The following is a 57,671-nucleotide window of genomic DNA, read 5'->3' on the forward strand; positions in this document are numbered from 1 at the left end:
ATAACTCAGGCTATATTTACGTAGTGGATAATAGCACCAAAAGTGTATACAAGTTTTCTCCAACCGGCGCCTATATATCAACATTGGTTACCGGGTTAACCAACCCTTTTGGGGTAGCCATTGATGGAGGGGGTAATATATATGTTGGTGATTCAGGAGCAGGGGCCGATGTAGGTACACCAACCGCCGGAGCGGGGAAAGTATCAGTCTACAGCGCTTCCGGTTCGTTTTTAACAAATTTGGCAGGAACTTATAAAGACCCGCGCGGCTTTGTTGTAGATCAGGTCGGCAATTTGTATGTTTCAGATTACTCAAATAATACCTTAACTCAATACCCGGCCACAGGCGGGTACCATTTAAACGGAATATTGCCCCCCGGCTTAAGCTTCAATACAACAACCGGAGAGATCACAGGCACACCTACAGGTGCTTTCGGCCCTGTAACTTATCAAGTTACCGCATATAATGCCGCCGGGAAAAGCAACACCACTACAATAACTATACAGTGCACTGCAACCCTTACTATAACCTATAGCCCTAACGATATTAACGTTTTTACTCAAAGTACTACCAATAATATAACTTCTTTAGTTCCTACAATAACAGGCTCGCCGACCAACTTTAGCATAAGCCCTAACTTAACAACCGCAACAGGTCTTAATTTTGATACCTCCACCGGAACTATAAGCGGTAAGCCCTCCGTTTTATCTGCGGCACAAGTTTATACGGTAACCTGTACTAATGGTACTAATACCGCTACCACCACCCTAAGCATTGCTTGTGTAGTAGATGATTTCTGGACAGGGAAAAACAGCAGCGCATGGAGCGATGGTGGAAATTGGAGCACAGGGACTGTACCCACCGGCTCAACAGTTCTCGCGAGTATTGGAGTGCACGCTTACAATAAAAAGAATTCACCTGAACCAATAGTATCTGCAACCGCAAGTGTTTATTTTTTAGAATTTGGCGCTGCACATGCAGCAACCTTAACTGTTAACAGCGGGGCTACGCTTACTATTAATAGCTCCCTTACAATTGACAATAATGCCACGCCTATTGTTACAGGACAGGGCGGAATAAATATTGCCCCATCAGCGAGCGTAGATATTACTGGCACAGGAATATTAACTATAAATTCCCCGCTTAACTTTACTTTACAGTCAAATGCCACCAATTCTGCCGCTGTTGGCCCTATTACAACCGGGGGTATCATCGGCCAGGTTGCTGTAGAGCGCTATCTCCAGGTAGATGGCAGCTCTGGTTCCGGCTACCGCGGCTACCGCCTGGGTTCCTCACCGGTATACGCGGCCACCGTGGCAGTGGGTGCAACCAACGTCAACGTGTACAGTATCAACTACCTGAAGAACAGCATGTTTGTTAAAGGCATCAGCCTGGCTACGGGCGGCTTTGATGTATCAGTCAGTTACCCCAATAACCCCGGCATCTTTGTGTACCGGGAAGACCAGGTGCCCTCTAATGCCACCTTCGTCAGCGGGAACTGGTGGGGAATAAACGGGCTGAATACTTCACCGTCTTATCCTGTCATCGGCGGGCAACCAGCAACCAGCAACCCCTACTACTTGCCAGTTGGCGGGGGTATCATGTATTATTTCAGGGGGAACAGGGCTGCTGCAGGTATCGAAATCGAATCGGGCCCTACTTATATCGCCCAGACAGCCACCACTACCACCACCGGCACGCTTAACCAGGGACAGGTAATTGTGCGGGACTGGTACACACCAGCTTCGGCCAATTTGGGCTATACCACCGGCAACAATGCTGCCGTGCGTGGGAGCAACCTGGTGGGCAATCCCTATGCGAGCACTATTGACTGGGAAACCTTCAATATAACTAACAATACTTCAGGCATTTATGGATCTAATATATCTAACCTGATCTATGAACGGAACCCCAAAACGCAAAACTATAATACTTACCAGCAGGGCGGCGCCACTACCGGCAATGCAAGCCGGTATATTGTAAGCGGACAAGGCTTTTTCGTAGTGGCTACTGCTGCCAATCCCCAACTGATCTTCAACGAAAGCTGTAAGTTACCCACGGCACAGAATACCGGCACTACCCTGTTCATGGCTACCAAGGGAAATATGGCTGTGCTGAACAGTGCAGGCACCGCTGCACCGTCGCACCTGCGTTTACAAATGGCGCTCGACAGTATCAATACCGATGATATTTATATCGGCTTCAGGCCGGATGCCTCGGCAAAATATGTGCTGAACGAAGATGCGCCCTATATGTCGGGCGACGGTAAGGTAAGCCTGAGCAGCTATTCAAGTGATAATACCCGTTTGGCTATCAATTGGGTGCCTTTAACCGGCAAAAAAGTAAGTATACCGATGTATGCCACCGCACAAACTTATGGCAATTATACCCTGAACGTGACGGAACTGGCCGGTATCCCCCAGCTATACCAGGTGTTGCTGGCAGACGCCTTTAAGCACGATACAGTAGACCTGCGCCAAAACCCATCCTACAGCCTCAGCCTTACTAAGGATACCGGTAGCTACAGCAAGCACCGCTTTACCCTGGTCATTCGCCAGGACCCGGCTTTGGCCTATCAACTGCTGAGCTTTAACGCTGATAAAGGCCAGAACGGAAGGCAGGCAGTAATAACATGGGTTGCCAAAAACGAAGGCAACTACACCCATTTCACCGTTGAACGCAGTACCGACAATGGCAAAACCTTTGATGTAGTGGGCGGCTTTACTTCCACCGGGGCAGGTAGCTACAGCCTGGCCGATATGGAACCGCTGAAAGGCGATAACCTGTACCGCCTCAAATCAGTAGACTATAATGATAGCACCAGCTATTCAAAAGTGGTTGATCTGCTCTTTAACGGGCAGGGTGGCAGCAACGACAACAGCAACATCACTTTATACCCTAACCCGGTAAACAATGTAATCAACGTGGATATTGCTCCAACCGATAAGAAGAACAATACGGCTTACGATATCCGTATCATCAACAGCTTTGGCCTTATCATCAGGCAGGGCACCACCAAAGATACTTCATGGCAAACCAACGTAGGCAACATTTTACCGGGTACCTACATAGTTGAAGTGACCAGCAATAAAGACCACTCGCTGGTAGGAAGATCTAAGTTTGTTAAAAATTGAGACACGATGCCATAACGTCCTTGTGAGGCGTAGTGCGGACGGCGTATCGGCAGCGACGAAGCAATCATGGACTATGCATATCCGCTTTGCATTCCAGAGGTTGCTTCGTTGCATGCAAAGTCTTGCATAAACAATCAATCAGGCAAATCCTGTAATCCGCTAAATCAAGGTTCAGACAAAAGCACGCAGAGATTGCTTCTTCGCTCCAACCCTTCGTCCCTGCCTGCCCATCAAGGACGTTCCTTAATGCAAATAATCCCAAAATCGTGTAAATAAAAAATCCTCCCTGCATAAGATACAGTGAGGATTAATTAAAACAATACTATGTGAGAAAGTTAGGATGCTTTGCTAGGAGGAGCTACTTTGCTGGGAGGAGCTACTTTTTCAGGAGGAGCTAACTGCAACTGATCTATGATGCCTTTGACAATTTCCGGCATTTCCTCAATATTCTTTTGCGGGTTGTCATGAGCATCACTAATGCCATAACCTCGCCATACTACCTTATGAGTGCGGGCATCTATCAGATCAATAATGATAGTCCCTTCCTTGTAATGTTCTTTATCAACCGCATATGCGTAACCTCCCCAGCCATAATATGGGTAGCCCCAGCCATATCCATAGTACGGGTACCCATAACCCCAGCCCCATCCACGGTAAGGATAGCCCCACCCGTAATAAGGGTAACCCCAGCCAGGATAGTAATAGACAGTCTTTGAACCCCTGCCAACTTTAGCAATATACACAACCAAAAGGTCAGGATTATCGTTTTGAAGCTTCAGCCCCTTGCTTTTCAGCGAAGCTATTGCCGCATCATTTATTTTTTGATCCGCTGTGACCTTCGTCTTAGATGCAGGTTTATTTCCCCCCGGTTCTTCCGGCTTCATCATGGCGAAAGACCGATACTGACTCATATTTGTTTTGTTAAGGCCGGCAGTATAATAATTGTAGCTACTGCATGCTGATAAACCTGAAATAATTAGGAAAGCGAGTACGGAATAGAATGGTGTTTTCATGGCTATTTTTACCTTTATATTCACTTAGACAATTTACGATTCAAAGGGTTTAATCATGAAATTTATTTTTTTATGATCCTTTACGACAAATATTTACCTACAATAGGCATCCTTCGACCCATGCCAAATGCTTTTGGTGAAACCCTCAAAATTGGAGGCGTTTGATAACGTTTGTGCTCTGCCAAATTAACCAACCTTAAAACCCTGCGAACAGTTTGCTCATCATAACCCATCTTAATGATCTCGCCGGAGGAACAACGGTTTTCGATATATTCGGTCAAAATAGGATCAAGCACATCATACTCAGGTAATGAATCCGTATCCTTCTGATCCGGGCGCAATTCGGCTGATGGCGGTTTAGCTATGGTATTTTCTGGAATTATTACGCGCTTTCTGTTAAGATACCGGGCTAGCTCAAAAACCTGCGTTTTATATACATCACCAATAACCGAAATACCACCGCACATATCGCCATATAAAGTGCCGTAACCTACTGCCGCTTCACTCTTATTTGATGTATTCAGTAATATATATCCGAACTTATTACACATAGCCATCAAAACAACGGCTCGGCTGCGCGATTGTATGTTTTCTTCGGCAATATTAAATGGCAGGTTATTGAATTGTGGATGCAGTGTACTTTCAAAGGCTTCTGTGATATGCCTGATCGGGATGGTCTCGTGTTTACACCTCAGGTTTTTAACCAGATCTTCTGCATCTTTAATAGAGTGTTCGCTCGAAAAACGAGAGGGCAACAATACAGCCATCACATTTTGTGGACCAAGCGCTTCAGCAGCCAACGCACAAACTACGGCCGAATCAATCCCCCCCGACAATCCTAATATGGCACTTTTAAAACCTGATTTATAAAAATAATCCTTGATGCCCAATATCAGTCCCTGGTGTATCTGTTCAATATTGCTTTGCCTTTCTGCCCGCATGGTAGAAGGCTGCAATAGCTTTACCTCTGATTTATTTTCCAGTACATAATAGGTCACACTTTCCTCAAAATATGGCAGTTCATCAAGCAATTCGCCTGTATTACCAAATACTAATGATCCACCGTCAAATATTAGTTCAGTCTGCGCTCCAACGTGGTTCACATAAAATAAAGGCAATTGATAGCGTTTAGCATTATCTTTTAATATAGCAATGCGCTCTTCGTCATGGTTATAAGCGAATGGAGATGCCGCAATATTGATCATCACATCCGGTTGCTCTTTGATCAGCATATCCATGGGGCGCGTCATATACAATGGATTTTCAATAGTGTTCCATAGATCTTCACATATGGTCAGTGCTATGCGATGGCCCTTAAAATCGATACAACTGAACTGAGTGGATGGTTCGAAATACCGGTACTCGTCAAATATATCATAGTTAGGAAGTAGCGCTTTGTTGACAATCGCCTTTACCTCCCCGTTCTCAATAAAATAAGCTGAGTTATTGAGTTCTTTTCCTTCCGGATTATTGTTGAAGGTTGGCAGCCCGATGATGCAGGCGATATCCTTGCAGGCGGTGGCAATCTTTTTGGCTGCCTCGTCGCAAAGCCCGATAAATTCCCGAAACTCCAGAAAATCCCTTGCCGGATAGCCACAAACGCATAATTCTGCAAATACAATCAGGTCAGCATCCTGCTGTTTGGCTTTATGTATATGGTCAATAATTTTAGCTGTATTCGACTCAAAATTTCCTACGTGATAGTTAAGCTGTGCTAATGCAATCTTCATATGTAGCTGATATCAATTTGCTTTAGGTTAATGTGGGGTAAAAATCTATTTTTGCTAAAAGAACCAAAAAATGATCTTCTCCTTTAAAGCAAAGCAAATTTACCTAATTTTTCTGACGAGTTTATTATTAACCGCTTGCGACCGTTCTAAAAAGGTTGATGTAAGCAATATTGACGTTAATGTGAAGATCGAACGCTTTGATCATGATCTGGATGCTATGCGGACCAAACCAATGGACGCACAGGCTATATCTATGTTTAAGAAGTATGGCCCTTTTTATGCCGATTACATTGAACGTGTGATGCAGTATGGATCTATTGGTGATACCGCTTATTTTAAACCATTACACGAAATGTTTAACGGACAGGCTTATGCTGATCTGAAACATGATGTTGATTCAGTATATCCTAACCTGGATAAACAAAATGAAGAAGTGACGGATGCCTTCAGGCATATTAAATATTATTTCCCTAAAAAGACTTTACCTAAGGTTTACGCTTACTTTTCCGGCTTCCAGGCACAAACATCCATAGGTGATGGTTATTTAGCCATTGGCCTGGATATGTTTTTGGGTGCCGATTCCAGATTTTATCCTGCACTTACCGAGACTTTGCCACACTATATAACACGCCGGTTTACCTCTGACAATATAGCTCCGCGTATGATTGAAATCATCGCCCGTGAAGACATGTTCCCTGAAAAAGACCAGGACAAATCCTTACTTTCAAGGATGGTATACAATGGTAAAATATTGTATTTTATGGACAGGATGCTGCCCGATCTGGCTGATTCGACCAAAATTGGCTATACCGAAAAGCAGATGAAATGGTGTGATGATTTTAAATCACAGATATGGGGATACTTTTTGGAAGAAAACCTGCTATATGAAACTGATTACGCAAAGATCCAGAAATACTTGGGTGAAGCACCTTTCACTCCGGGTTTAGGTGAGAAGAATGAGGCTGCGCCAAGGTTAGCTCTGTGGACAGGCTGGCAAATTGTGCGGCAGTATATGGACAAACATCCTGAAGTAACCCTTCCGCAATTAATGGCAGATAACGATGCTCAGAAGATATTGAGTGAATCTAAATATAGGCCGAAGTAGAGTAATCAGAGATTGGTGATTAGAGATCGGAGATTAGTGATTAGTGACCAGAGAATAGAGATTAGTCAATAATTAGAGATTTAGTGAATAGGGATCAGGTGACGTGCTTAATCTCTATTGTGAATTACCAGGCAAAAAAAGGGCGCTTAGAAATTTCTAAGCGCCTTTTGATTTATATTTTGCGTGGACTTAGTCCAAAATGGTAAACACAGCTTTTAAAGCTATAGCAACGCCAATAATTAAAATCACATTGGCAATCCATGAATAATATGCGGCATCACCGGCGAAACGAAGGTATACTCCAACCAGGCCTATAATGATGGCTACTACTAATAAAACATAGTGGCGTTCGTCGTTAGCATGTTCTGTTGAACTCATATTCTTAAAGTGTTGATGTTTTTGACAAAAATAGAAATGTTTACCGAAAAACTGATAATAGTTTTAATATTTTATATAACGGGATGATTAGCTAAACGGACTTTGCGCTTAGTATAATATCTGTAAGCCGCCCATATTCCTAATCCCGCAAGGATAAACATCCATAAATTGATCAAGCCTATTATTATATCCATAAAAATTGCCCAGCCTGAGGCGAAAGCCAGCCCTATGCGTTGGAGCACAGGTATATTATAAGCCGATGGATCATCATTAGCGATGATCTCCTTAAGAATGGTATCGCTTTGATAAAAGCTCAAATTTATCGTGCTATAATTTACTTCGATATCTGTTTTCAGATTGCCAATCTGTTTATCGACAATATCATCTTTTACTGTTAAAATGTCTTCGGGATGTTTTAAAGTTACTTTCCCCGATTTTTGTTGAGCAACCAATTCTTTACGGTTGTCCGCTTTTAGCTTTGACGACAAATAATCCAGTGTACGATCTTCTATGTCCATCTTACTGGAATTAATATAAATACCCATATGATTTACTTGATTAATAAAGTCTTCAAGCTTTTCCGATGGGATTTTCACAGTCATATCAGCCGTGGTATTGTATGAAGAGACAAGCATAACCGAATCATTGCTTAAATGAACACGTTCATTTTGTATAGCAGATGACTGCATATGATGGTGCATTACCATTCCGTCAAATTTATCAGTTAATAGGCCTATGGCTTCTCCTGTTTCTCTGACATTCTTTACCTTGAAGCTAACATCCGCTGTCTTTACCAGTTTTGCCTTGTTCAAAACAGAATCAGTAGCAGACATGGCACTATCAGCTGATGATCTATAACTTTTCCCTTTTCAGGCTGCCAGTAAGGCAATGGCGGCCAGCATTACCAGTAACATTCTTGCTTTCATGATCGTAAGATTTAATTGGTTTTTCAATTGATACCTCTTACCGATAAATTGTAACCCATGATAATGAAGTTGTTACAAACATCCTTGTCATTCTGAAACGGAGTGAAGAATCTTCTAAAAAGGATAAGTCTGCAATTTGTATAGTGAAGAAGATTCCTCGCTACGCAATCGGAATGACAAGGTGATGAAACAAAAAAGGCTTCCCGAGTGTGAGAAACCTTTTTAAGAACTTTATAAAATCCTCTCCTTTGGAGAGGGTTAGGTTAGGCTTTTAGTTTGCCGACAATGCTGCAGCACCGCTCACAATTTCGGTAAGTTCGGTAGTAATGGCTGCCTGGCGTGCCTGGTTGTATGATAATTTCAGCGCCTTTATTAGTTCACCTGCGTTATCAGTTGCTTTATCCATAGCAGTCATACGTGCACCGTGTTCAGATGCATATGAGTCTAATACAGCTTTGTATAGTTGTATCTTGATATTTTTAGGGATCAATTGTTCTACGATTTCCTCCTGCGAAGGCTCAAGAATATAATCAATTTGAGTTGCACTTGCTTGTTTCTTCTTTTCAGCTTTCGGAACTGGTAGTAACTGTTCAACTGTCAAAAATTGTACAGCTGCATTTTTAAAGCGGTTATAAATCAGTTCAACACGGTCATACTCACCTTTTAAAAAGCCTTGCATAATGCTTTCAGTAACTTTAGATACATTCAGGAAAGTAAGATCACTGTATAGCTCATTGTTATTACCAATAACATTGTATTTACGTCTCTGGTAATACTCCTGTCCTTTTTTACCTATACCTACTACAGAAACATTACCTGCTTTTAATTGGTTGCTGTATTTTTCAGCGATCAGGTTATTAGCAGTTTTGATCACGTTTGTATTAAACGCACCGGCCAAACCACGATTGGATGTAACCACTACGATCAGCACACGTGCAGGTTCGCGTTCCTGTAAAAATGGAGATGAACCATCTTCCAAACTTGCAGAAAGGTTAGCCAGCAAATCCTTCAGCTTATTAGCATAAGGGCGTAACTGTATAATAGCATTTGTAGCACGCTTTAACTTAGCAGCCGAAACCATTTTCATAGCTTTGGTGATCTGCTGCGTTGAGCTTACTGACGTGATCCTGTTTCTTACTTCTTTTAAATTAGCCATTTATTGAATGTGCAAATTTTTGATGTGCAGATGTGCAAATTACTTTGCTTTTATTATTTATTATGGAAATATACGGCTATGCAATCATCTGCACATTTACATACCCGCACATTTGCACATTAGTATTTTTCTGCTAGTTCTTTAGCTACTTTTTCCAGTACGCCTGTGATCTGGTCGTCCAGTTTACCGGCTTTTAAAGCGGCCAGTGTTTCAGGATGACGCATTTCTAACTGTGTAGTATATTCGCTTTCAAATTCCTTGATCTTGTTTACAGGCACATTACGCATTAGGTTTTTAGTACCTGCGTAAACAATAGCCACCTGTTTTTCAACCGTTACAGGTGAATATTGACCTTGCTTTAATATCTCTACGTTACGTGCACCTTTGTCAATTACGTTTTTAGTAGCTGCATCAAGGTCTGATCCGAATTTTGAGAAAGCTTCAAGTTCGCGGAACTGAGCCTGGTCAAGTTTCAAGGTACCGGCAACTTTCTTCATTGATTTGATCTGCGCATTACCACCCACACGTGATACCGAAATACCTACGTTGATAGCCGGACGCACACCAGCGTTAAATAAGTTTGACTCAAGGAATATCTGACCGTCAGTAATTGAAATTACGTTGGTTGGGATATAAGCTGATACGTCACCTGCCTGTGTTTCGATGATCGGCAATGCGGTTAATGAACCACCACCTTTAACGATACCTCTGATTGAATCAGGAAGATCATTCATCGCTTTAGCGATCTCGTCATTCTGGCTAATTTTAGCAGCACGCTCTAACAAACGGCTGTGCAGGTAGAACACGTCACCAGGATAAGCCTCACGGCCCGGTGGACGACGTAGTAACAAAGATACTTCGCGGTAAGCAACAGCCTGTTTTGACAAGTCATCATAAATGATCAAAGCAGGACGTCCGGTATCACGGAAGTACTCACCGATAGCAGCACCGGCAAATGGCGCGTAGAACTGCATTGGAGCTGGATCGGCAGCACTTGCAGAAACTACAACTGTATATGCCATTGCATTATTTTCTTCCAGCGTACGAACGATGTTTGCTACGGTAGAAGCTTTCTGACCGCAGGCAACATAGATACATAATACCGGCTGACCGGCAGCATAAAATTCTTTTTGGTTGATAATGGTATCGATACAAACAGCAGTTTTACCTGTCTGACGGTCACCGATCACCAGCTCACGTTGTCCGCGACCGATAGGGATCATCGCATCGATAGCCTTGATACCAGTTTGCAAAGGCTCGGTTACCGGCTGACGATAAATTACACCCGGAGCTTTACGCTCTAAAGGCATCTCGTAAGTTTTACCGGCAATAGGTCCTTTACCATCAATTGGCTGGCCCAGCGTGTTTACCACACGGCCAAGCATGCCTTCGCCTACGTTGATCGAAGCGATCTTTTTAGTACGTTTAATGGTATCACCTTCCTTTACACCTTCAGCCTGCCCCAGCAATACCACACCCACGTTATCTTCTTCCAGGTTAAGTACGATACCTTGCAAACCTGTTTCAAATTCAACAAGCTCACCTGATTGTACTTTTGTTAATCCATAAACGCGGGCAATACCATCACCCACCTGAAGTACCGTACCTACTTCTTCTAATTCAGATTCTGACTTAAAGCCCGATAACTGCTGACGCAAAATTGCCGATACTTCGTCTGGTCTAACCTCTACCATTTTTTATTTTATTTAGAGTTTTGTTTTATATTATTTATTTACCCCACGGGCAAAATCATGTTTCAATTTATTTAAGCTGGCCAATATACTGGTATCTGACTGCAAATCACCTATTGTCAGCACAAAACCGCCTATCAGGTTTGCATCCACTTTAGTATGCAGTTCGATAGTACCTTTTGTTGCAGCTTCTAATCTGGCAATGATCTCCTTTTTATTCTCTTCAGATAAAGGAGTAGCTGATGTTACATAAGCCCGCACAATATGCTTAATTACATTATACTGATTAATAAACTCATTTGCAGTAGGATATAAGATTTGTGCACGGCCTTTATTGATCATGATCTTGAAAAACGAATCAGTAACCTTGCTTATTTTGCCAGCGAATATCGCTTCAAGAATCCTGATCTTTTTAATATCGGCAATTATGGGGTTACCCAAAACAGCCTGTAGCTGAAAATTGGCCCGCAAAGTCTGCGAAAAAAGCCCCATATCTTTCCTGGTCTCTTCGAGGGACTTGTTCTCCACCGCAAGATCGATCAATGATTTGGCGTACCTGGTTGCAACTGTTGTTTCAGACATATCTATTTAGATGTGAGATGTGAGATGTGAGATATGAGATAACATTTGCTATCTCATATCTTACATCTCCTATCTCAGTTCTTCTATCTATATTAATTTCACTTCTTTAATTTCACTTCCTTTATTAGCTCGGCTACTAATTGGTCTTGTTTGCGCTGGTCTTCAAATTGTTTGCGCAATATTTTTTCGGCTATCTCTATTGATAAGGTCGCTACCTGATTTTTTACATCAGCCATGGCCAGTGCTTTCTGGTTATCAATTTCCATTCTTGCACGCTCTATCATACGGGTACCTTCTGCATTAGCGGCATCTTTAGCCTCGCTGATGATCTGATCTTTTACCTTTTTTGCTTCACGTAATATGGCATCACGTTCAACACGTGCCTGTTTAAGCAATTCGTCATTTTCACTGGTTAAGCGTGCCATTTCTTCTTTGGCAGCTTCGGCCATTGAAAGCGCACTTTCAATTGATTTTTCGCGCTCACTTATTGCGGACAGGATCGGTTTCCAGGCAAATTTTCCTAATAACCATAATAATATCGCAAAACAAAGCGTCGTCCAAAAAACTAAACCAATATTGGGTGTAACTAAATCCATTGTATATTTTTTCTTAAATAAGCTAATCTAGGTTTAAAACAGCCCGGAGCCAACCGCTCCGGGATATTTTTTGTTCCTCAATTTGAGAGGAAGGCCGCAACAACCACCGCGAACAGAGCAACACCTTCAACAAGTGCAGCAGCGATGATCATGTTTGTTTGGATTTTAGAGATAGCTTCAGGCTGACGAGCAATCGCTTCAACAGCTTTACCACCGATCTGGCCGATACCGATACCAGCACCGATAGCTGCTAAACCAGCGCTAAGCGCGCCGATGTTTCCGTGCATTCCTACAGCTGCCTGAGCTAAGGTTCCAATCATTCCAGTCATTGTTTGATAATTTAAAACGTGTATATTAATATGTAATTAATTCAATTAATGGTGCTCTTCAGTAGCCATCCCTATGAACAGCGCCGAAAGCAATGTAAAAATATAAGCCTGCAGGAATGCTACCAGCAATTCAATCGCATCCATAAATACAACAAAAACAACTGAAACAGGCGATACCCAAATTGTATTTAAAATAAAGATCAGGGATATCAGGCTTAATATTAAAATGTGGCCGGCAGTAATGTTTGCAAACAAACGTATCATCAAAGCTATTGGCTTTGAGAATATACCTACAACCTCTACAGGTATCATGATAATAAACAACCACCATGGATTAGGCACAAATATGTGTTTCCAATAATGTTTGTTACCGTTAAGATTCACCACAAAAAAGATAATAACCGATAGTACTGCTGTTACAGCGATATTACCTGTTAAGTTAAACCCTCCGGGGAAAAAAGGCACCATACCTAATAGGTTATTAAGCAGGATAAAAAAGAATACTGTAAGCAATAACGGCATAAACCTCGCATACTTGTGCCCCATATTAGGAATAGCAATATCGTCGCGTACAAAAAGTATCAAAGGCTCTAACCATGATTGTAAACCTTTAGGCGCCTTTCCTTCACGCTTTTTGTAAGATGCAGATACGCTTAAAAATACGATCAGCAGAATGGCGATTCCCATAAACATACTGATCACGTTACGGGTAATGGAAAGATCAATTATCTTTTTCGATGCAGCCTCATCAATATTACCGGAAGCATCAACAGCTTTGATTTTATTGCCTTCCAGTTTATAACTCAGATTTCCATCGCTGTACACTGCTCCTTCCGGATACAAATGCCCGGATGAAAATATTTTCAAACCTTTATCAGTGTAAAGAATAATCGGAAGAGGGATATGCCTTTCTTCTACAAAAGGCAACGCAAATGGCCAGGCGTGAGAATCTCCAATATGTTCAAGTATTACTTCTTTGGCATCAAACTTCTTTTCCTTATTATCAGAGGCCTTTTCCTGGCTAAAACCTAACTTTGGGAATGTGCCTGCAATCAAAAAAAACGCACAAATTAAAGAAAATCTAAAAATTTTTGAGTTCAAAATCGAGCCGTTTATCATCTAAATGAAGTTTTCTACCTTAAATTTTTGTGCCGCAAGTTACGCAACAAGAGGTAAACTTCAAAGCCCATATTTAAGAAATATATGTAAAAAAAATCAGCAAGGAAAATATGCTTATTTACCTTATTTTTCGCCGCAAAAATAATAATAAACGCAAGACATGCGAGTATTTTTACCGTAGTGCCTCCCATGAATGCCTGTGCATAATATTCCTGATTTTTGTATTGTACAAACAAAATTAATGCGACTACAAAAAGAGTAAGGGCCGACATATAAAAAAACACCAGCCAGAAATGAGGGACAAGTAGATCAGCATTGCCGCTGTATTGCAAAATAACGGGAGGTATAGCCAGGATAAGAGTAAAAACCAGGAAAGCCAAAATCGATGGAAGAATCTTCATTTAAATTTATAGGGAATTATTTTTTCAAAGATACGATAACTATATATAATGATACGAGAACGCCAATTAACGAAAGTATTGCTGTTACCCATCGCACCTGGTGATGGGCTGCCTCATCAATTTTGTATCCTGCAAAAGTAAATATGCCAATAATCGCAATCATTTGGAAACCCATACCACTATATTTTGCGTATGCATTCATTGGTTTATCATCTTGTTCATTTTTAGCCATCTGCAAATTTATTAATCCTATTCGATACTATTTAGTAAATTAGCAAGGCTTTTCTTAACCCTGGTTTGACTTTGAGGCGTATTTCTAAGACTTCTGTATTAAAAAGAATAATTCCCTTTGTTTTTGTGCTATTGGTAGTGGGATGTTCACTTGAAAAGCAAAGCGCTGTTAACCGGGGCCTGCAAAATTTAACGGCTCACTATAATATCCTTTTCAATGCAAACGAACTGCTCCGGCTAAAACAGGAAAGTTATGCTTTGTCATTCGTCGACTCTTATAATGAGATATTGAACGTTTACCAGGATACCACGTCCGATTCATCTACACCAGATAAAGACCTTACCGAAGCAAAGGCGAAAGCCAATAAGATCATTAATATAAAAGAGCAAAGCCATTATATTGGCGATGCCTACCTGGTTTTGGGCAAGGCCAATTATCTGCAGGGAGATTATTTCCAGGCTGTAGAATTTTTTAGTTATGTGCCCAGGTCATTTCCTGGTAACACCGAGTTGGTGCAACAGGCATTAACGTGGCAGGCACGAACGCTGATCTATCTAAACAAATTACCTGAGGCCAAAGTGATAATAGATTCAGTTATAAAAGGCATCAACCCGAAGAAGAAAACTCATATAGCAGATATTTATGCTACCAAACTACAGTACGATATAGATGTGCAGGATTATCCCGATGCCGAAGCCATGGCGACACTGGCTGTACACTATTGCAATAATAAATCTCAACGGCTCCGCTGGACTTTTATACTGGCCCAGATACAGGAACTCAATAACAAAAATACAGATGCCGTTAAAAACTATAGTAAGGTGGCTAACAGCAACGCTTCTTTTGAGATGGCATTTAATGCAGACCTTGACCGCATTAGGATAGAAGAACGTAAAAATGATGTTAAGATGAGCCGGATAGACCGGTTGAAAGCAATGCTAAAGAACGATAATAATAAGGACTTTATCGACCAGATCTATTTCCAGATTGCCGAACAATACATGGCAAATAAGGATGTTGATAATGCCATCAAAAACTATCGTTTGTCGGTGCGCTTCAGCCAGAAAAACCAAAATCAAAAAGGCCTCTCCTACCTACGGCTTGCAGATATCTATTTTAAAGATAAAGCTGATTACATAGGTGCCAAAAAATATTACGATAGCACTTTGCTTAGCCTGTCGCCCAATTACTCTGGCTACCAGTCTGTTCAAAAGAAAAGTAATAACCTGCAATTATTAGCCGATAGGTATGGCATTATTTCAAGAGAAGATACTTTACAAATGCTGGCTAAACTGGATGAGAAAACCAGGACAGCTCGTATTGATGTGATGGTGAATCGCTATATTTTACAGCAACAAACTGCTTTGGCACCTGCAACCACAAATGCTTCAACAAACAGCGGTCCGCAAAGCGGCGGTTTCGGAAGTAGTTTTTATTTTTATAACTCTAACGCCATAAGTCAGGGATATAATGATTTTAAACGCAGGTGGGGCAATCGTAAATTAGAGGATAACTGGCGCAGAAGTAACAGAGCGAGCAGTAATATAACCAGCAGTATACCGCAGAGCGGCGACCCGGATGCGCCTGTTGACATACCGGGACATGCACCCAGTAATGTCTCGGCAGGAAACTACCGGCAACAGTTGACCAAAGATTTGCCGTTAACCCCCGGGTTGCTTGCAGCATCTAACGGCAGGATCTATAAAGCATATTTGGATATAGCCAATTTTTACAGAGATGTACTTGGAGATAAGAAAGAAGCGATCACTTCTTATGAATTATTATTAACCCGCTTTCCGGACGCACCTGATAAACCTACCATTTATTATAATTTGTATCGATTATACAGCGACGATAACACTGCAAAATCAGATGAATACAAAAACAAGTTGCTAAAAGGTTATCCGGAATCAGTGTATTCTAAATTAATAATTGACCCGGAATACAGCAAAAAACTAAATAATGCTGATGCCGGATTAGATTCCTTATATAATAAGGTATATAACAATTACTCAAAAAAGAAATATAAAGAGGCCATAGCCGGCATTGATAGTTTGGCAGCCCAATATCCCATTAACAAGTTTTCATCCCAGTTAGCTTATCTAAGGGCAATTGCTTCTGGTCACCTGGAAAAGCTGGGGCCATTTAGAGAAGACTTGACACAGATTATAAGCAAATACCCGAATGACCACCTGATCACACCACTTGTTAAACAGCATTTGGCTTATGTTGATGCGCATCAAACAGAAATGATGGCCCAGGAATTCGCACTCTTAAACAATGATCCCAATGATGTACCATTTAAGGCATCGGGACCAACATTAGAGGATCAGGTGGCAGCATATAATAGTTCTCAATTGGTAAATCAGGTTGCCCAGCAAAGAATTGACCCGATAACAAAAAAACCTGAAGCAAATCCAGCTGATTCGGTAAACAATCATCCCACAAATGCCGTTAAACCAGTTGCTGCGCCATCCATATTCTCAATGCGCGATAGCACTAATTATTATTTTGTGGTGAATGTGAATACGGCTACTGTAAATTATAACCTGGCATCATCGCGTTTTGGTATTGGGCAATTTAATCGGGCAAATTTCCCTGCCGGCAGTACTATTACACACCAACTGGCAAATGCAGGCAATGACAATGTATTGATTTATATCGGTCGCTTTTATAGTCTTGATGCAGTTAAAGAATATGCCCGGGCTATTATCCCACTGATGCCTGATATTATGAAGGTGCCGAAGGAAAATTATAGCTTTTTTATCATTACACAAGAAAATTTAAATAAATTGAACAATAAAAAGTTACTGGACAGTTATATAGATTATTATCAAAAAGAATTATTGAAATAATTAATATTGACCCGTATTAACTACCAACAAAAATGGCCGACAAAAAATTAGCACAACAAGACATAAATAGATACAACGGATACATCTGGAAATTCGTCGTGGGTTGTTTCGCAATATTGGTATTGCTTATTTTAGCAACTTACCTGGGCGTTTTCGGTCCATTGCCTACATTCCGCGATCTGGAGAATCCTAAAAGCAACCAGGCCTCTGAGATCATTTCATCAGACAAACAGACCCTCGGCACCTATTATGTGGAAAACCGTTCAAGTGTAAGGTATAAAGAAATATCACCCAATGTGATCAATGCGCTGGTAGCTACTGAGGATGCGCGTTTTTACAAACATTCGGGTATCGACTTTCAAAGGCTTTTCAGCATCATCTTCCTGAATATTTTCAGAAGACAAGGAGGTAGTACCATTACCCAGCAGCTCGCCAAGAATCTTTTTACTGAACAGCCCTCCCACAATAAAATTGTGCGCATGACCCAAAAATTGAAAGAATGGATCACCGCGGTACAACTGGAGCGTCATTATACTAAAGAAGAGATCATCACCATGTATTTAAATACAGTTAATTTTGGGGCTTATAATACTTTTGGTATCAAATCAGCAGCAAGAACTTACTTTAGCACTACACCAGATAAGCTAAGCCCTGACCAGGCTGCTTTGTTAATGGGCATGCTCAATGCACCAAGTGCGTACTCACCTATAAATCATCCGGACAGGGCATTGAATCGTCGTAATAATGTAGTGTTAACACTGATGGAGAAACAGGGCTACCTGAGTGAGGGACAATTGGAAGATTTTAAAAACAAGCCATTGGGACTGCATTTTAATCCGATTACACACAACGACGGGCCCGCTCCTTATTTCCGCGCAGTACTAAAAAAGGAAGTGCAAAAAATATTCGACCAGGAATCGATTACAAAAGCCGATGGAACGCCTTATGACCTTGACCGGGATGGCTTAAAGATATACACCACCATTAACCTGACGATGCAGGAGTATGCCGAAGAAGCCCAGGCTGAATATATGCGAATCCTGCAAGTACAATTTAACAATCACTGGCACGGATATACGCTTTCAAAGAGCATCAAGAATTTCAAATTATTGATTGATCAGGGCATGCATCGTTCTGACCGTTATAAAGCGGACACGGCACAAAACATGTCACCAGAAGAGATCCGCAAGGATTTTAATACGCCTACAAAGGTGGACCTGTTTACATGGAAGGGCGATACCACCAGGACCATGAAGCCAATCGATTCTATTGTCTATTCAAAACTATTGCTCCGCAACTCATTAATGAGTATGGACCCAACAACCGGTTACATCAAAGCATGGGTTGGCGGGATAGATTTTGAACACTTTAAATATGACCAGGTAAAAAACGGCACACGGCAGGTGGGCTCAACAGCCAAACCGTTTACTTATGCTGTAGCTGTTGATAACGGTTATTCGCCTTGTATGAAAGTGGATAATGTACCTGTTACTATAGATGTTCCGGGGTCAGATCCGTGGACTCCTAAGCAATCTTCTTACGATCTGCAAGCAGGAATGATCACATTGCGGACTGCCTTGGCTTTCTCACAAAACTATGTGACCGCCTATGTAATGAAACAGGTTGGACCAGTACCGGTGATGAACCTGATCAAGAAAATGGGAATAACATCTCCCGTTGACCCATATCCTGCCATTTGCCTGGGTACATTTAATGCTTCTGTGTACGATATGACTGGCGCTTACTCAGTATTTGCCAATCATGGTGTCTGGACCGAACCTACTTTTATTCTACGCATTGAGGATAAAAAAGGCAACGTGCTTTATACCCATAAACCAAGGATTGTACAAGCCATGAACGCCCAAACCGCTTATGTAATGACCTACATGATGAAAGGTGTGATAGAAAATGGTACAGGCTCAAGGCTGGTGTACAAATATGGTATACGTAATCCTGTAGCCGGTAAAACAGGTACACCACAGGACAACTCTGACGGGTGGTTTGTAGGGATGGTTCCGCAATTAGTTACTACGGTATGGACAGGATGCGAGGACAGGGATTTCCACTTTAGATCTACCAGCCTGGGTGAAGGTGCTAATACTGCTTTGCCTATTTTTGCCTTGTTTATGAAAAAGGTATACGCAAACGAAGAGCTTGGCATTAAAAAGAACGTAGATTTCGACCCGCCAAAAGCACCTTTAACTATTACGCTGGATTGCGGTGCTTACGATCAACAAGAACAAAGCACAGGGACACCACCAAGCGATGTCGATAAGAAACTTGGATTCTGATTTGGTCACTGGTCACTGGTCATTGGTCACTGGTCATTGGTGGTTTGTTGTGGTACAGTAATCCAATAGTTTATATGAGTAACCGGTTAGAAGATTTGGAAATTTATACATTATCAGAACAATTTGCTGATGAAATTTGGTTTATAGTTATAGAATGGGAATATTTCGCGAAAAATACCTTGGGGAAGCAATTAGCCCGATCCGCAGATTCTATTTGAGCAAACATAGCAGAAGGATTTGGACGTTATCATTATAAAGAAAATAAAAATTTCTGCTACTTTAGCAGAGGCTCGCTCATTGAAACAAAAAGCTGGTTAAAAAAAGCAAAGACAAGAAATCTTATCTCAGCAGACCTTTTTCAAGATTTGTTTCAGAAGCTTGAAACCATTCATATTAAACTAAACGCATACATCAAATTCATTGGAAAGTTGTCTAATCAAAATGACTAATGACCAATGACTAGTGACCAATGACAAGTGACTAATGGCTAATGATTTTGATTATAGGGCGGCGATAAAAAAAATACCCCATAAACCGGGGGTTTACCAGTATTGGGATATTGATAATGAACTGATTTACATCGGCAAAGCAAAAGACCTTAGAAACCGGGTTAACTCTTATTTTAATAAGGATATTAATGTAAATGCCAAGACCAGGGTTTTGGTATCGAAGATTCGCAACATCACCTTCACGATTGTTGATACAGAGATAGATGCCTGGTTGCTGGAAAACAGCATGATCAAGAAGCATCAACCGAGGTATAATGTGATGCTGAAGGATGATAAGACCTATCCATGGATCATCATCAAAAATGAAAATTTCCCGCGTATTTTCTGGACCAGGCGCATGGTGCGTGATGGCTCCAAATACCTGGGGCCTTATGCATCCGTCAGTATGATGCATGCTATTTTGGGGTTGATAAAAGAAACCTATCCCTTGCGTACCTGTAACCTGGCTCTTACTCGGCAAAATATAGATGCAGGAAAATTTAAGGTTTGCCTGGAATACCAGTTAGGCAACTGCAAAGGCCCGTGCCAGAATTACCAAACCGAAGATGATTACGAGCATAATATCGAGGAAATAAAGGATATCCTAAATGGCAAAATAGGCGCTGTGGTGCGTAGTCTGAAGGCAGATATAGATAATGCCGTAGCTAATCTCAATTTTGAGCTGGCGCACCGGCTAAAACGAAAATTCGATCTGCTTGAAAATTACCAGAGCAAGTCAACTGTAGTTAATTCGTCTATTACTGATGTGGATGTTTTCAATATCGCATCCGATGAAAAATATGCCTTTGTCAATTTCCTGAAAGTGATGAATGGCACCATCATTCAAACCCAAACCATCGAATTGAAAAAGCGGCTGGATGAAAACGACGAGGAGCTGCTTACAATTGCCATTTCAGAGTTCAGGACCAGATACGACAGTCATTCGAAAGAGGTTATTGTACCTTTTGATCTTAACGTTGATGATCCGAAGATAAAATTTACCGTACCCAAGCTGGGTGAAAAAAAGAAGCTGCTCGATTTGTCGTACAAAAATGTACAGTTCTTTAAGAAAGAGAGAATTGATCAGTATGAGAAGCTAAATCCAGAAATACGTACAGAGCGACTGCTGACCAAAATGATGAAGGATCTTCGAATGAACCAATTGCCAAGGCATATCGAGTGTTTTGACAATTCCAATTTCCAGGGTAAGTATCCCGTATCAGCTATTGTAGTGTTTAAGGATGGGAAGCCATCTAAAAAGGATTACCGGCATTTTAACGTAAAAACAGTTGAAGGTCCGAATGACTTTGCTACAATGGAAGAGGCAGTTCACCGGCGCTACAGGCGCATGTTAGATGAAGGCACCGAGCTTCCTCAGTTGATTATCATTGATGGGGGAAAAGGGCAATTATCATCCGCTTTAAAGAGCTTGAAGCTATTAGGCATAGACAAGCAGGTAACAGTTATCGGCATTGCCAAACGCCTTGAAGAATTATATTATCCAGGCGATCAGTACCCCCTTTACCTGGATAAAAAATCAGAGACTCTAAAGATCATTCAGCAATTACGTGATGAAGCCCATCGCTTCGGTATTACTTTTCACCGCAAAAAACGTGACAAAGGAACACTTGCTACCGAGCTGGAACTGATTGATGGCATAGGCAAAACATCCGCCGAAAAACTATTAAAATACTTTAAGTCGGTAAAGAAGATCCGCGAAGCAACAGGAGAGGAACTACAGGAAGTAGTAAATACCAAACAGGCAAATGCTATTTTAGCCTATTTTAGAAAAGAAGTAGCGAGTTCCGAATCCTGAGTGCTTTTTAGTTCCTCGCGTTCCTGAAACAATCCTTAAAACCAAAAAAGTCCTAAACCTTTACGGCTTAAGACTCTTCTGGTAATATTTTTAGATTAAACTTAACTTAGTATTGCCACAAATTAAGTTCCCAATCCATCATACCCTTTTTAACTTTTTCGGATTCATAAAGCTTATCTATGCCCTGAGCATAATCCTTGATACGCTCATCCTTGTCATTGGATATTTTTACTATGTAGCTTGCAAATATCCTTTTCATAAATGCATCATCAAAGCTTAAGCCGGTTGCATCGCTGTTATGGTTAACCACTTCTTTGGTGGCTAATACCTGGCGTGCATCAGGGAAATAGATCCAGAATGCAGGCTGATAATCGCCTTCAACACCACCCACTTTTATTTTTACCAATGGAGCTAAACCTATAATACGCGGTTCAAATACAGAACGCTGTTTGTCAAATATCCAGTCCTCTTTGATACGGAATTTAACCACGCTGTCCGGGTTAAAGTCACCTGCCTTCAAAGTTGAACCTACTTTGTCACCATTTTTATCAAATTTATCAACCACAACACTATCAGCCATTTTGTTCCTGGCCTGGCCCGGCGTTAAGCCTTTTGTAAATCCATCCCCGTTAGGGTCGTTTTTAGGATCTGGCGTAGCATCATATGCAGTCAATTCGCCTGATGCAATGGCATCCATCAATACGTCGATAAGACGCAATTTTGGAGATGCAAGATATTGGTTCATCTTATCCCTGGTATCAATTTCGCGCCATACACGTTTAGCATATGCAACGTCAGATTCGCGCAGGTTTGCATAAGGGGTTACCTTTGCACTAAAGATATTTGTCTTTTTGTAATAACCATCCATAGGCCTGTCAAAAGGTTTTGAAGGCACGGCAGCAACCTTTTTAGCTGTATCAACAGCCGGTTCAGTAGTAGTCGTTGTTGAAGGCGCCGCTACTGTTTGAGTTGTTGCTGCACGCTTTTTGGTAGTTTTTTTCTTGCGTTTTTGCCCAAAAGCAGCCACACATGCTAAACAAAGTACAATAACCAAAATTCTCTTTTTCATCGCAATAATTTTTTTCTTAATGGTGATGAAGCTACCATGGGCCGTTTTTATCCATTTTATTTTTTGAACGGAGGCTCATGATGGTTTCATAATGCTTTTAATTTGCACTTAATATAATATCATCTAATCCGCGTTGACCACCAGGGCCGGTTGCCATAATATTACCAAATATTACTTTTGAACCTGGGCTTATGGTGCTTAATGCCTGCTTCATAGCCGGTGTTAATTCGCTGCTTGAACTATTCAGAATAACTGCATCCTGACGAGGTCTCATGACAACCATTGTGAACCTTACTACATCAAACTTAATGTCGAAGTAAAAGTTTTCCAATTTAGCAAAAAGCCTGTCTTGTGCTTTTAGGTTAGCAGCACTGGTGTTACCACTGCTCTTACCTGCAAACTGCGCTTTAGGGTCAGGTATACGTTTGATCCTGAATAATGTTGAACCTAAAACCTGGGTTTTACCATTCATATCACCGGATACTGTGACAGTTGCATCACCGGTACCGTTTACTGTTGCCTCATATTTTCCGGCAGAACCACTAAGGGAACCGGTAGAAATGCTAACGTGCAGTTTTTCTTTGGGAACACCTGGAGCAGAAACCGAAACCGGGTTAGCTACACCAATAAATAACACATTCATTTTATCAGGCGAAACTACTGCAGACGGACGTGCTACCTGGTAAGTTTGCGGTGGTGTTTTATATTCTTTAAACGTACCATCGTTTTGTCTTACCTGAATTGTACCTACCCATGTGTGTATACCTTCACTTCCAGTACTTCCGGAATATTTTCCCACGCCACCATCAGTAGTTAACTTAGAGCCATCTACAGTGATAGTAGGATTTGAATGTGAGTCAGACGCTGTCAGGAATACCTGTGCAGTATAAGGCTGTCCAACTAATACATAGCTGGTAGGTGCTACTGCCACTGCATTAAACTTATCAAGGTTTACTACAGCCTGATCCACTTTACCCAATATCTTTTTTACAACTTCGTTTTCAGAGTTTTTTACGTCTGATTGTATTTTTATTAAAGCTGTCATAGCCGCTCCCATTGGGATACCTTCACCAAAGTTTGCCTGCTCCCAATCTTTTGTAGGGAAGCCATTGCGTGGTTTAGGTGCTACTGCCTGCAATGCCAGGTTTACACCCACACGATCTTTTGGATCCAACAAAGCTAAAAGCTGCTCCCTGGTCGCGTCTATCTTTTTATGCAGCTCATAACCGTTCTTCCTTCTGTCTACCATCAGGTCGACAGAGAAATCCATGCCTTCACGTCCTGCATAATCTCCGGTAGCTTCGCTCATGCCACCAGATTCGCTAACCATTTGAGTTTTTAATGATTCGATATAAGCATCCAGGCTATTGGCTAACTCTTTAGCCTTTTTTGCTTTTTCATATATAGGTGCGGCTCTTTCTTTTTGTTCAACCAGTTTAGTCTTTTCAAACGCGGTAAACGTATTGTCAATACCGACCTGAACATTCTTCTTTGAAGCAGTCAAGCTATCACTAATATTTTTAAATGAGTCCAGCAAATTCTCCGGTACTTCGAGGGCAATCAAGCCCAAAAGTACCAGGTATAGGATACCTATCATTCGCTGTCTAGGGGTTTCTTTACCTCCGGCCATTTGTTAAATTGCTATACTTAATTTTAAAGTGATTCTATTAATTATTAAGACCGTGGCTGGCTCATAGCTGACAACATGTTGCCATATATAGAGTTCAGTGAACCCAGGTTCTTAGACAGACGTGCAACTTCAACTTTAAACTGTTGTGAATCCTCTAGTGACTCGCTAAAGTTTTGCATGGTTGAAGCCATACTGTGATAAAATTTATTCATTGATTTTAAATGTGCGCTTGAATCCTGTAATTCCAGTTCGTACACCGCATTTAAAGCTGACAGATTTTTTGCCAGGTTATTTACCTGATCATGATAAGCTTTTGAATCAATATTTGAATTTGCCATTTCTGATAAATTAGCTGATGCCTGGTCAAAAGCAACGCTCAGTTTATCATAGCTTGCGCTTGCTGTTTTAACTTTTGAACTGAATTCAGAAGTAGCAAGGCCTGCATCTGCAACCTTTGATATATTGGATACCTTATCGCCGAAAGTTCTTAAACCTTCGCCAAGGCTTCCGATTAATTCAGGCCCGATCTTAGCATCAGCAAGCATTTTATCTAATGCTTGAGTGTTGGATCCATTGCCTCCACCACGAACAGTGGCTGTTGGCAGTTCGCCTTTAAATTCTTCGTCTAATTCAGGGTAAACGCGTGTCCAATCAACATGTACTTCCTCGGCATCTCTTTGAAAACCTAAGATGAAGAACAATGCAGCTTCTGTTAAAAGTCCTACTGAAATGAACACAGCGCCATAAGGCCAATGCTGAATTTTAAATAATAATCCGATGATTACAACAGTTGCGCCCCAGGATACAATATTGGTAATACCGTAAGGTTTTTTCTTCCCTGCCATGATAAATGTTTAAATAGTTGAATATTAATTGAGTGATTTAAATAATTAGTGTTTGTCTTTAATGTCGCGACCCATGTATGTAGATACGCAACGGAAACCGATGTATGATTTAGCAGTATCCTGGTATTCATACGTACGGGTAGAATTTTGGAGGAAATAACCCACATCCTTCCATGATCCGCCTCTTACTACTTTACGTTTAAGTACAGGTGAATCACTGGCTTTTGCTTCATAATCAAAAGTTGGCGCCAGGTCATGAACGAATGTAGATGCAGATTCATCAAATGCTGATGAAGTCCATTCAGCTACGTTACCGGCCATATTATATAAGCCATAATCGTTAGGGAAATATGAGCGTACGTTTACGGTATAAGTACCGCCATCATCGCTATAGTTACCACGACCAGGTTTAAAGTTGGCCATTAAACATCCTTTAGAGTTTTTGATATAAGGGCCACCCCATGGATAGTCAGTTCCGATTTTCCCACCACGTGCTGCGTACTCAAACTCAGATTCAGTAGGTAACCTGTATGGTGCACGATGTGGCAAATTATGAGAATCTTTATAAGCGTCATTGTAACGTGAGCGCCATACGTTAAATGCTCTTGCCTGGCGCCAGGTTACCCCAACAACAGGATAGTTACGGTATGCAGGGTGAGAGAAATAATCTTCAACCATTGGCTCGTTAGCAGCATATGAAAAATCGCTAAGCCAAACTAAAGTATCCGGATAAACATTAACAGTATCACGGAAGATAAAATCGGATCTCTTTTTATTCTTATCGTTCTTATAGTCAGCCGCGTTACGCAATTTGAATAGCGAATAATTATATTTCAGTAAACGTACGTCTAACTCATTGCGATCAAAAACGCGGTCATCGCCCTGGTAATACATGCCCTGCAATTTTGCTGCATGAGCTGCATTGCCTTTCTTGCTCGCGCTAAATGAAATAGGATAATGCTTTACATATGTCCAGTTGATATATTTTTTACCGTTGGTTTTAACACCTTTAGCCGGCTTAATAAAATATTTTTCGTCATGCATATAGCTGGTGATAGCTATTGAGTCGCGAACCCAATTTACAAATTGCCTGTATTTTGAATTAGAGATCTCAGTCTCATCCATAAAGAAGGCATTTATTGTAACCTGTTTGGTTTGGGCTATCTGTGAAAATGTTACATCCTGGTCGGTTTGACCCATCAGGAATGAACCAGAGGGGACATATACCATACCGTAAGGGACTTCGGCCCTGAACGATCGTTGAGGGACACCGGTTAGTTCGCCTCTGTCGCCGCCTCGGCCACAACTGCTTAACATCATCGTACCGGCAATAACCGTAATTAAAAAGTATATCTGCTTCATTTTAAATTAAATCAATTAGGTGAATGTTATGCATTATGCTTGTTAAATATAATCATCTAGATTCTACTAAATTCTACTAAAAATATAAGTTTGTTTTTAAAAATTTAAATGAACAATATTTTTTTCATAAAAGTATAAATTAATAGTTTATTCGTAATAAACACGTTAACCTATAACCTAAATTAGTATGCTCATCAACCAATTTAATATGGGTATTATACGGCAGCCCTGTGTAGAAAGTTGCAGAGGGGTTCTAATAAATTAGTATAAATTTATTTGTTGACCATCTTGACATACTGTTCTATGGCCATAGTCATAGACGGAGCACCGGGAGTTGGCGCTGGTATATCCAGGATTAATCCCGCATCCAAAACAGCTTTGTGCGTAGTAGCACCAAAAGCGGCAATGCGAGTGTTATTTTGTTTAAAATCGGGGAAATTCTTATAAAGAGACTGGATACTTGACGGACTAAAAAAGGCAATCACATCATAAAATACCTCTGCCAGATCTGAGAGATCACTGCATACTGTACGGAATAATACAGCCGGTGTAAAGTTGTATCCATTATCAAGCAAAAACTTTTGTGTTTCTTCTGCTGCAACGTCCGAGCATGGGTAAAGAAATTTCTCTCCTGAATGTTTTTTTAACACTTCAGCCAGGTCGGCAGCTGTTTGTTTGCCAAAGAATATCTTTCTTTTGCGGTATTGAATATATTTTTGAAGATAGAGTGCGATAGTTTCAGACAAACAGAAGTATTTCATTTCTACAGGCACCTCAAAACGCATTTCTTCACAAATGCGGAAAAAATGATCTGCTGAATTACGGCTGGTAAATATTACTGCAGTAAAATCTGCCAGGTTGATCTTTTCTTTACGGAAATCTTTAGCTGGGACACCTTCAACATGAATAAAAGATCTGAAATCAATCTTCAGATTGTATTTCTTCGCCAGATCGGCATAGGGGTTCTTATCATTCTCGGGTTTTGGCAAGGTAACCAGTATGCTTTTAACCTTTTTCTTTCTTTCTTCCAAAATCTATAGTATAAAAAACCTAACTCCTATATGTGCAGTGCCTTTATTAAAATTAAAATAGGGCAAATTTCGAGGGCACAAAGATAGACAAATAAATAAAATTTATGAAATACAATGCTTGAAATAATATTAACGCTACTACGCAAGTACTGCCAGATGAAAATAATCACGATCAAAATAAGCGCTATTGCCAGTATATAGGGTATTAGCTGGTTGGCAAGTAAACTGAAACATACCGCCACAGGTAAAAAAACAAATGTGATATTGAAATAAGTGAGATACAATACAGAAAGATATTCGCCGACCAGCTTATTGATATTAAAAACAAAGCCCAAAAACTTTACAATTAAAAATTTGATCGCAAACAGCACAAGTATGTCTAAAGAAAGGGTGATAAAAAGACGCACCCCGCTTATACTATAATAATAAACATGATAGTATGCTGCCAGTTGATACAAAAACAGGCCAAAAGTTAAACCGAACAGTAAGAAAAGGCCAATAAAAGTCCATGAATTAATAATATTGTCTTCCTTGCTCACCTGGGATAACATTCGCTTGCTGTAGAATGATTGCCAAACACTAGAAAAATCCTTGCTCATTATACGGTTCAAAATAGCCGTGTACAATAACAGACCAATAATGACAACGATTACCCATTGATCGCGGGTTTGGCGGCTATGTCCTTCCCTTAACAAACTTTTTGGGGCACGTGCAACATCCAGGAAATTTGACCCTTTATATAAGTACTTTTTAAAAAGACTGTCAATTAACAGGTTATGGCGCAACGGATCGGCTGGCCTGATATACAAAGTTTCCAAAGAATCAGAAACAAATTGTTCACGTGCCTGGATAGCCTGTGCAACAGAATCAAGAAACGGAAGATGTGCACCATTTCCATATGAAGTATCGTCGTCCTTTAAGCCTGATGTATCTTGTTGCGCAAAAGCTTTGCCCGTAAGCAGGGCAAAAAGCAAAAAGGCAGTAGCAATAAAGCGCATAAATTAGATCAGGATGACTAGTTAAACATTACAAAGTTATCTGAATATTTGATTGTTTTATAAATGGATCAAATATTTCACCCTTATCTTAAAATCGGATGAACACTAACCCTGCAAACCTTGCTATACGATTCTTATTGGAAATTGTTATGTTAATTATTTTAGGTTGTTGGGGGTGGCATTTAACAGAACCCTGGATAAGATATATTGCAGCACCCGGCCTGCCTTTAATTGCAGCTGTTTTATGGGGTATTTTTCTTATCCCAAATGATCCTAAACCTGCACCGGTTGCTATTCCTGGTATTTTAAGACTCTTATTAGAATTGGGCTTATTTGGCTTATCAGCCTGGCCCCTATACGATCTTGGATATTCAAAATCAGCCATTATAATGACTATAATTGTGATATTGCACTACATAGTATCCTATGACCGTGCATGGGCAATGCTTAGAAATAAGCCATACAATGGTTTTGTTAAATGATTAGTTTGGGTGACTAACCATGCTTTATTTTAAATTCACCCCAATTGTCTATTAGATACATTTGAATGGGAGACAAAATTTGAACGTAGCTGATCATTTTTTAATAATTACAGTTAAAATTATACATTTATAAACACTACTAATGGATGAGCAAAACGATTAATCACATTAAGAATTTCAGATATGACATTAATGGCTTAAGGGCGATTGCAGTAACAGGCGTTTTACTTTTCCACTATAAGATTATCTATTTCAGGGGAGGCTTTTCGGGAGTTGACATATTTTTTGTCATATCCGGTTATTTAATGAGCAGGATAATCATAAATGGGATCAACAGAAATTCTTTTTCAATTCTTGACTTTTATGGTAAACGTTTAAAGCGTATAGTACCGGCACTGCTAACTCTTATTTTAGTTTTAACTATAGTCTGCTTTTTTTGTTTTTTCCCGGTTGATTATAAAACAAGTGAGCGAAATGCAGCAGCCAGCATAGCTTTTTTATCAAATATGCTATACTGGAAAACAACAAATTACTTTTTCGATGCTGCTGACGATAATACCCTTTTACATACCTGGTCTTTGTCTGTCGAATGGCAATTTTACCTGCTCTACCCTTTTTTATTATTAGGCTTAAATAAGCTCTTCAAAAAAAAGATGCAGTATATGCTTTGTTTTATATGTCTTACTTTTTTATTCTTTATAGGTGGAATTGCCTGGACAAAACACGATGCAACGGCATCGTTCTATTTTTTGCCAACCCGGGCCTGGGAAATGCTTTTTGGGGGGGTAGCTTTTTTAAGTGAGGATCTGATCAAAGAATTTAAGTACAAAAAATACATTGCCATAGCAGGATACCTATTAATACTACTTAGTATTATATTGTTAAAAAGCACAAGTTGGCCTAATATTTATACCCTGGCACCTGTTATTGCCACTTTTATGGTAATTATAGCCAACTATAATGACTTTAAATTACTGCAAACGAAAGCTGTTCAGTTTATAGGCAAAATCTCTTACTCTTTATATTTATGGCACTGGCCGGTTTATGTTATTGCATTATATATTGGCATACAAACCAGCCTCGTTAATTTGATAATCTTAATGGTAATTGTTACGGTGCTGGCTTATCTCTCTTACAGATATGTTGAGATCAATGAATATAAAAGCAACAAGTTAATTTTAGGTACGGGTCTTGCTCTATTATTAATAACAGTTTCTTTAAGCCATTTTACCACCAATAACTACTTATTTAAAAGCAGTACTTCTACCATTTCGAGCTACAAAGAGATGCATAAAAAAGAAACAAATGCACAATTTGCAGGTTCCGGATGCTTTCTTACCAAAGAAAAAGGAGACATTAATAACTTTAATAAAAGCATTTGCATAAACTTTGACCCAAATAAAAAGAACATACTGCTATTGGGTGATAGCCATGCTGCACAATACTCGCAATCGTTTAGGGAGGTGCTGTTAAGAAAAGATATTCACTTATTACAAGCTACATCAAGCGGCTGTCTCCCGATCATTAACAGTACAGGAGAACCAAGGTGTACCGTTTTTATGAATTATATATTTAGAGATTTTGTAACAAATAATGCGGCTAAAATTGATGGCGTAATAATAGCTGCCAATTGGGTTAATAATATAACGGATACTGCCAGGTTGATATCGGATCTAAAAACTACAATAGCTTTTTTTGCCAGGTATAAAATAAAAACCCTCATCATAGGGCAGAATGAAACCTATAAAAGGAATTATCCATTCTTAGCCGCCTGGCAAAATGAATACAACCAGGATATTAGTTATAAATACTTAGATGAGGATTCATATCATATCAATAAATATTTAAATCAAAAATTATTAGCCAATTACGTTAACATTTACAACGTTACTTCACCTAAAATATCTAATGATATACCTTATATGATCGATAAAGATCACTTTAGTAATTATGGTGCCGGGATGGTGTGTAATAAGATAATGACCAATCACATTACGTCAAATTTTATTAATGCCATACATAAGCATCATTAAACAACAAAGTATACACTCTCATCCAGATTATCTTAAATTTTCCATCTCAATCAGGGGAGCCTCTGCTATTATTTTTGCAATTGAATCAGGTAAAAAAGGACGCCCTCCTTTAGCCGGAACACATGTGCCGGTAAAAATGGCTGTAGTCATTACTTTGTCGTTCAGAATAATAGATTGCTTAAAGTGCAATTTAGGTTGTTTGTTTTTATCAGCAAATAATTCGCAGGTAACCTTAAATTGATCGTCTTTTTTGAGCGACCGTAGAAATTTAATGGTGTACTGTGATAGTACCATATAAATTCCATTTTTTGCTTCCGTTTCGAGGTCAAAACCTAATATCTCCCTGATAAAATCGTGCCGGCAATACTCCATGTAAAAGGGATAATACAACCCATCCATAATTCCCTGTACGTCTATATGTTCTTCCCGGGCTGTATAATTTTTAGTAAATTCCATTGTTGTTATGTTTTTTACAATTACTCATTTAAGGGCGTTGGGGGTTGCTTCAATCTTAATAATTTTTTTGTTGCCTTATGGTAATTTTTAATGATTATAGTAATAATTAATTTTATTGAACAAATCATTTGTTATAGGTAATTTTACACTGATCAATATATAGACATCAACCACCTTATGAATAACCTGACTCATAAATTTAGACAATTCTGGGGCCAGGAAAAAAGTCTCAGTATTTTACTGATCATACTTGTGGTACAAATTTTTATCATCATTCCTATTGGGCAAAAAGCGCAATGGTCAAAAATTATTTTCCTTGGTTTTTATATATCTCTTCTTTCTGCAGGCTTGTTTTTGCATATAAAAAATACCAGACTACGTATAGCGCTTATCACATTCATTACATTGCTCCTGGTATCGGGATCTGGTCTGTTTTTTCGTTCTTTTACGTTTGAAACACTGGATGATGCTGCTATAGTGCTCTATTGTATTTTTCTAAGTTGGATCGTTCTGTTACAAACATTTAAAGAAGGCCCGATCACCATACATCGCATACAAGGATCTATTGTGGTTTATCTCTTAATAAGCTTCATCTTTGGCATTCTATATCACATCATCGCCAAAGCAGATGGCGGCGCTTTCCATGGCTTAAAATCTTCCGACAGAAAAGAGCTCATGTATTTTAGCCTTGTCACTTTAACTACTATGGGCTATGGCGATATCACACCAATCCTGCCACTTGCAAGATCCCTTACTACAATGGAAGCATTAGTGGGTCAACTATATCCCGCGATTTTGATAGCAAGGCTTGTGTCTATGGAATTTGATTCCTCGCGGAAGCGCTAGAATGCAATGCTGAGAATAACATAAAAAAGACACAATAAATAACAGTCATTATGGAAATTTTTTTAACCGATCTTAAAAACAAACCAATCTTTTGGATGGTTCTTTTCGTTCCTGTATTGCTGGTGCTGGAATATACGCATTTCGCGTCGCCTTCGATCATGTTTTTGTTGTCTCTGCTTGCCATTATTCCGCTTGCGGCTTTTTTGTCATCAGCAACAGAAGGGATCGCGGCCAAAACCGGCGACACGGTAGGTGGCTTGCTAAATGCCACTTTTGGAAATCTAACAGAGCTGGTCATCTTTATTGCTGCTTTACGAAAAGATCTTATCGATCTTGTAAAAGCAGCAATAGTTGGTGGTATTGTTACCAATTCTCTTTTCATGCTGGGCTTATCATATCTGTTAGGCGGCTTTCGGTATAAAGTACAAACCTTTAACCGTCCAAACGCGTTCATTCAATCTTCTTTATTGTTTATAGTTTGTATTGCACTAATGGTGCCAACCATCTTAAGCAAGGTCTCTTCAAAACACGACCCCAATATTTTAAGCAAAATCAGCATTGGAATCGCAATACTGCTAATGGTACTGTATATCCTCAGCCTGGTATTTTCATTAAAAACACACGCTAACTTTTTCAAATCATCTGAAGAAAATGCCGGTGAGGAATCTGCAACATGGCCCGTAAACATATCAATAATCGTACTTATAATATCGGCCATCTGTATTGCCCTGGTCAGTGAGATATTTGTAGATAGCGTTCAGGAAGTAAGTACCAAAATGGGGTTATCGCAGGCATTTGTGGGTTTCGTCATTGTACCAATAGTTGGTGCAGCAGCTGAAATGATGGCGGCATTTAGAGCAGCGAAAATGAACAAGCTTGATATCAGTGTAAGTATTGCCATGGGGAGTTCCGTGCAGATCGCTTTATTTGTCACACCCTTATTGATTATGCTAAGCTATTTTATCGCATCGTCACCTATGAATCTTGACTTTAAAGGAGGGCTTATTTTTATGATACTTTTTGGAACACTTACAGTATCACTAACCTGCAATCATGGAAAATCTACATGGTATCTTGGAGTTTTGCTACTGTCAGTATATAGTATCTTTGGCATAGCATTGTTTTTTTTACCTTAAAGAAATATCAAAAAGGGAACTGCCGGATTAAAAAAATTAAAACTGAATTTAAATGCTTATAATCGAGTCATTGACTATTTTAGCCTATCCCACTATATCAGGGATTATACTCCCATAAAAAATGGCTGGAATATAGTATTGTTTTGATTTACAAATAGTTACAATTAAAAAGTAACAAATAAGTAACAATGTGGGTTGAAATTCCATCCCAAAATTGTGGTTTTGAATTACGGTAAGAGGTCATCGGTTCGACTCCGATATTCTCCATGCACTTCAAAATTATCAGCTTGATTTTTGAATTGAGGTATTTTTCACTAAGATTGGCTTTTAATGTCTTCCTAAATCTATCAATACAGAATATGAAAATCATTACCTATTCCATTATTCCTGTAATTCTTGCGATATCTGTCTTGTCGATTGCATGTCATCACATCTCACCGGAAGAAAAGGCTAAAGAGGATCTCGCGCAGCGGGAAAAAAATGCAAAATTACTTTTAAAATCAATAAAAGGTATTAGATACACCGAGGTCAAACGTGTATTTGACAATGGCTTATCGTTTAACCAGGACGGTTATCGGTTAAAACCTTCATGGAGACTGTCATTTTCTTCTCCGGAATCAGTAAATATATTTAATCCGGACAGCAATATGTTCATTGACGCCCCGGTGAAGTTCGATCATGATTCTATTTTTAATATTGCGTGGGCATGGCTAAAACTAAAATCCTTGAACAAGGATAGTTTAAAATTTCAGGTACTCAAAGTAGAGGATCGCATAATCGTTGATCAAAAACCTAACGTATTCATTACACTTTATTCTGATAGATACATACATGATCTATTACATACTGATACGGGTAAACTTTGGCGGCCAACGACGAAAGACACTCTATATATTAAGTACAAGGCGATGCAGGCAAATATGAATTTAGATAGCGCTTTTGCTGCATCGCAACCAGTAGTCCTCGAATCTAAAAGACCAAAGGTTGTTAGCGTTAAGAAAAAAGAGTTAAATAACAGCATTGTCGATGAGGTAACCTCTGATGATCAGTATCTTTCTCCTGAATATGATATTACCATTAAAAATGCATACGCAAATTTCTCGTATTTCTTCAGCATTTGGGTTGACGAACACGGCAAACTAATCTTTAGAAAATCGATGGTATTTTCTTATCCTGAGTTCAAAAAAGCTACACTTAATGAAATGAAGGGCATAGTCGACGGTTATCTTAATCATTTCGTAAGTGCAATTCCCGGAAAAACTCTGGGCTTTACCCATTCCAGCATTGTTATATTGAATGTCAGAGGGATCAAGAGATAAAAGTCGCCTTTAAATCTGTTAGAATAGGATTGCCTTTCAAAGAATATATAAAACCTGCTCCATTTTCATGTGCCAATGTATCTTCTGTAAAAACCCCGTCCGGGTGGCTTTTAAGTCTTTCACTGGCCAATATTCTTTGTGATCAATGATGCTGTAAAAACATAAAAATCCTTTGTTGGACGAGGGAATATGTCCGTGCATTAACCCGAATATTAATAAGCAATCTGATAGTAAAGTTTCTTATTAAACACTTAAGCGTAATAATATCTATTTTTGCCAGATGGCCGGCATTTACATTCATATTCCCTTTTGCAAACAAGCCTGCCATTATTGCGACTTCCATTTCAGCACCTCGTTAACCTATAAGGCTGAGCTGTTACGGGCGCTGATGCAGGAGATCAGGCTTCAAAAGAATTTCCTGAGCGGTGAGACTATTGAAACCATCTATTTTGGAGGGGGCACGCCGTCATTGCTGGAGGGCGAAGAGGTGAACCTGATTATCAATACAATTACAGAGTTGCATACAGTCGCATCAGATGCTGAGATAACGCTGGAAGCTAATCCCGACGATCTGAGTCCGCAAAAGCTAAAAGAGTTAAAACAGACACCTGTCAATCGTTTCAGTATTGGTATACAGTCCTTCTTTGATGATGATTTGACCTGGATGAACCGCGTGCACCGATCAGCAGAAGCGGAGAATTGTGTAAAGCGGGCGCAGGATGCCGGGTTTGAAAATATAACTGTCGACCTGATTTATGGATATCCCCTATTGACCGAGCAAAAGTGGATCTATAACCTTGATAAAGTATTTGAACTGCAAATTCCCCATGTGTCAGCTTATTCTATGACGGTTGAACCGCGAACTGCCCTCGCATCATTCATCAAAAACAAAAAACAAGCGCCGATGAATGACGAACAAAGTTCGGAACAGTTTATAAAACTGATGGGCGCGATGCAGGATCACGGTTTCGAGCACTATGAAATATCCAACTTTAGCCTGCCGGGACATTACTCCAGGCACAATACAAATTACTGGAAAGGTGTAAAATATCTTGGCATTGGCCCTTCGGCACACTCCTATGACGGCGAAAAACGCCAATGGAACATTGCCAATAATGCTAAATATATTCAGTCAATTAATAAAAAGGATATTCCCGCCGAAATTGAAATCCTAACCGAAGACAATCGACTGAACGAATATATCATGACTTCGTTACGCACTCAATGGGGCCTTGATCTTATCCGATTGAACAATATAGCCAAAGGAGCCTCAGATCAGTTATTAAAGGAAGCCGTGGAGTTTTTTGATAAGGAATGGATATTGCAAAAAGATCAGATCATCTACCTTACCCAAAATGGCAAGCTGTATGCCGATCATATTGCATCCGGATTGTTTTTCTAAGATATAATTAGAAAAATATCCATTTCCCAAAAACCGCCCAAGCCGGGACCCGTGTCTTCTCCTAAATAACTCACAATTAAAAAATAAATGAAACTGTCATTTAGCTACAGCAATCCATTTTTGCCTACTGCAAACTGATAACCGCAAACTGGAAAAGCCCGGAGCGTAAAGACGTAAAACGCCCTGGCTTTTTGGTATAAAAACCTGGCTACATGTTTAAATGACGAAAATATTAATTTTCATAAATCGTTATCTTGTTATCTTTGGCAAATATTGCCCAAAAGATAATTCCCTGATGGTCTATATTTAATTATTGATTTGAGACAATTCATATGAGTTTTATCCTCCATCCTATTGATACTGTAGATACGATCAGTCCTGCAGATTTTACTGAGAACTATTTAAAGCCGCGCCGTCCGTTAGTTATCAAGGGCTTAACAAAGAGCTGGCCCGCACGCGAAAAATGGACCGCCGAATATCTGAAAGAAGTTGTTGGCAATAAGGTAGTTCCTTTGTACGATAACTCAAAAGCCGATCCGTCAAAGCCGATCAATGCAAGGGCTGCCGAAATGCCTTTTGATGAATATATCGACTTGATCAAATCAAAACCCACCGAACTGCGCATTTTCTTCTTTAACATATTTAAGCAGGCACCAGAGTTAATAAATGATATTGTTTTGCCTAAAGATTTGATGGGCGGCTTTATCGAAAGCATGCCGGCCATGTTCTTCGGCGGCTCAAATTCAGTGACTTTCTTGCATTACGATATTGATCTGCCACATATTTTCCATACCCATTTTGGCGGTCGTAAACATGTGATCCTGTTTGAAAATAAATGGAAACGTCGTTTATACTGCCTCCCAAATGCTACCTATGCATTGGAAGATTATGATGTGGCTAATCCCGATACAAAAAAATTCCCCGCACTTGAAGGCGTAGAAGGCACAGAAGTTTTCCTGGAACACGGTGATACTTTATTTATGCCTACCGGTTATTGGCACTGGATGAAATATATTGATGGTTCCTATTCTTTAAGTCTCCGTGCCTGGGATGCTTCCCTCACCCGTAAAGCTGCAAGCTTGTATAATCTTGCTATGAAAGGTGGTGTTGACAGCTTGCTAAAAATGGCTTTTAAAGGCGATTATGCCAAATACCGCGAAAAGGTAGCTATAAAATGGGCGAATAGGGCCTTAGCTACCGGCAGGCCGCATTGAGTTAAATTATAACGATAGCGATGAGTTTAAAACGTTTAAAACCCATCGCTACCTATAAGTTATTTTTTACCCGTCAATTCATTCAATTTCTGTCGTGTATCCAGTACTTCCTGCAGGCTTAGTGATTTGGTAAAAGCCTCAATAGCTTTTTTCTTATCTCCTGATGCTACATAGTAATCGCCCAAACTATCATAGGCATTAGCACTCTTTGGATAGTAATCTACATTTCTTTTGAAAAGCTTATAAGCCTCGGCCATTTTGTGGTTCCCCATGCAACCATAGGCCAGTTCGTTTACTGTATTTTCTGTTGGCAGTACGGTATAGCCCATTTTTTCGGAAACCATTTTATAATGGGCAGCTAAAACAGAATCCTCATTTAATTCAGGATGCCCACTAAATTGACTGGTATTGAACGAGTAAAAATCAAACAAATAGCGCAAGGCATCATATTCCGAAATCAATTCAACTGTGCCATGGCGTTCGGTGGGGTAAAACTTTGATGACCAGCGTAAACCAGCGGGCTTATTATCCCTTAAAACATGTACAAAAGGCAATACTGCCTGTGTAACCGGCGCGATAATACCAGTATCTTTTAAAATGGATATGGTATCCATACCCGGGGGAATATTATTGGCAATACCTACAAATAGGGATTTATTCTTAAAATCATGCTTCGATATTTCGCCTTCATATTTTTTTATCCACCTCTGCTGATCCCACCACAGGCTTGGGTCTAATGCGATATAGGCATTAAACAAACTCGTGTGATTAAAAAAAGCATTTACAACTGCTAATCCACCTAAAGAGTGCCCGCTAAATATCCGGGAGTTGGCGGTTGGGTATTTCGAATCGATATAAGGTATTAGTTCTTTTTCTATAAAGCTGAAGAAATTTTCACCCCCTCCTGATAATCTTGCATCACCGGCATTCACTATAGCACTCGGATTAACTTTTGTTGGTGTCAGGTCGCGTTCGCGGGAACTGTGCCCCATATTATTAATTCCGACCACGATCATTGGCGGCAATAGACCGCTTAATTGTTCGGTTATGGCTACGGCAGACAGAAAATGATCTTCTCCATCTAATATATAAAGCACAGGGTAATGCTCATCTTTTCCACCATTGGGTACATGAACCTGGATAGTTCTTTTTTCATTCAGGATTTTTGAATTAATGGTATCTACGGTGCCGATGGTAATACGATTATCTTTTTGCGCGTAAGCTGATATAAACAGCATGACGAAAATAATGGAGAAAAGTGTTTTCATGGTAAATATTGATTTAGTAAGCGATGATATCTTTGATATCAGATTCGATTTTTTTATAGGGGTGATCAAGAAATTGGCTTATAAAAGGATCACCCGCGTGTGAATTCAAAAGGGACGCATGCGGCCTTTTTACAAATAATAATCGCTGGCTATTAGGCATATAATGGTGTATCATATCGTTATATACAGGCCTGCAGGCATCATCAAATCCTCCTGCGCCAAGCAATACCGGCACATTGGAATAAAAAGGCATTTTTACCGATGCGTTAATAGCAGGCACTTTCCAGCAATCGCATAATGGCCCGTAAACATCGTTGACATGAAAGCCAGCCATATAGGGATAAATTTCTTCCTGCTGAGCGATGATGGCAGGCCGGGCATAAGCCATTTTATCGGAACAATAAACCGATAGCCGCATAGCCGATGTATAACTGTTCCCCGAAAAGACACCATCTAATAAGGCTTTGATATAAAGCTGATGATTGCCTTTGATCAGTTCCGTAATAATAAAAGGTACATCTTTGATCCTGGGATAGTCTTCAAGAGCGTTTTTTACTACACTGATCAACTCATTGCGTGAGTAATAGATCACCTCGTCCTTCTCACTGCTTTTTTCACGATAACTGATGGTAAATTTTTTGCCGTCGATAGACGTCAAATACTCCCTGAATGCAGCCCTTAAATTCGCATACTTTTCCTTATCCAGGGAATCCCTTTGGCAGCTGAGAAACACCTGGTTAAGCGCTTCATTAAAATTGGTCAGCTCTTCCTCATCAATATTTATAAATTCAGGCAAAGGGGAATCCAGGATTAATGACCTGACGCCTTGAGGATAGTTTTTCAAAACCGTCATCATCAGTCCCCCGCTATATGATATGCCCATCAAATTCAGTGAATCAATTTTTAAGGCCAGCTGCAAATCTTCAATATCCGCTGCACTTTCCTCGGTATTATAGGCAGACAGATCGATGCCATCAGCCAAAAGTTTTTTACGGCGCATTTTTACGCCCTCTAATACCATGCTGTCAATATTCAAATTTTTTCGATACGCTGTTTTAACTGCATCGTCCACCACACCGCACTCCAGGCAGGGCAATGCAAACTGGGTGCCCCTTTGCTCAAAAGCGATATAGTCCCTGTTTTTTAGAAGTGCACGCCGATAACTTCCCCTCACACTTCTCAACGAACTGGCCCCTGGCCCTCCCCCGGTATACAATACCGGATCTTTACGCTTATTGGGGTTACCACTTTCAACATAAATAAAAGGCAGTTTGATGGTTTTCCCATTGGGCTTATGCCGATTCTCGGGTACTATTAGATAGGCGCAGCGGATTTTCAGGTTACTATCCGCTTTAAAAGCGCAGTCACACGGTTCAATTTTTGGGGTATATCCTTTTTGCTGGGCAATGGTTATCTGCTGAAAGAAGAGTATAAGTGCTGTTATTAATAGTAAGCGTTTCATCATGTAAAGTCTTTTCAACAAAATAAAAGCTTTGGAATAAGTATATTTAGTAAAAAACGGACAATCTTAAGCGGCATGCTCAATAAGCTTTTTACCGGTAAACTTTACTACTTCCTTATAGAAATGGCTCATATCATAATAGCCGAAATCATAGGGAGCAAAATCCTTTTGATTATTTACATAATGAGTTAAAGCCGTACGTGCCCTCATAACTGAAAAATAGTTTTTAGGAGATATACCGACCACACGGTTAAAATAACGGTTGATAGTTTTAGAAGTGACAAACATTTTCTCTGCTATTTCGCAGGTATTTAATTGCATGTCTGGCAAACCATAATTATCAATGCAATCTCGAACAAACTTTAGGTAATGGTCTTTCTGCTGACGCTCCTTGAATGAGTTTAACAGGTAATCCTGCATCAGTTCGCATCGCTCTGCAAATGTTATTGGCTTTTTGATCTGATCCAGAAGTTTTGAGGGTAAAATAGCACCGGGGTCAACAATTCGATCGACACATTTAAGCTGACTGATGCCTAAAACAGCCTCCAATCCCCCCGGATAGAACTTGACGGTGAAAATATTATCCGAAGGGCTATTATATCTTTCAACTATAGAATTACGCAAGATCAGGATATCCTGTTTTGAATTAATACGGCGCTGCTGCTGACCAACTGTTATTAAATAAGGAGCACCCAGGTTGATATAAAAAGTAGGCGTCCAGCTTGGGAACATTTTTACCGAGAAATTAGAACTGCCAATATACTTTTGAGTTGATTCGATAGAAGATTCAGAAAAAAATTCGATGTGATCAGCCAATTCGGGACAGGCATTGCTGAAAGTATATATCTTACGTATGTTATCAAATATCTCAACCATTATTTATAAGACGTGGATTAAAAAAATTCGTTACACCCACTTGTCTCACATCTAATATCTCAAATCTAGGATGTATGGTCACAAACTATCTTCCATTCACCATTTATTTTCTTTAACCACAAGGTGAAATATCCACCTGGCGCATCTTTTTCTCGCTTTAAATGCCAGCCTCCTAATACAAATGCATTATGATCGTCCAATATTTTTACCTGGATAATATCAAATGTAAGTTTGCCCATTGCAGCTTTACCGGGATAGGATTTTTTATAACGATCCAATGTGCCTTGCCAGCTATAAACAGGCGCGGTTTTGCCAACAAACACTAATGAGTCTGATTTCCAATAGCCCTGCATATAGCTATCAATATCACCCCGGTTCCATGCCTGGCGCTGATCTTCCAATACTTTCATAACGGCCTCTCTATCTTGTGCAAATGATGAACAGTAACAGAGCAGCATGGAGAAAAAAACTATTAGTGCTTTCATATCCGAAAATAATCAATTTGTAGTTAAAAAGCTTTTAGCTTTGTACCATAACCTATTAGCCTATGAAAAACGTTTTATGCTTCGGTGAGATTCTTTGGGATACTTTTGAAGATGGCAAGAAAGCCGGTGGTGCACCCATGAATGTGGCGATGCATCTGAAGCAGCAGCGTGTGGATGTATCTTTTGCAAGTCGTATTGGAAGCGATCCTTCGGGCGATGAACTGGTTGAATTTCTGAAAAAGGGCGATTTGTATTCTGAATTGATACAACGGGATGAGGTCCTTCCTACCTGCGAGGTTACAGTTGAACTGGATAAAAATCAGCAAGCTACCTACATAATACCTAAACCGGTATCATGGGATAATATTCAAACTGATGCTTTGTTGACCCAAGCTGCAGAAAAGGCTTCGGCTATTATATATGGAAGCCTTGCTTGCCGGGATAAAACTACACGCGATACCTTATTAAATCTATTGGATGAAACCAAAGCAATAAAAATATTTGATGTAAATCTCCGCGCACCTCACTATACCCTATCCACCATTGAAACATTGACCGCCCGGGCCGATGTGGTGAAAATGAACGAAGAAGAAGCGAAATTATTAATTGGAGGAAGCAACAGGGATTTGAGAGACCAGATCATGGAGTTTAGATCCAAGTATCATAGCAGAACCATTTGCGTAACACGTGGCGAACATGGTGCCATTGTATGGCATGACCATGATTTTTATGATTCACCTGGTTGCCCTGTCCAGGTCGGCGATACAGTTGGTGCAGGAGATTCTTTCCTGGCAACATTCGTCAATGGATTATTAAAAAACGAACCAATGCAACAATTAGTAGATAAGTCATGTGCTGTTGGTGCTTTTGTTGCCGGCAAGCGTGGTGCTAATCCTCCATATGATGATAATATCCGTAGATTGCTTGGGCTATCCTAAGTTGCAGTGGCAGAAGCAGTAGCAGCAGTAAAATTTTATAGATAAAATCACACTGCAACTTAAAACTGCAACTGCTACTAAAAAAGGATTGTCATACGTGCCTAACATTTTAGTTCCGATGGCTTTTGCATTAAACTTTTCATAGAATTTATCCGTTACTTTATAGTTGAAAGGATAATTATGCGTGGCTTCGGGTTTTCGAAATTTACACCCAGACAAATTCCCAAAGGCGGATTTGACGAATTACTAAAGTTGTTTCTGGAATTGCTTAACTACACCGCGGGCGATGCAGGCGAAGCTTTGGCCTGGATGAATGAGCTGGATAAGCAATATAACATCACCAATGACGAATATGGTATGGGTGATTTTATTGATGAACTGAAACAAAAAGGATATTTAGACGAAAATAATCAAAATGGCGAATTTCGCATTACTGCGAAAACTGAACAAAGCATCAGGCAATCGGCATTGGAAGAAATTTTCGGTAAACTAAAAAAATCAGGGAAGGGTAATCACCGTTCGCCGCAATCAGGCCAGGGCGATGAGAAGAATGCTGAGCGTCGCGAATACGAGTTCGGCGATAGTCTGGACCAGATCGACATGACCCAGTCTATCCACAATGCACAGATCAACCACGGTATCGGCGATTTTACAATGACCGAGCGTGATCTGGAAGTAGAGGAAATGGATTATAAAACCTTAACCTCTACCGTGCTGATGATCGATATTTCCCATTCCATGATCCTCTACGGCGAAGACCGAATCACCCCTGCTAAAAAGGTAGCGATGGCATTAGCCGAACTGATCAGGACGAAATATCCGAAAGACACTTTGGACATTGTAGTATTTGGCAACGATGCATGGCCTATTACTTTACAGGATCTGCCGTACTTACAAGTGGGCCCTTATCATACCAACACATACGCCGGTCTTGAGCTGGCTACCGATCTGCTTCGTCGCCGTAAAACGCACAACAAGCAGATATTTATGATCACCGATGGTAAGCCGACTTGTTTAAAGGAAGGTAATAAATACTATAAGAATAGCATAGGGCTTGATCGCAAAGTAGTGAACAAAACACTCAATATGGCCGCACAGTGTAAAAGGCTTAAAATACCCATCACCACCTTTATGATCGCCAAAGATCCTTACCTGCAACAGTTTGTACGTAAATTTACCGAGACAAATGGAGGAAAAGCGTTCTACAGTTCGCTAAATGGCTTAGGGGAATATATTTTTGAGGACTATATTAAAAATAGAAGAAGAACGGTTAGGTGATGTGCGAATTTGCTGATATGCAGATGTGTAAATCCTTATCTACCCCATGAAAAATGACTAATGACTATTGACAAATGACTAATAAAGATATAAAGACATTAGGCCAGCTTAAAAAATCTGATTACAGAAGCCGGTCGGTTAAAGATGAATTAAGACAGAACTTGATATTACAACTTCAAAAGCGCGAAGGTGGTTTTGAAGGGATCGTAGGTTTTGAAGATACGGTCATCCCTGATCTGCAAACTGCCATCCTATCAAGGCACAATATTTTATTACTTGGCTTGCGTGGCCAGGCTAAAACACGTATTGCCCGTTTGATGGTTAACCTATTGGACGAATATGTACCATACATTGAAGGATCCGAACTATATGATGATCCACTGAACCCAATTTCATGGTTCGGGCATAACGAAGTAAATACAAAAGGAGATAATACTCCCATTGCATGGCTACATCGCTCTGAACGTTATACTGAAAAGTTGGCTACCCCTGATGTTACCGTTGCCGACCTGATCGGAGATGTTGACCCGATTAAGGCAGCTACAATGAAACTGCATTATTCTGATGAGCGGGTAATACATTTTGGGTTGATACCACGTGCACACAGGGGAATATTTGTGATCAATGAGCTTCCCGATCTGCAGGCTCGTATCCAGGTATCATTATTTAATATCCTGCAGGAAAAAGACATCCAGATACGTGGTTTTAAATTACGTTTGCCTTTAGATCTGCAATTTGTATTTACGGCTAACCCCGAGGATTATACCAATCGTGGTTCTATCGTAACACCGTTGAAAGACCGCATCGAAAGCCAGATATTAACCCATTATCCGCGTTCTATTGAAATATCACGAAAGATAACTCAACAGGAAGCTTTGCTATCACCAGAACAAAAAGTGGCAATTGAAGTCGACGGTCTTGTAAAGGATATGGTAGAGCAGATCGCTTTTGAAGCGCGCAGTTCAGAATATATTGATAAAAAGTCTGGTGTATCAGCCAGGTTAACTATATCTGCTTTTGAGAATCTGGTAAGTAATGCAGAGAGAAGGATGATCCTGAACGGGGAATCGTCAACCTTTATACGTATTGCCGATTTCCTGGGTGTGATACCTGCTATTACCGGTAAAATTGAATTGGTTTACGAAGGCGAGCTGGAAGGCCCGGCTAAAGTAGCCAATATGCTGATCGGCAAGGCCATAAAAACGCTGCTGTTACAATTTTTCCCTGATCCTGAAAAAGTTAAAAAATCAAAAGCACCTAATCCATACGCTGAGATCATTAATTGGTTTGGCGACAGCAATACTGTCCTATTAAATGATGATTTACCTTTTGAGGAGTATAAAAAAACACTCAACTCTGTAGCTGGATTAAAGGAATTAGTTAAAAAATTCCATCCTAAACTGAGTGCCAATCAACAATTGCTGTTGATGGAATTTGTATTGCATGGTTTGGCAGAGTTTTCGCAGTTAAATAAAGGATTCCTGGATAATGGCTTTGCATTTTCTGATATGTTCAACAGCCTGTTCAACCTGGAACCGGATGAGGACGACCTGGATATTGATGATGACCGTTATTAATTCGACTTTTATTTAATGGAGCAGCAACTCCCTACTATAATAATGATATGCGTCGGCTTTTTAATAGCCGACTTTTATCTTATAGGCGGTATACGTCTCGGCCTGAAAAAATGGAAATTTTCGCATAAACGAGCATTTACCGTTTGGTATTGGGCAATATCCCTCATTTTTATAGTCGGAATATTCCTGAGCATTTTTCTTCGATTAGGCCTTGGCGTGCGTTCGGTTTTTTTGCTCGGATTCTTCCTGATGGCAATTGGAAAAGTCTTGTTTCTGCCATTTATCCTGATTGATGATATCAGGCGGTTAATTATCTGGTTTAAGCAAAAGTCAAAAACGAAAGGCCAAACGATAAGACAACCGGGGCCGAATGATATCCCACGTTCCGAATTTTTGATGAAAGCAGGTTTGCTTGCAGGTTCCATCCCATTGGGTGGGATAATTTATAGCACAATTTCGGGCGTATATGATTACCGTGTAAAACATCGCACGCTTTATCTGCCCAATCTTCCAAAAGCGTTTGATGGAATTAAATTAGGACAGATATCGGACATCCATTCAGGCAGTTTTTATAATAAAAAAGCGGTAGCAGGTGGTGTGGAAATGTTGATGAAGGAAAAACCGGATTTTATATTTTTTACGGGAGACCTGGTAAACAGCAAATCTGATGAAATGTATGGTTATCAGGACTTATTCAGTAAAGTAAAAGCACCTCTTGGCGTTTATTCGTCCCTTGGTAATCATGATTATGGCGATTATGCTAATTGGGCTACTGAAGCAGCCAGGGATAAAAACTTCCAGGATATTATTGATACCCATAAAAACATGGGTTGGGATTTACTAAGAAATGAAAATCGCCGTTTAAAAGTCAACGGCGACGAGATAGGCATACTTGGGGTTGAGAATTGGGGTTCATTAAGCAGGTTCCCAAAACGCGGCAGACTTGATCTGGCTACAAAAAACACAGATGATCTACCCGTTAAATTACTGCTTTCACATGATCCATCACATTGGCGTGCGCAAGTTCTGCCGCATTATCCGCAGATTGATGTGATGTTCGCTGGCCATACTCATGGTATGCAGTTTGGCATCCAGGCCGAACATTTTCAGTGGAGCCCGATCCAATATATTTATAGCGAGTGGGCAGGATTTTATCATGAAGGACCACAGCAACTATATGTAAATGTCGGTTATGGATTTTTAGGTTACCCCGGAAGGCTTGGAATGTTGCCGGAGATTACGATATTTGAACTAAAAGCCTCCCCCGACCCATCGTTGCAAAACCGGGCATAAAAGCGGCTTATCATTTTTTCATTCTATCAATGAGGAAACTATTACAGCCTGCCTTCGATTTCTTGCTCTTCAGCAATGTTTTTATGTCATTGTGCGCAGTCGCCCAGGGATTGTTGACCTTCTATCTTATCGGCTCAAAGCCCATTTATCCCGTTTTAGGGCTGTTGTTTACCTCAACGCTTGGTATTTATAATTTCAGTATTCTGATTAGTAAACCTAAACATCCTGAAAAATCCCCTTACCGGCGTATCCGCTGGTTTTTTTCTCACTACAGGCTGATGGTTACTTTTACGATAGTTTCGCTGCTATCATTAATCCCCCTATTCTTTTTAATAGCTACCGCATCTAAAATACTGCTGATATTTTTGGCTATTCTCTCCTTCGGTTATGGATTACCGCTATTTACTATAGGGGACCAAAAATTTGGCTTACGCAATATCCCCGGTTTAAAACTAATTATGATCACTCTGGTATGGACGATGAGCGTTGTGCTGTTACCTGTACTGGAGTCACAAGCCGCACAACTGGCAACCATATCCATGCGGGATACAACTATATTAATAGCCAAACGATTCTTATTTATTTGTGCATTGGCAATTCCTTTTGACATCCGCGACCTATTTGAAGACAAACAATCCGGCCTGAAAACCATCCCCGTGGCCTGGGGCGAAAAGAATGCTTATTTATTTTGCCAAGTATTGCTTGCAGGCTATGTAGCATTACTATTTCTCTTTAGGAACCATGGTTTCAACACTGATTTTTGGGCACTAACCCTTACCGTAGTACTAACAGGCTGGCTCATTTTTAAATCCAAATGGGAAAAGAATGAGTATTACTATTTCTTTTATATGGATGGCGTATTGATCCTGCAATATCTTTTTGTGATCGCATTTAACCAGGTTAGCAAGTACATCTGATTATTTCAGGTGTTCACGTTCACAGCAATATGACGCGCTCATGAACACTTACAAAAATCTGATTATTAAGGCTTTAATTTTTTACAACTACTGACAAAACAGTGTCACCACTTGTTGCAGAAGCAGCTAACCAGCCAGCAACTCCCCGAGGAAAGATAGAGAACACATCCTCTACTCCATAGATGGTCTCTCCAGCACGCTAAAACCAGGATAGTCCCAAGAATAGCATTAAATATATTAAGATAAATATTGACAATAGTTTTTTAAACAATACTTTTGGCTTTATGAACCTATCACAGAGCCTTGACAATTCAAATCATATCCAATTTGGTAGGCAATATTCCAGGAATAGAATTATTTCGTCTTGTACAATTTGAATCGCTTCTATGAGATCCAGAATATTTGGATTAACCCACAACATTCAATATTTCACTCTAACGCCTAATAAAATTATGAAACCTTTTTTATTTGCTATGTTAATCTGCCTGGTCGGTTGCCATTCATCAAATTCTCAATCTCGAATTGCTAATTCTAAAGAACAGGCTAAGGAAATTGATTTAACGAAAGTCCATGAATCTATAGAGGTTTTCTTTAAAAAGTATAAAGAAGAAGGTACATCCAAAGCCGTTGACTATATTTTTAGCTCTAACAATTTGCTAGCAAGTCCTGATCAATTAGATAATTTGAAAAATAAACTAGATTCTACACGGAGATTTATTGGTAATTACAAAGGCAAAGTGCTAATTACCGAAAAGGACGCGTCTTCTGATTTGGTTCTTTTAACCTATTTGGTTAAACATGAAAAGCAACCTATAAGATTTTCATTTATATTTTATAAACCAGATACAGAGTGGGTCTTATTTAAATTTCAATACGACGATCAAATCATTTCCGAACTGGAAGATTCTGGCAAAATTTATTTTATTAAATAAACCAATCCTCCCAACCTGGAGCGGGTATCACGGGCAGGTAAAACAAGGGCGCCTATAAAAAAGTAAAGCCCAACGCTGTGGTTAGGCTCGATATTAAGCTGAAAGCTTTTGTTCTGCATATCACACGAGTTACAAACTCGCGGGAGCGGGTTGTGACCCCGGAAGCCATCAAGCTATTCAGCGAGGAAGCCATCTTTAATAACATTCAGCATAATGCAGACACCGCCACCGGCAATACCGTCGTCAACTACCAGTTCCAGTTCAGCCCCATCGAAAAGATCGTGGAGCTTTATGATGAAAAGGTAGCCTTACTGGAACGGCTGCTGGCAAGCGAACGCGAAAAAGTGGAACTCCTTAAGGGGAAGAAATAATATAGCCCAGCGCTCGCCTTTACAGTATTATGGCCTTATCACAAATGCTAAATCAAGGACGGCATATAAAAAGTAAAAGCCCAGTTTGTTGCTGGGCTTGGTTGTCTTCATATACCTGACATGAGAAGCTTTTATACACCGCCCTGCGCTTCATTGCGCCAGGACCAGGGAATTTTATTGTTGTATTTTATTTCTTCGTGAAATAATTAATTAATTTTTAAAGATTCCAGCTCTTTTATTTGTTTTTGATCAATTTGAGTGGATCTTAAAATCTCTAATCCTTTCTTCACTCGATCCCATATTATTCTGTCTTTGTTTTCCTTGTACCAACTTTCAAATTCAATTAATTTTTTTGAATCAAGTTCAGGAACTCCAGAATAAGATTGAACGTCTATCTGGATACCTGACAAATAGGTTGATAAATAAATGAAAGTAATCTCGTCTCTGGTCATCACTTTTTTTGACTTTAAAGTATAATTTAAGTCTAAGAACGATTTCTTAAAAACAGAATCAACTTTATATTGGGATTTATTTTTTTCTGACTTGGAAATGCCACTTTGATTCCGACAGCCGTAAATTGTAAATATTAGCGTGAGTATAAATACAAAATATCTCATACTATTGATCAACTTTAGTGACATTCCCATTATTGATTTCAACAGTTACATTTTTAATGGTTCCATTAGAAAGATTAGTTACTGGCACAATTGTGTTACCATTAGAATCCGAATTTCTAATAGGACTACTTGCAGAACCGTTTACTCTATTTTCCATATTTGTTGCGTCTATGTGAGCCCTTGCCTGATCCGTTTGACCGTTAATTTGAATTTCTTCTTGCTCCTCTATTTCATGAATAAAAGCTCCTTGTTTCGTAAGCAAATCACCTGTTTTTCCAAACTTATTAATATCGTCTACATCAATTTTTGCAGTCTTTATATCTCCAACAGTAGTTTTAGGGTCGCTTTCGACGGCTGTTACAGTCTCAGTCTTTGAATTTTTTATAATCCCTTTTAACTCATTAGTAAAAACTTTCTGCGACGCAGTCATGCTGCCGCCTTTGCCAGTGCCGGATAATGTGACGTTACCACTTTTGGAGATATTCGCTTTAAAAAACCCACCAGTCCCCAGCTTAATTAATGCTTTCGCTTTATCCGTAGCTGTCTTACTTCCTTTTATATGAAGTTTATCGGGACCCATACCATCAGGATCTATAAATGAAATCGGATTATCAAATACATAATTATAAGGTGAATATCTTCGCATTTTCTCCGCCAGCGGATCAATCGTTGTCCACCTTCCAATGACCGGATCATAGAACCGTGCGCCGTAATCGTATTCTGTCAGCTCCTCCTGCAGCTCTTTCAAAGTATTTCAGCCTCTATTCCCTACTCCACCACCGACAAACCAATACACGATGCCGCACCCGCTGAATGATAGATCATCTCCGTCGCTTTCTGATAATCACTCTCCGTCGCCTCAAATATATTAGGCACATATTTCTGCGGATTACGGTCAATGATCGGAAACCAGGTGCTTTGCACCTGTACCATGATTTTATGGCCTTTCTTAAATACATGATCGATACCATGCAGATCAATGGTGTATAATTCTGCTTTATTAGGTATCATCGGTTCAGGCTTCTCAAAACTTTTCCTGAACCTGCCACGGAAAACATCTGCTGCCACCATCAATTCATATCCCGACATCTTGAGTTCCTTTTTATATTCTGCCGGGTAAACATCAATCAGTTTTACCACCCAGTCAGCATCAGTACCCGAAGTTGCGGCATAAATCTTTGCAAGCAGGTTGCCGGTTACAGTAATATCATCTGTAAGTGTATCTGTTTCCCAACTCAGCACATCAGGACGGTTTTGTACAAAGCGCTGGTCTTCGGTCAGCCAAAAATACCATCTTGATCCCGGTCCGTAAGTTTCTTCTATTGGTCTTGCCCGGTACGGAACAGGTTTAGCCGGATCAGATACATAGCTGTCAAATTTACTTTCTGTTGCCGAAGGCGGGGTAAATGAAAGTTTTCCATTCGAATGGAAATAGATATTTTTTACGGTTGCTTCCTTAGGAGGCCATGCCGTATAATTTTTCCATTGGTTTGATCCCGTCTGGAAACTGATCGCTTCGGCAAAATTGCCATCTCCCTTACCTTTCAAATACCAGGCAAACCATTTGGCCTGTATTTCTTTCCTGAAATAAGTTCCCGTAGCCTGGTCGTCAAACTTAATATTTCCCAGATTTTTACCTTCGCCACCGGCCCAGCCACCATGGCGCCAAGGCCCCATTACAATAAAGTTCTGATGATTTTTATCCCGTTTCTCCAATACCTTATAAGCATCCTGCGGACCAACCATATCTTCCTGGTCCCACCAGCCACTTACGTGCTGAATTGCCAATCTTGGTGAATCAAGGCGGTAGGCCAGTGATTGTTTCTTCCAATATTCGTCGTAATTAGGATGTTTTGTAAAATCATTCCAGCTTGGCAGTACATTGTGTACATATTTTTTATTAATGTTAGACAATGGGCCAAGTTTCAAATACCAATTGTAGGTATCATAATTACCAAATTGGTAAAGCGAGTCGGTTTTGGATATTTCTTCCATAAAAGCATACTCAAACGCGTAACTTAACCGGAAAGCTCCATTGTGGTGTATGTCATCATTCATAAACATATCAGATGGGGTGGCTTGTTCAGAAACCGCCTTTAGTGCCGGGTGCGGGTCAGTTGCAGCAATAATTGTGGTCCAGCCATCATAGGATATGCCATACATTCCTGCCTTACCATTATTTTCAGGCACATTTTTCAGCAACCAATCTATAGTATCATAAGTATCACTGCTTTCATCAATTGCTTTGGGATCTTTTTTATCGCGACTGAAGCGCATCATGGCATATTTACCTTCTGATAAATACCGGCCCCTTATATCCTGGAAAACAAAAATATAACCATCCTCAGCCATGTCCTTTATATAGCCCTGTCTCTCCGGGCTTGGATTATCATTTACACCATAAGGCGTCCTGAGCATCAGGAAAGGCAATTTTTCTTTTTGATCCTTAGGCGTGAAAATAACCGTATGCAGTTTAATCCCATCCCGCATTGGTATCATTACTTCCTGTCGGTTATACTTATCGTCAGGTTTAGTTTGCTGTGCAGATACTGACGATATATTGAAAAATAAAATTACCAGGATTACGATGAGGTTAAAAAATGCTTTCATTTGTGACGATGTTTGAAGGATACCTGCAATAAATATAATAACTATCCTTTAATTTACCGTCTATTGTGATATGGCTGCCAACTACGATAATTCTGCCTGGTTTTATGATCGGCTTTCAAGGCTGATTTATGGCAAGGCTTTAGTCAGGGCGCAAATATATTTATTGCAATACATCCCCCCCGGAAGCAATATTTTAATTGCAGGAGGTGGCACCGGCTGGATATTAGAGGAAATATCAAAATTGCATCCATCCGGCTTAAAGATCACTTATGTAGAAATATCTGCAAAGATGATGGCGCTTTCGCGTAACCGTAATGTTGGCAGTAATCAGGTAACCTATATCAACGAACCGGTTGAGAACACGGATGGGCAAAATAGTTATGATGTATTGATCACCCCATTCCTGTTCGATAATTTCACAGAACAAACACTGCAAACAGTATTTGCACATCTGCATAAACAACTTAAAGCAGGAGGCCTATGGCTCAATACCGATTTTAGGCCGACAGGAAAATGGTGGCAATCATTTTTGCTAAAATCAATGATCCTATTTTTCAGATTAATATGCCGGATAGAAGCCAAAAAGTTACCTGAGATTGAAAAATGCTTTAAGAAATATAAATATAGAGTGATAGATCAGAAGAGTTTCTTTGGGGAGTTTATCCTTTCAACAGTTTATAGAAAGGAATCATAAACAAATCGAGCGTTGTCATGCTGAGCCCGTCGAAGCATTGGCGGGGTGGGCCTCTGCGCACCGCACTTCGACAGGCTCAGTGTGACACCCTGTTGTTTCTTTTTATACCAAAACAGAGCGTTGTCATGCTGAGCCTGTCGAAGCATTGGCGGGTAAGGCATCTGCGCACCGCACTTCGACAGGCTCAGTGTGACACCCTTTTGTTTCTTTTTATACCAAAACAGAGCGTTGTCATGCTGAGCCCGTCGAAGCATTGGCGGATGAGGCCTCTGCACACCGCACTTCGACATGCTCAGTGTGACACCCTTTTGTTTCTTTTTATACCAAAACAGAGCGTTGTCATGCTGAGCTCGTCGAAGCATCGGCGGGTGAGGCCTCTGCGCACCGCACTTCGACATGCTCAGTGTGACACCCTTTTTTTAATTTTTTGCTGTTTTTGATAGTTCCGGCAGTAAATCCCAATTCCCGTTAATCAGGGCCTCTTTTTTAGCTCTCCGCCATCCTTTAACCTGTTTCTCAAAAGCGATCGCTTGGTTTACATCACCAAAATTCTCACAAAACACAAGCTTTAGGGGTCTCCGTTTATAGGTATAACATTGGGAATCTTCTCCCAATTGATGCTCATAGAAGCGTCTTTCTAAGTTATTAGTAATACCTGTATAGTAGGAATTATCACTGCATAACAAAATATAAACGAAATATTGTTTCATATTTCCATTATCCGGCTTCAGTACTATCCCTCATAAGCAAACTTATATCCAATACCTCTCACAGTTTGCAGGTAAGTTGGCGAATCAGGATTATTCTCGATCTTTTTTCTCAACCTTACAATATGCATATCCAGCGTACGGGTATTTACATCGGCATTATAGCCCCAAACTTCCATCATCAGCTCTTCGCGGTTGATCACCTTGTTCTTGTTCTTCAAAAAGTAAAGCAATATGCGGTTCTCCAGTATGGTAAGCTCCACTTTACGGCCATCCCTTATCAGCAAATGCGTATTGGGTTGGTGCTCCATATTGGCAAACTTGTACGATTCGGTTTTCTCGCTGTTCAATGAAAATTTGATCTTATTATCGATCAGCGCTACCAACACATCCATATTAAATGGTTTAGTGATATAGTCAGAAACACCGAAGTTATAGGCCTCGATCTTATCTACATCCTGCGCCTTAGCGGTCATCATGATCACCAGCTTATCAAAGCCCTGTTCTCTTACAGCGCTGCAAACATCAGCCCCTTGTTTACCCGGCAGCATCCAATCCAGCAGTACAATATGTGGCTGTTCTGCCAATATCATTTTTTCAGCATCATCCCCGTTATCGGCTTCCAATACCTTATAACCTTCTGATTGCAAACGTTCAGCTACCAGGAAACGCAGGTTTTCATCATCTTCAACCAGCGCTATTTTAATTTCTTTTTCCATAATTTGATTGTGATCATTTATTCGGCAGTTTCATAAGGAAGAGTAACTATAAATTCCGATCCCTCGTTAATCTTCGAGTTAACCGTTATTTCTCCGTTCATAAAATTAGCCAGTTCTTTGCAGAATGCCAAACCCAGTCCCACACTTCCGTTCTGATTATACTGGTTCTCTATCCTGTAAAATTTCTTAAATATATTACTTATCTCTTCTTTTGCTATGCCAATGCCTTTGTCTTTAAATGAAAATACGATATTCCTCTTTTCCAGGCTGATATTCATGTAAAGATCTTTATGCCTGGGATTAGAATATTTATAAGCGTTTTCTATCAGGTTTTGAAAGATACTACCCAATAACACCGGATCGCTATAAAAGTTACTGATACCATGCACTTTATAATTCATTTTAAAATCCGGATACTTTATCCTGAACGTTTCGATATAACTTTTTACAAAATCCTCTATATCAATCTCTTCTTTTTTAATGCTGATCGATTTATTCTCCAGCTGCGTGAATGATAGTAATTTGTTCATTAATTCATTCAGCTTATCCGCTTCTTCATCCAGTATTTTCCCATAATGCTTCCTTTGACGTTCGCTCAGATCACTATCACCGCGTAGATTGGAACCCGCTATTTTTATAACACTGATAGGTGTTTTAAACTCATGGGTAAAGTTATTGATAAAATCATATTGCAGTTTAAACAGCTTCATGTTAACATTCAGGTTACGATAAATGAGCCAGCCAATTAATACGAGGAAACAAAAGATCAATAAAACCATTGCACCAATAGGCATAAACCTGCGGTTTGTTTCTGTAGTAAGATAGTCCTTAGGCGAACTGAAATATAACTTATAGTCTGAAAAAGCACCCGGGAAAGCTGCTTCTGTGGTTATATTATTGTTTTCATTATCTAATGGATCATATACAACAGGCTTTATAGCGACATCCCGATACAACTCCGGGTGGGTATTTTTCACCTTAAGCGCATACTGATTTAAAATAAAGGTCAGCATGTTTTGTTTGTAAAAGGACGAACGATAAGTCCCTTTCTGTAGCTCGCGATAGCGTTTTACCTCTTCGCGCCTTGGTATATTTAAATAGGTTATCTTCTCAGGTCTGATGTCATAAAAAGTCTTGAACTTTTCATCCTGGGTAGGTTCACGCGAAGTATCAGCAAAAGTCACAAAACTATTCAGCTTGTTAGCCATCGCTGTAAAGTCGTTATAATTTTCAGGACCGTGTTTCTTATCACCGATGATCTCTTTGTTTTTATACCGATATTCATATATCGACTTAATACCTATATCCAATCCCCTGTTTGCCTCAAGATCACTTCCTATCTGCACATCGTAAAAAATGATGCGCACTACAAAAGGGTAATCATTAAAAACAGACCCTGAATACTTGGCCGCAGAAGCAGAATCAAGATAGCCCTGGTAAAAGGTTATTTCGGGTATCCTGTTCTGAAAAAAATCGTTGTATGGTTTTATGGTTTGCTCCAGTACATCAATCTTTTTTGCGGCGAACTCATTCTCTACATATTTGGAAGTAAGACTATAAGCAATAAAAAGCGCAATAATAAAGGTTACTGATATTAAGATCAGGAAAGCAATAATTAATGAAAAATTTTTTCTGTAAACACTCTGCTGCGCCTTCATCTGCAAACGGGTTTAATGTTTCACCCGCATATTGTCATTCAGGAATTTTTCTATTTCGGTGTACATCTCCATCCTGTTATGCTCATTCCTGAAAACCTTGCGTTCATTTTGCTTTAAAAAATATTTGACGGGTACATTTTGTTTCTTCAATTCACGTACAAACTGATTTAATTCGCTGATATTGGCAGTTTCGTCCTTAGCCCCCTGGAAAATAATCACAGGGGCTTTTATTTTGTCTGTATGGAATACCGGCGATATGGCCCTTAATTGTTCTGCATCAGTTTCGGGGTTGCCAATCATTTCATAAGTCATTTGCAAGCGGGGCTTCAAATAAGGGGGGACATCTTTAATGTAGGTGAAAAAGTTAATCAGTCCGGATTGTACCACAGCACAGTTATAAAGCCCCGGATGAAAAGACACGCCGTATAATGCCGAAAATCCACCAAATCCGGCCCCGAATATGGCTATCTTTTTAGGGTCTGCAATATTTTTACCGATCAGCCAGTTTACGCCATCGGTTATATCATCCTGTATTTTGCCGCCTGTTTGTTTAAATCCTGCGCGGAAAAATGCCTTGCCATAGCCTGTAGAGCCACGGTAATTTATTTGAAAAACTGCATAACCACGATTAGCCAAAAACTGCACTTCATCGCTATAATTCCAGGTATCTCTTTTCCATGGCCCATCATGCGGCAGCACTACTACGGGCAGGTCGGTTGTTTTTGTCCCCTGCGGTAGCGTCAGATATCCATTGATCAATAGTCCATCCCTGGCTTTGAATGAAACAGGTTGCATAGCGCATAATTCTTCCGGTTTGATACTGGAGTTCTTATCGCCGAGCTTGGTTAATTTACCTGTAGGACGTTCATACAGATAATAGGTGCCGGGGTTACGGTCAGTATAGGTAGACACCAGGAGTTTATCTTCAGCACTATCCCTGTTTATAATATTGATCTCTGTGCCATGTAACTGTTGTGATAGGTTGCTATAGATATGCTCTATATCTTCATTCAAAAAATGCTTCCCGGGTTTTGCTTCATCACAGGTTGCCAATTCAAGCCGGTGTTTATCTCTCGAGTAATCTACTGTGCTGATGTCGGCTTTATCACAGCCAAATATTAATTTTTGCTCTTTGCCATTTTCAGCATTTATCTCCACCAATGCCGTTTTATCGCGATCGACATTTGACAAGGCATAGAAGTAATTTTTAGTGCCCGTAAAAGCTATAGGCTGAACCCTGTTTATAAAATTATTTTTAATGATCGGTTTAAAGGGAGCATCGTCATTGGGTCGATATAAAATGGTCTCGTCTACTCCATCAGAAGATTTCACCAAGCGAATTTTGCCATCGTCGTCGGGGAACCATTCGGTAATATTGCCGGGGTTTATAAGATAGGGTTGCAGCTGACCGGTTCTTATATTCAGTTTGAAAATATCAAAGTTTGTCGGGTCACGCTTATTCATGCTTATGGTGATCACATCAGGCTCACCCTTATTTCGATTATTCAAAATGCGCACACGCCCTTTATCCAAAGCAAGAATGCTTCTCAGCTTCAATGTCGGCACATCCAATGCAAACAACTTAAACTCATCCAGCGAAATAA

Annotated in this window: 51 protein-coding genes (2 of these 51 only partly in view); 21 read left to right on the top strand and 30 right to left on the bottom strand. The window is 40.0% G+C overall.

The features are described 5' to 3' along the window. Positions 1–3,134: the 3' portion of a T9SS type A sorting domain-containing protein gene (locus ACPPVU_RS22590; RefSeq protein ID WP_426668998.1), read on the top strand. It extends 673 nt beyond the left edge of the window; the window shows 3,134 of its 3,807 coding nt (coding positions 674–3,807); the start codon falls outside the window, past its left edge; its stop codon occupies positions 3,132–3,134. A gap of 335 nt (positions 3,135–3,469) precedes the next feature. Here ACPPVU_RS22590 and ACPPVU_RS22595 read toward each other — a convergent pair whose 3' ends face one another. Together ACPPVU_RS22595 and ACPPVU_RS22600 are read right to left on the bottom strand one after the other, a co-directional pair. Continuing rightward, entirely contained in the window at positions 3,470–4,147 is a 678-nt protein-coding gene (locus ACPPVU_RS22595; protein WP_426668999.1) for a DUF4136 domain-containing protein, read from the bottom strand. 80 nt (positions 4,148–4,227) lie between these two features. Further along, positions 4,228–5,877 carry an NAD+ synthase gene (locus tag ACPPVU_RS22600; RefSeq protein ID WP_426669000.1) on the bottom strand — a complete coding sequence of 550 codons (1,650 nt, stop codon included), beginning with the start codon at positions 5,875–5,877 and terminating at the stop codon, positions 4,228–4,230. 70 nt (positions 5,878–5,947) lie between these two features. Between ACPPVU_RS22600 and gldB the strand changes: the two genes are divergently transcribed. Next, positions 5,948–6,982: a gliding motility lipoprotein GldB gene (gene gldB / locus ACPPVU_RS22605; RefSeq protein ID WP_426669001.1), complete on the top strand. Its 1,035-nt coding sequence runs from the start codon at positions 5,948–5,950 to the stop codon at positions 6,980–6,982. 189 nt (positions 6,983–7,171) lie between these two features. Here the strand turns inward: gldB and ACPPVU_RS22610 are convergent, their stop codons facing one another. The 10 genes from ACPPVU_RS22610 to ACPPVU_RS22655 all read right to left on the bottom strand — a co-directional run bounded on the left by ACPPVU_RS22610 (position 7,172) and on the right by ACPPVU_RS22655 (position 14,392). Further along, on the bottom strand, positions 7,172–7,360 hold the full coding sequence (locus tag ACPPVU_RS22610; protein ID WP_426669002.1) for a hypothetical protein: 189 nt from the start codon (positions 7,358–7,360) through the stop codon (positions 7,172–7,174). A 71-nt stretch (positions 7,361–7,431) separates the two neighbouring features. Continuing rightward, positions 7,432–8,193: a DUF4349 domain-containing protein gene (locus tag ACPPVU_RS22615; RefSeq protein WP_426669003.1), complete on the bottom strand. Its 762-nt coding sequence runs from the start codon at positions 8,191–8,193 to the stop codon at positions 7,432–7,434. Positions 8,194–8,557: 364 nt separating this feature from the next. Then, complete coding sequence (gene atpG / locus ACPPVU_RS22620; protein WP_426669004.1) at positions 8,558–9,442, bottom strand: ATP synthase F1 subunit gamma; 885 nt, start codon at positions 9,440–9,442, stop codon at positions 8,558–8,560. A 119-nt stretch (positions 9,443–9,561) separates the two neighbouring features. After that, complete coding sequence (atpA, locus tag ACPPVU_RS22625; RefSeq protein WP_426669005.1) at positions 9,562–11,136, bottom strand: F0F1 ATP synthase subunit alpha; 1,575 nt, start codon at positions 11,134–11,136, stop codon at positions 9,562–9,564. Between the two features lie 30 nt (positions 11,137–11,166). After that, positions 11,167–11,715 carry an ATP synthase F1 subunit delta gene (gene atpH, locus ACPPVU_RS22630; RefSeq protein WP_426669006.1) on the bottom strand — a complete coding sequence of 183 codons (549 nt, stop codon included), beginning with the start codon at positions 11,713–11,715 and terminating at the stop codon, positions 11,167–11,169. 98 nt (positions 11,716–11,813) lie between these two features. Continuing rightward, entirely contained in the window at positions 11,814–12,311 is a 498-nt protein-coding gene (locus ACPPVU_RS22635; RefSeq protein ID WP_426669007.1) for a F0F1 ATP synthase subunit B, read from the bottom strand. A gap of 77 nt (positions 12,312–12,388) precedes the next feature. Then, a complete protein-coding gene (gene atpE / locus ACPPVU_RS22640; RefSeq protein ID WP_302901411.1) occupies positions 12,389–12,598 on the bottom strand; it encodes an ATP synthase F0 subunit C in 210 nt (69 codons plus the stop codon). Between the two features lie 87 nt (positions 12,599–12,685). Then, the gene (atpB, locus tag ACPPVU_RS22645; RefSeq protein ID WP_426669008.1) at positions 12,686–13,741 is read right to left on the bottom strand and encodes a F0F1 ATP synthase subunit A; all 1,056 of its coding nucleotides are present in this window, start codon (positions 13,739–13,741) and stop codon (positions 12,686–12,688) included. 32 nt (positions 13,742–13,773) lie between these two features. Continuing rightward, the gene (locus tag ACPPVU_RS22650; RefSeq protein WP_426669009.1) at positions 13,774–14,160 is read right to left on the bottom strand and encodes a hypothetical protein; all 387 of its coding nucleotides are present in this window, start codon (positions 14,158–14,160) and stop codon (positions 13,774–13,776) included. A gap of 16 nt (positions 14,161–14,176) precedes the next feature. Then, positions 14,177–14,392 (bottom strand): AtpZ/AtpI family protein, encoded by a 216-nt coding sequence (locus tag ACPPVU_RS22655; RefSeq protein ID WP_426669010.1) that lies wholly within the window; start codon positions 14,390–14,392, stop codon positions 14,177–14,179. Between the two features lie 71 nt (positions 14,393–14,463). Here ACPPVU_RS22655 and ACPPVU_RS22660 point away from each other — a divergent pair, with 71 nt between their 5' ends. The 4 genes from ACPPVU_RS22660 to uvrC all read left to right on the top strand — a co-directional run bounded on the left by ACPPVU_RS22660 (position 14,464) and on the right by uvrC (position 21,842). Next, on the top strand, positions 14,464–17,247 hold the full coding sequence (locus tag ACPPVU_RS22660) for a tetratricopeptide repeat protein (protein ID WP_426669011.1): 2,784 nt from the start codon (positions 14,464–14,466) through the stop codon (positions 17,245–17,247). A gap of 32 nt (positions 17,248–17,279) precedes the next feature. Beyond that, entirely contained in the window at positions 17,280–19,538 is a 2,259-nt protein-coding gene (locus ACPPVU_RS22665; RefSeq protein WP_426669012.1) for a transglycosylase domain-containing protein, read from the top strand. Between the two features lie 224 nt (positions 19,539–19,762). Further along, entirely contained in the window at positions 19,763–19,987 is a 225-nt protein-coding gene (locus ACPPVU_RS22670) for a four helix bundle protein (protein WP_426672221.1), read from the top strand. Between the two features lie 34 nt (positions 19,988–20,021). Further along, positions 20,022–21,842, top strand: a complete 1,821-nt coding sequence (gene uvrC, locus ACPPVU_RS22675; protein ID WP_426669013.1) for an excinuclease ABC subunit UvrC — start codon at positions 20,022–20,024, stop codon at positions 21,840–21,842. Between the two features lie 106 nt (positions 21,843–21,948). On the opposite strand, the gene gldN is transcribed toward uvrC, so the two are convergent. The 6 genes from gldN to ACPPVU_RS22705 all read right to left on the bottom strand — a co-directional run bounded on the left by gldN (position 21,949) and on the right by ACPPVU_RS22705 (position 28,777). Next, positions 21,949–22,911: a gliding motility protein GldN gene (gldN, locus tag ACPPVU_RS22680; RefSeq protein WP_426669014.1), complete on the bottom strand. Its 963-nt coding sequence runs from the start codon at positions 22,909–22,911 to the stop codon at positions 21,949–21,951. 97 nt (positions 22,912–23,008) lie between these two features. Continuing rightward, positions 23,009–24,541: a gliding motility protein GldM gene (gene gldM, locus ACPPVU_RS22685; protein ID WP_426669015.1), complete on the bottom strand. Its 1,533-nt coding sequence runs from the start codon at positions 24,539–24,541 to the stop codon at positions 23,009–23,011. A 44-nt stretch (positions 24,542–24,585) separates the two neighbouring features. Then, a complete protein-coding gene (gldL, locus tag ACPPVU_RS22690; protein WP_426669016.1) occupies positions 24,586–25,386 on the bottom strand; it encodes a gliding motility protein GldL in 801 nt (266 codons plus the stop codon). Between the two features lie 45 nt (positions 25,387–25,431). Then, positions 25,432–26,748 (bottom strand): SUMF1/EgtB/PvdO family nonheme iron enzyme, encoded by a 1,317-nt coding sequence (locus ACPPVU_RS22695; RefSeq protein ID WP_426669017.1) that lies wholly within the window; start codon positions 26,746–26,748, stop codon positions 25,432–25,434. A 272-nt stretch (positions 26,749–27,020) separates the two neighbouring features. Beyond that, positions 27,021–27,779 carry a uroporphyrinogen-III synthase gene (locus ACPPVU_RS22700; RefSeq protein WP_426669018.1) on the bottom strand — a complete coding sequence of 253 codons (759 nt, stop codon included), beginning with the start codon at positions 27,777–27,779 and terminating at the stop codon, positions 27,021–27,023. A 26-nt stretch (positions 27,780–27,805) separates the two neighbouring features. Then, on the bottom strand, positions 27,806–28,777 hold the full coding sequence (locus ACPPVU_RS22705) for a DUF4271 domain-containing protein (protein ID WP_426669019.1): 972 nt from the start codon (positions 28,775–28,777) through the stop codon (positions 27,806–27,808). A gap of 98 nt (positions 28,778–28,875) precedes the next feature. On the opposite strand from ACPPVU_RS22705, the gene ACPPVU_RS22710 reads away from it, so the two are divergent. Then, a complete protein-coding gene (locus tag ACPPVU_RS22710) occupies positions 28,876–29,259 on the top strand; it encodes a YrdB family protein (protein ID WP_426669020.1) in 384 nt (127 codons plus the stop codon). A gap of 146 nt (positions 29,260–29,405) precedes the next feature. Next, positions 29,406–31,292 (top strand): acyltransferase family protein, encoded by a 1,887-nt coding sequence (locus ACPPVU_RS22715; RefSeq protein ID WP_426669021.1) that lies wholly within the window; start codon positions 29,406–29,408, stop codon positions 31,290–31,292. A 27-nt stretch (positions 31,293–31,319) separates the two neighbouring features. Here ACPPVU_RS22715 and ACPPVU_RS22720 read toward each other — a convergent pair whose 3' ends face one another. Continuing rightward, on the bottom strand, positions 31,320–31,748 hold the full coding sequence (locus ACPPVU_RS22720; RefSeq protein ID WP_426669022.1) for an acyl-CoA thioesterase: 429 nt from the start codon (positions 31,746–31,748) through the stop codon (positions 31,320–31,322). Positions 31,749–31,925: 177 nt separating this feature from the next. Between ACPPVU_RS22720 and ACPPVU_RS22725 the strand changes: the two genes are divergently transcribed. The 5 genes from ACPPVU_RS22725 to ACPPVU_RS22745 all read left to right on the top strand — a co-directional run bounded on the left by ACPPVU_RS22725 (position 31,926) and on the right by ACPPVU_RS22745 (position 37,665). Further along, the gene (locus tag ACPPVU_RS22725) at positions 31,926–32,594 is read left to right on the top strand and encodes a potassium channel family protein (protein ID WP_426669023.1); all 669 of its coding nucleotides are present in this window, start codon (positions 31,926–31,928) and stop codon (positions 32,592–32,594) included. Between the two features lie 50 nt (positions 32,595–32,644). Then, entirely contained in the window at positions 32,645–33,730 is a 1,086-nt protein-coding gene (cax, locus tag ACPPVU_RS22730; RefSeq protein WP_426669024.1) for a calcium/proton exchanger, read from the top strand. 359 nt (positions 33,731–34,089) lie between these two features. Beyond that, positions 34,090–35,049: a hypothetical protein gene (locus ACPPVU_RS22735; protein WP_426669025.1), complete on the top strand. Its 960-nt coding sequence runs from the start codon at positions 34,090–34,092 to the stop codon at positions 35,047–35,049. A 280-nt stretch (positions 35,050–35,329) separates the two neighbouring features. Then, positions 35,330–36,451 (top strand): radical SAM family heme chaperone HemW, encoded by a 1,122-nt coding sequence (gene hemW / locus ACPPVU_RS22740; protein WP_426669026.1) that lies wholly within the window; start codon positions 35,330–35,332, stop codon positions 36,449–36,451. Between the two features lie 332 nt (positions 36,452–36,783). After that, positions 36,784–37,665 carry a cupin-like domain-containing protein gene (locus ACPPVU_RS22745; RefSeq protein ID WP_426669027.1) on the top strand — a complete coding sequence of 294 codons (882 nt, stop codon included), beginning with the start codon at positions 36,784–36,786 and terminating at the stop codon, positions 37,663–37,665. Between the two features lie 59 nt (positions 37,666–37,724). On the opposite strand, the gene ACPPVU_RS22750 is transcribed toward ACPPVU_RS22745, so the two are convergent. The 4 genes from ACPPVU_RS22750 to ACPPVU_RS22765 form a co-directional block, all read right to left on the bottom strand. Next, positions 37,725–38,933 carry an alpha/beta hydrolase-fold protein gene (locus ACPPVU_RS22750; protein WP_426669028.1) on the bottom strand — a complete coding sequence of 403 codons (1,209 nt, stop codon included), beginning with the start codon at positions 38,931–38,933 and terminating at the stop codon, positions 37,725–37,727. Positions 38,934–38,946: 13 nt separating this feature from the next. Further along, positions 38,947–40,398, bottom strand: a complete 1,452-nt coding sequence (locus tag ACPPVU_RS22755; RefSeq protein ID WP_426669029.1) for an alpha/beta fold hydrolase — start codon at positions 40,396–40,398, stop codon at positions 38,947–38,949. 63 nt (positions 40,399–40,461) lie between these two features. After that, entirely contained in the window at positions 40,462–41,271 is an 810-nt protein-coding gene (locus tag ACPPVU_RS22760) for a helix-turn-helix domain-containing protein (protein WP_426669030.1), read from the bottom strand. A gap of 65 nt (positions 41,272–41,336) precedes the next feature. After that, on the bottom strand, positions 41,337–41,756 hold the full coding sequence (locus ACPPVU_RS22765) for a YybH family protein (RefSeq protein ID WP_426669031.1): 420 nt from the start codon (positions 41,754–41,756) through the stop codon (positions 41,337–41,339). Between the two features lie 62 nt (positions 41,757–41,818). On the opposite strand from ACPPVU_RS22765, the gene ACPPVU_RS22770 reads away from it, so the two are divergent. The 7 genes from ACPPVU_RS22770 (at position 41,819) to ACPPVU_RS22800 (ending at position 49,062) form a co-directional block, all read left to right on the top strand. Beyond that, complete coding sequence (locus ACPPVU_RS22770) at positions 41,819–42,694, top strand: carbohydrate kinase family protein (RefSeq protein WP_426669032.1); 876 nt, start codon at positions 41,819–41,821, stop codon at positions 42,692–42,694. Positions 42,695–42,874: 180 nt separating this feature from the next. Beyond that, positions 42,875–43,972 (top strand): vWA domain-containing protein, encoded by a 1,098-nt coding sequence (locus ACPPVU_RS22775; protein WP_426669033.1) that lies wholly within the window; start codon positions 42,875–42,877, stop codon positions 43,970–43,972. Between the two features lie 74 nt (positions 43,973–44,046). Next, a complete protein-coding gene (locus ACPPVU_RS22780; RefSeq protein ID WP_426669034.1) occupies positions 44,047–45,549 on the top strand; it encodes a sigma 54-interacting transcriptional regulator in 1,503 nt (500 codons plus the stop codon). Between the two features lie 15 nt (positions 45,550–45,564). Next, positions 45,565–46,842 carry a metallophosphoesterase gene (locus tag ACPPVU_RS22785; protein ID WP_426669035.1) on the top strand — a complete coding sequence of 426 codons (1,278 nt, stop codon included), beginning with the start codon at positions 45,565–45,567 and terminating at the stop codon, positions 46,840–46,842. 29 nt (positions 46,843–46,871) lie between these two features. After that, positions 46,872–47,759 carry a hypothetical protein gene (locus ACPPVU_RS22790; RefSeq protein ID WP_426669036.1) on the top strand — a complete coding sequence of 296 codons (888 nt, stop codon included), beginning with the start codon at positions 46,872–46,874 and terminating at the stop codon, positions 47,757–47,759. Between the two features lie 452 nt (positions 47,760–48,211). Next, on the top strand, positions 48,212–48,691 hold the full coding sequence (locus tag ACPPVU_RS22795) for a hypothetical protein (RefSeq protein ID WP_426669037.1): 480 nt from the start codon (positions 48,212–48,214) through the stop codon (positions 48,689–48,691). A 77-nt stretch (positions 48,692–48,768) separates the two neighbouring features. Beyond that, complete coding sequence (locus ACPPVU_RS22800; protein ID WP_426669038.1) at positions 48,769–49,062, top strand: hypothetical protein; 294 nt, start codon at positions 48,769–48,771, stop codon at positions 49,060–49,062. A gap of 206 nt (positions 49,063–49,268) precedes the next feature. On the opposite strand, the gene ACPPVU_RS22805 is transcribed toward ACPPVU_RS22800, so the two are convergent. From ACPPVU_RS22805 to ACPPVU_RS22815, 3 genes are read right to left on the bottom strand one after another with little or no spacing between them, the layout of a single operon-like run. Next, positions 49,269–49,679 carry a hypothetical protein gene (locus tag ACPPVU_RS22805; RefSeq protein WP_426669039.1) on the bottom strand — a complete coding sequence of 137 codons (411 nt, stop codon included), beginning with the start codon at positions 49,677–49,679 and terminating at the stop codon, positions 49,269–49,271. A gap of 1 nt (position 49,680) precedes the next feature. Then, the gene (locus tag ACPPVU_RS22810) at positions 49,681–50,427 is read right to left on the bottom strand and encodes an RHS repeat-associated core domain-containing protein (RefSeq protein WP_426669040.1); all 747 of its coding nucleotides are present in this window, start codon (positions 50,425–50,427) and stop codon (positions 49,681–49,683) included. Positions 50,428–50,447: 20 nt separating this feature from the next. Further along, the gene (locus tag ACPPVU_RS22815; protein WP_426669041.1) at positions 50,448–52,289 is read right to left on the bottom strand and encodes a CocE/NonD family hydrolase; all 1,842 of its coding nucleotides are present in this window, start codon (positions 52,287–52,289) and stop codon (positions 50,448–50,450) included. Positions 52,290–52,359: 70 nt separating this feature from the next. Here ACPPVU_RS22815 and ACPPVU_RS22820 point away from each other — a divergent pair, with 70 nt between their 5' ends. Further along, positions 52,360–52,983: a class I SAM-dependent methyltransferase gene (locus ACPPVU_RS22820; RefSeq protein WP_426669042.1), complete on the top strand. Its 624-nt coding sequence runs from the start codon at positions 52,360–52,362 to the stop codon at positions 52,981–52,983. 419 nt (positions 52,984–53,402) lie between these two features. On the opposite strand, the gene ACPPVU_RS22825 is transcribed toward ACPPVU_RS22820, so the two are convergent. The 4 genes in view from ACPPVU_RS22825 to ACPPVU_RS22840 are tightly spaced (at most 23 nt apart) and all read right to left on the bottom strand, a layout consistent with a single transcriptional unit that may run on beyond the window. After that, on the bottom strand, positions 53,403–53,693 hold the full coding sequence (locus tag ACPPVU_RS22825; RefSeq protein ID WP_426669043.1) for a GIY-YIG nuclease family protein: 291 nt from the start codon (positions 53,691–53,693) through the stop codon (positions 53,403–53,405). Between the two features lie 23 nt (positions 53,694–53,716). Further along, positions 53,717–54,409, bottom strand: coding sequence for a response regulator transcription factor (locus ACPPVU_RS22830; protein ID WP_426669044.1), 693 nt, complete (start codon positions 54,407–54,409; stop codon positions 53,717–53,719). Positions 54,410–54,426: 17 nt separating this feature from the next. Then, complete coding sequence (locus ACPPVU_RS22835; protein ID WP_426669045.1) at positions 54,427–56,067, bottom strand: sensor histidine kinase; 1,641 nt, start codon at positions 56,065–56,067, stop codon at positions 54,427–54,429. 12 nt (positions 56,068–56,079) lie between these two features. Beyond that, positions 56,080–57,671: the 3' portion of an alpha/beta hydrolase family protein gene (locus ACPPVU_RS22840; protein ID WP_426669046.1), read on the bottom strand. 301 nt of this gene lie beyond the right edge of the window; the window shows 1,592 of its 1,893 coding nt (coding positions 302–1,893); its start codon lies off the right edge, out of view; its stop codon occupies positions 56,080–56,082.

Origin of the sequence: Mucilaginibacter sp. McL0603 (assembly GCF_049992945.1) — a bacterium.
In the GTDB taxonomy this organism is placed as follows: Bacteria; Bacteroidota; Bacteroidia; order Sphingobacteriales; family Sphingobacteriaceae; genus Mucilaginibacter.

What these genes read in the sequence shown, in the direction of transcription:
- ACPPVU_RS22595 (WP_426668999.1), bottom strand. Translation starts at nt 4,147, where the DNA reads ATGAAAACACCATTCTATTCCGTACTCGCTTTCCTAATTATTTCAGGT.
- ACPPVU_RS22600 (WP_426669000.1), bottom strand. Translation starts at nt 5,877, where the DNA reads ATGAAGATTGCATTAGCACAGCTTAACTATCACGTAGGAAATTTTGAG.
- gldB (WP_426669001.1), top strand. Translation starts at nt 5,948, where the DNA reads ATGATCTTCTCCTTTAAAGCAAAGCAAATTTACCTAATTTTTCTGACG.
- ACPPVU_RS22610 (WP_426669002.1), bottom strand. Translation starts at nt 7,360, where the DNA reads ATGAGTTCAACAGAACATGCTAACGACGAACGCCACTATGTTTTATTA.
- ACPPVU_RS22615 (WP_426669003.1), bottom strand. Translation starts at nt 8,193, where the DNA reads ATGTCTGCTACTGATTCTGTTTTGAACAAGGCAAAACTGGTAAAGACA.
- atpG (WP_426669004.1), bottom strand. Translation starts at nt 9,442, where the DNA reads ATGGCTAATTTAAAAGAAGTAAGAAACAGGATCACGTCAGTAAGCTCA.
- atpA (WP_426669005.1), bottom strand. Translation starts at nt 11,136, where the DNA reads ATGGTAGAGGTTAGACCAGACGAAGTATCGGCAATTTTGCGTCAGCAG.
- atpH (WP_426669006.1), bottom strand. Translation starts at nt 11,715, where the DNA reads ATGTCTGAAACAACAGTTGCAACCAGGTACGCCAAATCATTGATCGAT.
- ACPPVU_RS22635 (WP_426669007.1), bottom strand. Translation starts at nt 12,311, where the DNA reads ATGGATTTAGTTACACCCAATATTGGTTTAGTTTTTTGGACGACGCTT.
- atpE (WP_302901411.1), bottom strand. Translation starts at nt 12,598, where the DNA reads ATGCACGGAAACATCGGCGCGCTTAGCGCTGGTTTAGCAGCTATCGGT.
- ACPPVU_RS22650 (WP_426669009.1), bottom strand. Translation starts at nt 14,160, where the DNA reads ATGAAGATTCTTCCATCGATTTTGGCTTTCCTGGTTTTTACTCTTATC.
- ACPPVU_RS22655 (WP_426669010.1), bottom strand. Translation starts at nt 14,392, where the DNA reads ATGGCTAAAAATGAACAAGATGATAAACCAATGAATGCATACGCAAAA.
- ACPPVU_RS22665 (WP_426669012.1), top strand. Translation starts at nt 17,280, where the DNA reads ATGGCCGACAAAAAATTAGCACAACAAGACATAAATAGATACAACGGA.
- uvrC (WP_426669013.1), top strand. Translation starts at nt 20,022, where the DNA reads ATGGCTAATGATTTTGATTATAGGGCGGCGATAAAAAAAATACCCCAT.
- gldN (WP_426669014.1), bottom strand. Translation starts at nt 22,911, where the DNA reads ATGAAAAAGAGAATTTTGGTTATTGTACTTTGTTTAGCATGTGTGGCT.
- gldM (WP_426669015.1), bottom strand. Translation starts at nt 24,541, where the DNA reads ATGGCCGGAGGTAAAGAAACCCCTAGACAGCGAATGATAGGTATCCTA.
- gldL (WP_426669016.1), bottom strand. Translation starts at nt 25,386, where the DNA reads ATGGCAGGGAAGAAAAAACCTTACGGTATTACCAATATTGTATCCTGG.
- ACPPVU_RS22695 (WP_426669017.1), bottom strand. Translation starts at nt 26,748, where the DNA reads ATGAAGCAGATATACTTTTTAATTACGGTTATTGCCGGTACGATGATG.
- ACPPVU_RS22705 (WP_426669019.1), bottom strand. Translation starts at nt 28,777, where the DNA reads ATGCGCTTTATTGCTACTGCCTTTTTGCTTTTTGCCCTGCTTACGGGC.
- ACPPVU_RS22710 (WP_426669020.1), top strand. Translation starts at nt 28,876, where the DNA reads ATGAACACTAACCCTGCAAACCTTGCTATACGATTCTTATTGGAAATT.
- ACPPVU_RS22715 (WP_426669021.1), top strand. Translation starts at nt 29,406, where the DNA reads ATGAGCAAAACGATTAATCACATTAAGAATTTCAGATATGACATTAAT.
- ACPPVU_RS22720 (WP_426669022.1), bottom strand. Translation starts at nt 31,748, where the DNA reads ATGGAATTTACTAAAAATTATACAGCCCGGGAAGAACATATAGACGTA.
- ACPPVU_RS22725 (WP_426669023.1), top strand. Translation starts at nt 31,926, where the DNA reads ATGAATAACCTGACTCATAAATTTAGACAATTCTGGGGCCAGGAAAAA.
- cax (WP_426669024.1), top strand. Translation starts at nt 32,645, where the DNA reads ATGGAAATTTTTTTAACCGATCTTAAAAACAAACCAATCTTTTGGATG.
- ACPPVU_RS22735 (WP_426669025.1), top strand. Translation starts at nt 34,090, where the DNA reads ATGAAAATCATTACCTATTCCATTATTCCTGTAATTCTTGCGATATCT.
- hemW (WP_426669026.1), top strand. Translation starts at nt 35,330, where the DNA reads ATGGCCGGCATTTACATTCATATTCCCTTTTGCAAACAAGCCTGCCAT.
- ACPPVU_RS22745 (WP_426669027.1), top strand. Translation starts at nt 36,784, where the DNA reads ATGAGTTTTATCCTCCATCCTATTGATACTGTAGATACGATCAGTCCT.
- ACPPVU_RS22750 (WP_426669028.1), bottom strand. Translation starts at nt 38,933, where the DNA reads ATGAAAACACTTTTCTCCATTATTTTCGTCATGCTGTTTATATCAGCT.
- ACPPVU_RS22755 (WP_426669029.1), bottom strand. Translation starts at nt 40,398, where the DNA reads ATGATGAAACGCTTACTATTAATAACAGCACTTATACTCTTCTTTCAG.
- ACPPVU_RS22760 (WP_426669030.1), bottom strand. Translation starts at nt 41,271, where the DNA reads ATGGTTGAGATATTTGATAACATACGTAAGATATATACTTTCAGCAAT.
- ACPPVU_RS22765 (WP_426669031.1), bottom strand. Translation starts at nt 41,756, where the DNA reads ATGAAAGCACTAATAGTTTTTTTCTCCATGCTGCTCTGTTACTGTTCA.
- ACPPVU_RS22770 (WP_426669032.1), top strand. Translation starts at nt 41,819, where the DNA reads ATGAAAAACGTTTTATGCTTCGGTGAGATTCTTTGGGATACTTTTGAA.
- ACPPVU_RS22775 (WP_426669033.1), top strand. Translation starts at nt 42,875, where the DNA reads ATGCGTGGCTTCGGGTTTTCGAAATTTACACCCAGACAAATTCCCAAA.
- ACPPVU_RS22780 (WP_426669034.1), top strand. Translation starts at nt 44,047, where the DNA reads ATGACTAATAAAGATATAAAGACATTAGGCCAGCTTAAAAAATCTGAT.
- ACPPVU_RS22785 (WP_426669035.1), top strand. Translation starts at nt 45,565, where the DNA reads ATGGAGCAGCAACTCCCTACTATAATAATGATATGCGTCGGCTTTTTA.
- ACPPVU_RS22790 (WP_426669036.1), top strand. Translation starts at nt 46,872, where the DNA reads ATGAGGAAACTATTACAGCCTGCCTTCGATTTCTTGCTCTTCAGCAAT.
- ACPPVU_RS22795 (WP_426669037.1), top strand. Translation starts at nt 48,212, where the DNA reads ATGAAACCTTTTTTATTTGCTATGTTAATCTGCCTGGTCGGTTGCCAT.
- ACPPVU_RS22805 (WP_426669039.1), bottom strand. Translation starts at nt 49,679, where the DNA reads ATGAGATATTTTGTATTTATACTCACGCTAATATTTACAATTTACGGC.
- ACPPVU_RS22815 (WP_426669041.1), bottom strand. Translation starts at nt 52,289, where the DNA reads ATGAAAGCATTTTTTAACCTCATCGTAATCCTGGTAATTTTATTTTTC.
- ACPPVU_RS22820 (WP_426669042.1), top strand. Translation starts at nt 52,360, where the DNA reads ATGGCTGCCAACTACGATAATTCTGCCTGGTTTTATGATCGGCTTTCA.
- ACPPVU_RS22825 (WP_426669043.1), bottom strand. Translation starts at nt 53,693, where the DNA reads ATGAAACAATATTTCGTTTATATTTTGTTATGCAGTGATAATTCCTAC.
- ACPPVU_RS22830 (WP_426669044.1), bottom strand. Translation starts at nt 54,409, where the DNA reads ATGGAAAAAGAAATTAAAATAGCGCTGGTTGAAGATGATGAAAACCTG.
- ACPPVU_RS22835 (WP_426669045.1), bottom strand. Translation starts at nt 56,067, where the DNA reads ATGAAGGCGCAGCAGAGTGTTTACAGAAAAAATTTTTCATTAATTATT.